Annotated in this window: 51 protein-coding genes and 2 pseudogenes (1 of these 53 cut by a window edge); 33 read left to right on the plus strand and 20 right to left on the minus strand. The window is 61.2% G+C overall.

All coding sequences use genetic code 11. The annotated features are described in order from the left end of the window. The first annotated feature begins 896 nt into the window (after positions 1-896). On the plus strand, positions 897-1,025 hold the full coding sequence (locus ACQR1E_RS30260; protein ID WP_316169296.1) for a hypothetical protein: 129 nt from the start codon (positions 897-899) through the stop codon (positions 1,023-1,025). Between the two features lie 43 nt (positions 1,026-1,068). Here the strand turns inward: ACQR1E_RS30260 and ACQR1E_RS30265 are convergent, their stop codons facing one another. From ACQR1E_RS30265 to ACQR1E_RS30285, 5 genes are read right to left on the minus strand one after another with little or no spacing between them, the layout of a single operon-like run. Further along, the gene (locus ACQR1E_RS30265) at positions 1,069-1,920 is read right to left on the minus strand and encodes an ABC transporter permease (RefSeq protein WP_434897932.1); all 852 of its coding nucleotides are present in this window, start codon (positions 1,918-1,920) and stop codon (positions 1,069-1,071) included. Between the two features lie 15 nt (positions 1,921-1,935). Further along, the gene (locus ACQR1E_RS30270; RefSeq protein WP_434897933.1) at positions 1,936-2,784 is read right to left on the minus strand and encodes an ABC transporter ATP-binding protein; all 849 of its coding nucleotides are present in this window, start codon (positions 2,782-2,784) and stop codon (positions 1,936-1,938) included. Continuing rightward, a complete protein-coding gene (locus ACQR1E_RS30275; RefSeq protein WP_434897934.1) occupies positions 2,781-3,827 on the minus strand; it encodes an ABC transporter substrate-binding protein in 1,047 nt (348 codons plus the stop codon). The genes ACQR1E_RS30270 and ACQR1E_RS30275 overlap by 4 nt, the downstream gene beginning before the upstream one ends. Positions 3,828-3,877: 50 nt before the next feature. Then, a complete protein-coding gene (locus ACQR1E_RS30280) occupies positions 3,878-5,095 on the minus strand; it encodes a CaiB/BaiF CoA transferase family protein (protein ID WP_434897935.1) in 1,218 nt (405 codons plus the stop codon). Further along, on the minus strand, positions 5,095-6,030 hold the full coding sequence (locus tag ACQR1E_RS30285; protein WP_434844472.1) for a hydroxymethylglutaryl-CoA lyase: 936 nt from the start codon (positions 6,028-6,030) through the stop codon (positions 5,095-5,097). The genes ACQR1E_RS30280 and ACQR1E_RS30285 overlap by 1 nt, the downstream gene beginning before the upstream one ends. 101 nt (positions 6,031-6,131) lie before the next feature. Here ACQR1E_RS30285 and ACQR1E_RS30290 point away from each other — a divergent pair, with 101 nt between their 5' ends. From ACQR1E_RS30290 to ACQR1E_RS30320, 7 genes are all read left to right on the plus strand, one after another. Beyond that, positions 6,132-7,040 carry an FCD domain-containing protein gene (locus ACQR1E_RS30290; RefSeq protein WP_434897936.1) on the plus strand — a complete coding sequence of 303 codons (909 nt, stop codon included), beginning with the start codon at positions 6,132-6,134 and terminating at the stop codon, positions 7,038-7,040. Positions 7,041-7,299: 259 nt separating this feature from the next. Further along, positions 7,300-7,959 (plus strand): TetR/AcrR family transcriptional regulator, encoded by a 660-nt coding sequence (locus ACQR1E_RS30295; RefSeq protein WP_315714192.1) that lies wholly within the window; start codon positions 7,300-7,302, stop codon positions 7,957-7,959. A gap of 173 nt (positions 7,960-8,132) precedes the next feature. After that, a complete protein-coding gene (locus tag ACQR1E_RS30300) occupies positions 8,133-9,740 on the plus strand; it encodes a DUF2306 domain-containing protein (RefSeq protein WP_434897937.1) in 1,608 nt (535 codons plus the stop codon). Positions 9,741-9,891: 151 nt separating this feature from the next. After that, positions 9,892-10,350 (plus strand): 4-oxalocrotonate tautomerase family protein, encoded by a 459-nt coding sequence (locus ACQR1E_RS30305; RefSeq protein ID WP_316191995.1) that lies wholly within the window; start codon positions 9,892-9,894, stop codon positions 10,348-10,350. Between the two features lie 113 nt (positions 10,351-10,463). Then, positions 10,464-11,894, plus strand: coding sequence for an aldehyde dehydrogenase family protein (locus ACQR1E_RS30310; protein WP_434897938.1), 1,431 nt, complete (start codon positions 10,464-10,466; stop codon positions 11,892-11,894). A 634-nt stretch (positions 11,895-12,528) separates the two neighbouring features. Further along, on the plus strand, positions 12,529-13,731 hold the full coding sequence (locus ACQR1E_RS30315; protein ID WP_434842756.1) for an ABC transporter substrate-binding protein: 1,203 nt from the start codon (positions 12,529-12,531) through the stop codon (positions 13,729-13,731). A gap of 63 nt (positions 13,732-13,794) precedes the next feature. After that, on the plus strand, positions 13,795-15,471 hold the full coding sequence (locus ACQR1E_RS30320) for a long-chain-fatty-acid--CoA ligase (protein ID WP_434842757.1): 1,677 nt from the start codon (positions 13,795-13,797) through the stop codon (positions 15,469-15,471). Positions 15,472-15,524: 53 nt separating this feature from the next. Here ACQR1E_RS30320 and ACQR1E_RS30325 read toward each other — a convergent pair whose 3' ends face one another. Continuing rightward, complete coding sequence (locus tag ACQR1E_RS30325) at positions 15,525-16,043, minus strand: winged helix-turn-helix transcriptional regulator (protein WP_315827680.1); 519 nt, start codon at positions 16,041-16,043, stop codon at positions 15,525-15,527. Between the two features lie 245 nt (positions 16,044-16,288). Between ACQR1E_RS30325 and ACQR1E_RS30330 the strand changes: the two genes are divergently transcribed. Beyond that, positions 16,289-16,915, plus strand: coding sequence for a 2-hydroxychromene-2-carboxylate isomerase (locus ACQR1E_RS30330; RefSeq protein WP_434842918.1), 627 nt, complete (start codon positions 16,289-16,291; stop codon positions 16,913-16,915). Positions 16,916-17,000: 85 nt separating this feature from the next. Beyond that, positions 17,001-18,200 (plus strand): CaiB/BaiF CoA transferase family protein, encoded by a 1,200-nt coding sequence (locus tag ACQR1E_RS30335; RefSeq protein ID WP_316172587.1) that lies wholly within the window; start codon positions 17,001-17,003, stop codon positions 18,198-18,200. On the opposite strand, the gene ACQR1E_RS30340 is transcribed toward ACQR1E_RS30335, so the two are convergent. After that, positions 18,197-18,874 (minus strand): glutathione S-transferase family protein, encoded by a 678-nt coding sequence (locus ACQR1E_RS30340; RefSeq protein ID WP_316169625.1) that lies wholly within the window; start codon positions 18,872-18,874, stop codon positions 18,197-18,199. The genes ACQR1E_RS30335 and ACQR1E_RS30340 overlap by 4 nt on opposite strands. Before the next feature lie 10 nt (positions 18,875-18,884). Beyond that, positions 18,885-19,628, minus strand: a complete 744-nt coding sequence (locus ACQR1E_RS30345; protein WP_316172586.1) for an SDR family NAD(P)-dependent oxidoreductase — start codon at positions 19,626-19,628, stop codon at positions 18,885-18,887. 241 nt (positions 19,629-19,869) lie between these two features. Here ACQR1E_RS30345 and ACQR1E_RS30350 point away from each other — a divergent pair, with 241 nt between their 5' ends. From ACQR1E_RS30350 to ACQR1E_RS30400, 11 genes and pseudogenes are all read left to right on the plus strand, one after another. Beyond that, complete coding sequence (locus tag ACQR1E_RS30350; protein ID WP_315714199.1) at positions 19,870-20,607, plus strand: SDR family oxidoreductase; 738 nt, start codon at positions 19,870-19,872, stop codon at positions 20,605-20,607. A 12-nt stretch (positions 20,608-20,619) separates the two neighbouring features. After that, positions 20,620-21,801, plus strand: a complete 1,182-nt coding sequence (locus tag ACQR1E_RS30355) for an acyl-CoA dehydrogenase family protein (protein WP_434872330.1) — start codon at positions 20,620-20,622, stop codon at positions 21,799-21,801. A gap of 24 nt (positions 21,802-21,825) precedes the next feature. Continuing rightward, positions 21,826-22,965 (plus strand): acyl-CoA dehydrogenase family protein, encoded by a 1,140-nt coding sequence (locus ACQR1E_RS30360; RefSeq protein ID WP_316169284.1) that lies wholly within the window; start codon positions 21,826-21,828, stop codon positions 22,963-22,965. Between the two features lie 14 nt (positions 22,966-22,979). Beyond that, complete coding sequence (locus tag ACQR1E_RS30365; protein ID WP_316186744.1) at positions 22,980-24,164, plus strand: acetyl-CoA C-acyltransferase; 1,185 nt, start codon at positions 22,980-22,982, stop codon at positions 24,162-24,164. A gap of 19 nt (positions 24,165-24,183) precedes the next feature. Next, positions 24,184-25,188: an NAD(P)H-dependent flavin oxidoreductase gene (locus tag ACQR1E_RS30370; RefSeq protein ID WP_316172582.1), complete on the plus strand. Its 1,005-nt coding sequence runs from the start codon at positions 24,184-24,186 to the stop codon at positions 25,186-25,188. A gap of 65 nt (positions 25,189-25,253) precedes the next feature. Next, positions 25,254-26,084: pseudogene (locus tag ACQR1E_RS30375) on the plus strand (enoyl-CoA hydratase-related protein). Next, on the plus strand, positions 26,081-26,791 hold the full coding sequence (locus ACQR1E_RS30380) for an SDR family NAD(P)-dependent oxidoreductase (RefSeq protein ID WP_434897939.1): 711 nt from the start codon (positions 26,081-26,083) through the stop codon (positions 26,789-26,791). The pseudogene ACQR1E_RS30375 and the gene ACQR1E_RS30380 overlap by 4 nt, the downstream one beginning before the upstream one ends. A 113-nt stretch (positions 26,792-26,904) precedes the next feature. Beyond that, positions 26,905-27,406 (plus strand): annotated as a pseudogene (locus ACQR1E_RS30385) (fumarylacetoacetate hydrolase family protein); the annotation flags it as partial. A gap of 99 nt (positions 27,407-27,505) precedes the next feature. After that, a complete protein-coding gene (locus ACQR1E_RS30390) occupies positions 27,506-28,303 on the plus strand; it encodes an enoyl-CoA hydratase/isomerase family protein (RefSeq protein WP_316169281.1) in 798 nt (265 codons plus the stop codon). A 1-nt stretch (position 28,304) separates the two neighbouring features. After that, a complete protein-coding gene (locus ACQR1E_RS30395) occupies positions 28,305-29,570 on the plus strand; it encodes a CaiB/BaiF CoA transferase family protein (protein ID WP_315750119.1) in 1,266 nt (421 codons plus the stop codon). Positions 29,571-29,680: 110 nt separating this feature from the next. After that, positions 29,681-30,229: a winged helix-turn-helix transcriptional regulator gene (locus tag ACQR1E_RS30400; protein WP_315768661.1), complete on the plus strand. Its 549-nt coding sequence runs from the start codon at positions 29,681-29,683 to the stop codon at positions 30,227-30,229. An 81-nt stretch (positions 30,230-30,310) separates the two neighbouring features. On the opposite strand, the gene fabF is transcribed toward ACQR1E_RS30400, so the two are convergent. Genes fabF through ACQR1E_RS30420 form a run of 4 tightly spaced genes read right to left on the minus strand, consistent with a single transcriptional unit; the run spans position 30,311 to position 35,298 of the window. Beyond that, positions 30,311-31,573: a beta-ketoacyl-ACP synthase II gene (gene fabF, locus ACQR1E_RS30405; RefSeq protein ID WP_315714210.1), complete on the minus strand. Its 1,263-nt coding sequence runs from the start codon at positions 31,571-31,573 to the stop codon at positions 30,311-30,313. A 13-nt stretch (positions 31,574-31,586) separates the two neighbouring features. Then, complete coding sequence (locus tag ACQR1E_RS30410; protein WP_316225914.1) at positions 31,587-32,441, minus strand: FAD binding domain-containing protein; 855 nt, start codon at positions 32,439-32,441, stop codon at positions 31,587-31,589. After that, a complete protein-coding gene (locus ACQR1E_RS30415; protein WP_316225915.1) occupies positions 32,438-34,810 on the minus strand; it encodes a xanthine dehydrogenase family protein molybdopterin-binding subunit in 2,373 nt (790 codons plus the stop codon). The genes ACQR1E_RS30410 and ACQR1E_RS30415 overlap by 4 nt, the downstream gene beginning before the upstream one ends. Further along, a complete protein-coding gene (locus tag ACQR1E_RS30420) occupies positions 34,807-35,298 on the minus strand; it encodes a (2Fe-2S)-binding protein (protein WP_315714213.1) in 492 nt (163 codons plus the stop codon). The genes ACQR1E_RS30415 and ACQR1E_RS30420 overlap by 4 nt, the downstream gene beginning before the upstream one ends. A gap of 161 nt (positions 35,299-35,459) precedes the next feature. Between ACQR1E_RS30420 and ACQR1E_RS30425 the strand changes: the two genes are divergently transcribed. Next, entirely contained in the window at positions 35,460-35,954 is a 495-nt protein-coding gene (locus tag ACQR1E_RS30425; RefSeq protein WP_315714214.1) for a winged helix-turn-helix transcriptional regulator, read from the plus strand. 103 nt (positions 35,955-36,057) lie between these two features. On the opposite strand, the gene ACQR1E_RS30430 is transcribed toward ACQR1E_RS30425, so the two are convergent. Next, complete coding sequence (locus ACQR1E_RS30430) at positions 36,058-37,254, minus strand: acetyl-CoA C-acyltransferase (protein WP_315714215.1); 1,197 nt, start codon at positions 37,252-37,254, stop codon at positions 36,058-36,060. 219 nt (positions 37,255-37,473) lie between these two features. Between ACQR1E_RS30430 and ACQR1E_RS30435 the strand changes: the two genes are divergently transcribed. Then, positions 37,474-38,133, plus strand: a complete 660-nt coding sequence (locus tag ACQR1E_RS30435) for a TetR/AcrR family transcriptional regulator (protein ID WP_434897940.1) — start codon at positions 37,474-37,476, stop codon at positions 38,131-38,133. Positions 38,134-38,142: 9 nt separating this feature from the next. Here ACQR1E_RS30435 and ACQR1E_RS30440 read toward each other — a convergent pair whose 3' ends face one another. Together ACQR1E_RS30440 and ACQR1E_RS30445 are read right to left on the minus strand one after the other, a co-directional pair. Then, entirely contained in the window at positions 38,143-39,237 is a 1,095-nt protein-coding gene (locus tag ACQR1E_RS30440; protein WP_434842763.1) for an alkene reductase, read from the minus strand. Between the two features lie 113 nt (positions 39,238-39,350). Next, positions 39,351-40,136 (minus strand): oxidoreductase, encoded by a 786-nt coding sequence (locus ACQR1E_RS30445; RefSeq protein ID WP_315714218.1) that lies wholly within the window; start codon positions 40,134-40,136, stop codon positions 39,351-39,353. A 117-nt stretch (positions 40,137-40,253) separates the two neighbouring features. Between ACQR1E_RS30445 and ACQR1E_RS30450 the strand changes: the two genes are divergently transcribed. Together ACQR1E_RS30450 and ACQR1E_RS30455 are read left to right on the plus strand one after the other, a co-directional pair. After that, complete coding sequence (locus tag ACQR1E_RS30450) at positions 40,254-40,844, plus strand: TetR/AcrR family transcriptional regulator (RefSeq protein ID WP_316172574.1); 591 nt, start codon at positions 40,254-40,256, stop codon at positions 40,842-40,844. A gap of 66 nt (positions 40,845-40,910) precedes the next feature. Beyond that, on the plus strand, positions 40,911-41,945 hold the full coding sequence (locus ACQR1E_RS30455) for an NAD(P)H-binding protein (protein ID WP_316169269.1): 1,035 nt from the start codon (positions 40,911-40,913) through the stop codon (positions 41,943-41,945). 37 nt (positions 41,946-41,982) lie between these two features. On the opposite strand, the gene ACQR1E_RS30460 is transcribed toward ACQR1E_RS30455, so the two are convergent. Together ACQR1E_RS30460 and grxD are read right to left on the minus strand one after the other, a co-directional pair. Beyond that, positions 41,983-43,308 carry a 4Fe-4S binding protein gene (locus tag ACQR1E_RS30460; protein ID WP_434841357.1) on the minus strand — a complete coding sequence of 442 codons (1,326 nt, stop codon included), beginning with the start codon at positions 43,306-43,308 and terminating at the stop codon, positions 41,983-41,985. A 230-nt stretch (positions 43,309-43,538) separates the two neighbouring features. Continuing rightward, positions 43,539-43,865: a Grx4 family monothiol glutaredoxin gene (grxD, locus tag ACQR1E_RS30465; protein WP_315714222.1), complete on the minus strand. Its 327-nt coding sequence runs from the start codon at positions 43,863-43,865 to the stop codon at positions 43,539-43,541. A gap of 498 nt (positions 43,866-44,363) precedes the next feature. On the opposite strand from grxD, the gene ACQR1E_RS30470 reads away from it, so the two are divergent. The 5 genes from ACQR1E_RS30470 (at position 44,364) to ACQR1E_RS30490 (ending at position 49,660) form a co-directional block, all read left to right on the plus strand. Then, on the plus strand, positions 44,364-44,945 hold the full coding sequence (locus tag ACQR1E_RS30470; protein WP_434872327.1) for a 2-hydroxychromene-2-carboxylate isomerase: 582 nt from the start codon (positions 44,364-44,366) through the stop codon (positions 44,943-44,945). Then, positions 44,942-45,655: an SDR family NAD(P)-dependent oxidoreductase gene (locus ACQR1E_RS30475; protein WP_315714224.1), complete on the plus strand. Its 714-nt coding sequence runs from the start codon at positions 44,942-44,944 to the stop codon at positions 45,653-45,655. Before ACQR1E_RS30470 ends, ACQR1E_RS30475 begins: the two co-directional genes overlap by 4 nt. Before the next feature lie 145 nt (positions 45,656-45,800). Next, positions 45,801-46,970 carry an iron-containing alcohol dehydrogenase gene (locus ACQR1E_RS30480; protein ID WP_434897941.1) on the plus strand — a complete coding sequence of 390 codons (1,170 nt, stop codon included), beginning with the start codon at positions 45,801-45,803 and terminating at the stop codon, positions 46,968-46,970. A gap of 145 nt (positions 46,971-47,115) precedes the next feature. Next, positions 47,116-48,936 carry an AMP-binding protein gene (locus ACQR1E_RS30485; RefSeq protein WP_434897942.1) on the plus strand — a complete coding sequence of 607 codons (1,821 nt, stop codon included), beginning with the start codon at positions 47,116-47,118 and terminating at the stop codon, positions 48,934-48,936. 235 nt (positions 48,937-49,171) lie between these two features. Beyond that, positions 49,172-49,660, plus strand: coding sequence for a MaoC family dehydratase (locus tag ACQR1E_RS30490; protein ID WP_315750133.1), 489 nt, complete (start codon positions 49,172-49,174; stop codon positions 49,658-49,660). 155 nt (positions 49,661-49,815) lie between these two features. On the opposite strand, the gene ACQR1E_RS30495 is transcribed toward ACQR1E_RS30490, so the two are convergent. Together ACQR1E_RS30495 and ACQR1E_RS30500 are read right to left on the minus strand one after the other, a co-directional pair. After that, positions 49,816-50,751 carry an alpha/beta fold hydrolase gene (locus ACQR1E_RS30495; protein WP_315750134.1) on the minus strand — a complete coding sequence of 312 codons (936 nt, stop codon included), beginning with the start codon at positions 50,749-50,751 and terminating at the stop codon, positions 49,816-49,818. 124 nt (positions 50,752-50,875) lie between these two features. Continuing rightward, complete coding sequence (locus tag ACQR1E_RS30500; protein ID WP_434897943.1) at positions 50,876-51,658, minus strand: SDR family NAD(P)-dependent oxidoreductase; 783 nt, start codon at positions 51,656-51,658, stop codon at positions 50,876-50,878. A gap of 159 nt (positions 51,659-51,817) precedes the next feature. Between ACQR1E_RS30500 and ACQR1E_RS30505 the strand changes: the two genes are divergently transcribed. Continuing rightward, positions 51,818-52,327 (plus strand): TetR/AcrR family transcriptional regulator, encoded by a 510-nt coding sequence (locus tag ACQR1E_RS30505; RefSeq protein ID WP_434897944.1) that lies wholly within the window; start codon positions 51,818-51,820, stop codon positions 52,325-52,327. A gap of 669 nt (positions 52,328-52,996) precedes the next feature. Here the strand turns inward: ACQR1E_RS30505 and ACQR1E_RS30510 are convergent. Next, a complete protein-coding gene (locus tag ACQR1E_RS30510; protein ID WP_315750137.1) occupies positions 52,997-53,695 on the minus strand; it encodes a helix-turn-helix domain-containing protein in 699 nt (232 codons plus the stop codon). A 197-nt stretch (positions 53,696-53,892) separates the two neighbouring features. Between ACQR1E_RS30510 and ACQR1E_RS30515 the strand changes: the two genes are divergently transcribed. After that, complete coding sequence (locus ACQR1E_RS30515) at positions 53,893-56,637, plus strand: nitrate/nitrite transporter (protein ID WP_316174909.1); 2,745 nt, start codon at positions 53,893-53,895, stop codon at positions 56,635-56,637. An 11-nt stretch (positions 56,638-56,648) separates the two neighbouring features. Beyond that, positions 56,649-56,893: the 5' portion of a nitrate reductase subunit alpha gene (locus ACQR1E_RS30520; protein WP_434897945.1), read on the plus strand. Its footprint extends 3,508 nt past the window's final position; 245 of the gene's 3,753 nt are visible here — the first part of the coding sequence; it begins with the start codon at positions 56,649-56,651; its stop codon lies beyond the right edge, outside the window.

Consider the following 56,893-nt stretch of genomic DNA (forward strand, 5'->3'; position numbering starts at 1 on the left):
GGCCTTGGCGGCGGCGGTCCTCCCGGCCTTGGCGGCGGCGGTCCTCCCGGCCTTGGCGGCGGCGGTCCTCCCGGCCTTGGCGGCGGCGGTCCTCCCGGCCTGGGCGGCGGCAGTCCTCCCGGCCTGGGCGGCGGCCGCGGCCGGCGATGAACAACGAAGATATGGCAGAGCGGGCGAGAGGCGCGCGCTCGCAGCGTCGTCCAGCTTCGCTATGCGATTCATCGCGAGCAACTTGCGCTGCGAACAGCTAGCCCGAGTTCGCGGATTCGCGCTCGAAAATCGGGATTTTGCGATTTTTTGGCGAGCTAAGTAATTGATCTGCAAAGGGTGGGGTGTTCGATTTCGGGCGAGAATGGTTGTAGTGAAGACCTCCCCGATTCCCAAGGGCGTGGCGATGCGGGTGGATCCGCCGCGCGATGTTTCTGCGACGCACGGAGCGACGAGCCCGCGGCTGAGCAGAATATGAACAACCCGACGGCGCTCGCCGCTCTGGCGAGCGCCGTCTCGCAGACGGTGCGACGACAGAAGATTGGCTGAGTTTCCGCTGATCGGCGGAGAGACGTTTGGTGGATCGAAGCGGATGCGGAGAGCACGCTATCTTGCCGGCGATGACAACTCGATTGAGACGTCGAGCGCGCTATTGTGTCTGTGTTGCCCCGCGATCCTGACGAGGACATGTGCGCCCGCTTGGCAGGCGGGGCTGAGCACGGACTCTCGGATGGACCACCAGATGTCATCACCGCGAGATCACGACGGAAACCGGACCAATGCTATGTTGTCGACCGCTCGTGTGCAGCTGTGTAGTATCGAACAGAGGAGACGATCACGTCGAAGATGAAGGCGGAGAGACGCCCGATGTAAGCGTCCGGCCGCTGCACATGGCCTCAGATCTTGACATGATCGGCCGGCTCGATCGCCGCCGGGTGCACGGTGACGATGTCGGAACCGGCCGCGATCTGTGCAAGCTCGGCCTCTACGCGCTTACGTTCTGCCGCGAGCTCATTGACCTTCGGGTTGTGCGCTGAGCGGGATCAGCAGTCCGAGACGAGCTATGGACAGTCGTCTTGGTCAGGCCGCGCGCTCGAACTGCGGCTGCCAGCGGAGCAAGTAGGATTGCAGCGACTGGACGGCGAGCGCCAGCAGGATGCCGACGAACATCATGATGAAGATCGCCACCATCATCTCGCTCGCATTGGCGCGGGCCTCGGCCTCGATGATCAGCTTGCCGAGCCCGCGCTCGGCGCCGATGAACTCGCCGACGATGACGCCGACGAGCGCGAAGGAGACCGCTGGAAGCAGCGAGGCGAACACCCAGGCCAGTGCGGACGGGACGACGACGGTGCGCAGCACGGTCAGCTCGCTCGCGCCCATCAGCCGGGCCGCGGCGATCTGGTCGCGGTCGACCGCGCGGGTGCCCTCGAAGGTGTTGAAGAAGACGACGAAGAACACGACGAGCCATGCGGTCGCGATCTTGGAGAGATCGCCGAGACCGAAGATCAGTATGACGAGCGGCACCAGCGCGATGCGCGGGATCGAGTTGAGCGCGATGATGTAGGGACCGAACACGCGGGCGAGAAAGTCCGACCGCCCGAGCACCACGCCGGCGGCGATGCCGGTCAGCGCGCCGAACAGAAAACCCCACCAGGTGTTCTTGAGCGTGACGAGGGTCGCGGTCCACAGATTGTTGTCGGTGGCTCCGATGCAGGCGACGACTCCGGCGGGGTCGCTGAAGCAGCCGAGGCGCAGAAAACTCTGCCAGATCAGCGAGGGCTTTGCGACGAAGTAGGGATCGAGGATCTTCGGCACATAGGCTTTGGGCAGCAGCACCTTGCTCCACTCGAAGCCCCATTGCCAGACCACGAGCACAATGACCAGGATGGCGATCTGCCAGAACAGGATGGCGGCGCGACGGGTCGACATGATCGGTCAGCCTTCTCAGTCAGCCTTGGTGCGGCGGAATTCTTCGCCGAGCGAATGCCAGATATGGGAATAGAGCCGGCCGAACTCGGCGGTCTCGCGCAGGCTCACGGGGTCGCGCGGCCTGGGGAATGACACTTCGAAATCATCCTTGAGGCGCCCCGGCCGGGCCGACAGCAGGATGATGCGGCTGGCGAGCGTCAGCGCCTCGCCGAGATCGTGGGTCACGAACAGCACGGTCTGCCGCTCGCGCTCCCAGATCTCGAGCAGGGTCTTGTGCATCTCGAGCTTGGTGTGGGTATCGAGCGCACCGAACGGCTCGTCCATCAGCAGGATCTCCGGCGCGAGGATCAGCGTGCGCATCAGCGCCACGCGCTGCCGCATGCCGCCGGACAGCATGCGCGGAAAGCTGCGGCCGAAGCCTTGCAGCCCGGCCTTGCCGATGGCCTCGGTGACGCGCTGCGCGCGCTCCGGCTTCGGCACGCCGGCGATCTCCAGGCCGTAGCCGATGTTCTGCTCGACCGTCCGCCACGGAAACAGCGTGTCGCGCTGGAACACGTAGCCGATCCTTGGATTCACCTTGCCGGTCTCGACCGTGTCGCCGTCGATCAGGATGCGCCCGCCCGAGCGCGGCAGCAGCCCGGCGACCATGTTGAGGATCGTGCTCTTGCCGCAACCGGACGGACCCAGGAGGGCAACGAATTCGCCCTCCCGCACATCGAAGGAAACGTTGTCGACGGCGACAAATTCGCGGCCGCCGGTGCTGTAGGTCTTCATCAAACCCTGCACCGCGATCCGGGTGCGTTCCGCGGCAGGGCTCTCCGCGCCGCGCACCGAGGCGAGGCCTGCATTGGAGGGCGGCATCATTTGGTCTTCGCCTTCGCCGCCGCGAGGAAGCTGGGATCGACGATGTCCTCGTACTTGATCTCGGGAATGTCCGTCCCCTTGCGGTACCAGGGCTTGGCGCCGCGTGCATAGGACGCGGGGTCGATGCTGCCGTCATAGGCCCAGGTGGCGGTGTCGAAGCCGAGCTCGGCGCTGACCGCTTCGGGATCGATGCCGGAGAAGTACTTCGGCGTCACCAGCGCCTGCACCTCGGCGAGCGGCGTGGCCTTGACCCAGGCCATGGCGCGGGTGATCGCATTGACGAAGGCCTGCACCAGCGCCTCGTCCTGCTCGATCGTGTCCTTCAAGGCGTAGATGACGAGCACCGGGACCGTGCCGCCGAAATCCTTCTCGAACAGTCCGGGCTTGGAGGTGTCGTAGATCACCTTGCCGAAGCCCTTCTTCTCGACCTCGACGATCCAGCTCGGCGGCGCCATGATGGCGTCGAACTGCTTGGTCTGCAGCGATGGAAACATCGTGTTCGGTCCGCCGCCTGCGACCCAGTTCACCTTGTCGCCCAGGCCGCGCGACTCGAACACATAGGTGCCGTAGACCCAGGTGCCCGATCCGATCGCCGTGGCGGCGACGATCGGCTTCGCACCGTCGGCGCGCCTGGAGGCGGCGAGCGCCTCGACCGAGGTGATGCCGCTGTCGTAGAGATCACGTCGCACCACGATGTTGGCGTAGGAGCAGACCATCTCGGTTGCCAGCAGGATCTTGCACGGCTTGCCGCGTGCCGTGAGCTGCAGCGGGTGGCTGGCGTCGCCATGCGCAAACAGCGCTTGATCGGCGGCGAGCGTCTGGCGGCCGAAGGTGCCGGAATTGCCGGTGAGGAGCTTGGGATCGAGGCCCTCGTCCTTGAAGTAGCCCTTCAGCTCCGCGATCATTGCAATCGCATAGACCGGCGACACCGGTCCGAACGCGATCGACGCAGGCCGCGTCTCGGCCAGCAGCCGTCCTGGCAGCAGCGAAGCGCCCGCGAAGGCCGCGCCGGACGCGAGCGCGCGGCGCCGTGTGATCGTCATGGAATCCTCCCGCAGTTCTTATGTTCTCGAACTATGTGCGACGTGACCGCTCACCCTGGCGGCTTCACAGGCGAAATCGTTCCGCCCGCTTCCAGCACGGCAATCTCGTCGGGCAGCAGCCCGATTTCGGCCAGGACGTCGCGCGTGTGCTCGCCGACATCAGGCGGATCGTAGCGGTTCGGCAGCCGCTGCCCGTCCAGCGACACCGGCAGCACCGGCGTCTTGGCGCGACGGCCGTCGGGCATGCGGATCTCGGTCAGGCCGCCCGATGCGTTGAGATGCGGATCGTCGAACAGGTCGCCGGGCTTGTTCACCGGCGCGTAAGGCAGCTCGAGCCGCTCCAGCACCGCGGCGAGATCGTCCCTCGCCCATGTCCTGAAGATCGCGGCGATCTCGGGGATCAGCCAGCCGCGATGATCGACCCGGCCCTGCGCGGTGGCGAAGCGCGGATCGTCCAGCCATTCCGTGCGCTCGAAGGCGCGACAGAACGCCACCCATTGCTCCTCGCCGACGATGGTCACGAACAGCTTCGAGCCGTCCTTTGTGTCGAACAGGTCGTACACCGGCCACGGGCTGTCCTTGATCGAATAGGGGATCGAGGGCTGGCCGGTGACGACCTCGTACATCATGGCCTGCGCCATCAGGAAGACGTTGTTCTCATACAGCGCGCTCTGCACGTAACGGCCGCGCCCGGTGCGCTGACGCTCGGCCAGCGCGGCCTGGATCGCGATCACCCCGAACATGCCGCCCATGATGTCGTTGACCGAGGCTCCGGCGCGCATCGGGCGATCAGGCAGGCCGGTCATGTAGGCGAGGCCCCCCATCATCTGCACGACCTCGTCGAGCGCGAGGCGGTTCTCGTAAGGCCCGGGCAGGTAGCCCTTCAGCGAACAGTAGATCAGCTGCGGGGCGAACGCCGCCACGGACTCGTAGTCGAGCCCAATGCGCTTCATCAGCCCGGGGCGGAAATTCTCGATCAGCACGTCGCTGCGCGCGATCAGCTTGCGCGCAACATTCTGGCCCTGCGCCGTCGACGTATCGAGCGCGATGCTGCGCTTGTTGCGGCAGTAGGTGGCGAAAAAGCCGGCCGCCGGTCCCTTGAAGGAACGGGTGCGATCGCCCTTGATCGGCTCGACCTTGATCACGTCGGCGCCGAGATCGGCGAGGATGAGTCCGCAGCTCGGACCCATCACCATCTGGCTGAACTCGACGACGCGCACGCCCTCGAGCGGCCGAAGCGGAGCGTCGTGCTCTCGGGCCGCGCCCATCACGCTGCCCTCCGCAGCACCTTGGGGATGCCGGCCTCGTGCAGATGGCCGGTGAGGTGCTTCGGCGCGATGTGACGGGCCAGGATCTCGCGCGTGAGCATCAGCCGGTCCAGATCGATCCCGGTCGATAGACCCATGCGCTCGAGCATGAACACGAGATCCTCGGTGACGATGTTGCCGCGTGCGCCCGGCGCGAACGGACAGCCGCCGAGCCCGGAGACCGCGGCATCGAAGCGGCGGATGCCGGCCTCGAGGCCGGCGACCGCGTTCGCGAGGCCGGCGCCGAGCGTGTCGTGCAGGTGCAGGCGCAGCGTGACGTCCGGCCCGATCTCGCGCCGGACGGCCGCAACGACCTGCTTGACGAGCGTGGGCGTCGCGTAGCCGACGGTATCGGCAAGACCGATCTCGTCGGCCCCCGCCTCGGCGAAACGGCGCGCCAGATCGCAGACCGCCGCCTCGCTGACATTGCCTTCGAGCGAGCAGCCGAACGAGGTGGAGATCGCGCCCATCAATTGCGGCCGCTCGGCGGCCGGCCGGGCATCGATCGCGGCGCGCACGGCATGGAAGGCTTCGACCTGCTCGGCGACCGTACGGCGGACATTGGCGCGGTTATGGGTCTCGCTGGCCGAGATCACAAAATAGATGTTGTCCACGCCTGCGGCGATGGCGCGCTCCGCGCCCTTGAAATTGGGGACCAGCGCGCCGATCCTCGTCTCTCGATGAGACAGCGCATGGGCCATCACCGCATCGACATCAGCGAATTGCGGCACGACCTTCGGCGGCACGAAGGAGCCGGCATCGATCTCGCGCACCCCTGCGGCCGCGATGGCGTCGATCAGCGCGCACTTCGCTTCGGTCGGCACGAGCATGTCGAGGTTCTGCAGGCCGTCGCGCGGCGCGACCTCGCAGATATGGACGTCCGGCTCACGGATCATTGGCGTTGCTTCCCCGTCGCTCGCTTCTCGATTGTACATTTTTCATATAAAGAACAATCCGGCCGACGATCTGTCAAGCTGAAAGAGGTTTCCTCGGCATCATGACCGATTGGGACACATCGCCCTCCGCTGCACGGACGGGCACGACCGACCGCGCCGAGCAGCTCGCCGGCCTGATCCTGGCGTTCGCACGCCGCGAAGGCATGAAGGCCGGGGACCGCCTGATCGAGCAAAGGCTGGCCGATGCGCTCGACGTGTCGCGTGCGCCGATCCGGCTCGGGCTGAAGGCCCTGGAGGCGGCGGGGCTGGCGCGGGGCGAGCCCCATCGCGGCTTCGTGCTGACCCAGAACCCGACGAGCGGTGCGGCACGCCCGACGCTCGCCGCGGTGAGCCGCGCCGAGCAGGCCTATGCGGACATCGCGGCCGACGTTCTCGACCGGCGCATCGAGGCCGACGTCACCGAGGCCGAGCTGATGCGCCGCTACGAGCTGAGCCGCACCGAGCTGCAGCGCCTGCTCGATCGCATCGCGGCCGAGGGCTGGATCGCCCGCCTGCCCGGCTATGGCTGGCGCTTCGCCGAGACGCTGTCGAGCCCAGAAGCCCAGCACCAGGCTGCGGCCTTCCGGGCCGTGATCGAGCCGGCAGCGATTCTGCAGCCCGGCTTCGGGCTTCAGCAGGACGTCATCGCGAAGCTTCGCCAGCATCAGCAGCGCGTACTCGGTGGCGAGCTCGACAAGATGACGATCGGCGAGGTCTATCAGTCGGGCTGCGAGTTTCACGAGGTGATCGCGCGCGGCGCCCGCAATCCGTTCTTCGTCGAGTCGCTGCGACGCGTGAACTCGATCCGCCGCCTGTTCGCCTATCGCAGCTTTGCCGATCGAGATGGCATGCGCCGGCACGTCGAGGAGCATTTGCGCCTGCTTAATCTGCTCGAAGCAGGACGTAATCAAGATGCCGCCGAGCTGATGCGAAGTCACCTTCAGCGTCCGCTATCATCGCGCTTGCCTTGAGCTTTTTGGCTCCGCAGCATGTAGTCGGAGCGGAACAGCAAGTAGCAACTTCTGAGCCGTTCGATTGCGATCCCTGGAAGGAGTAACAGCCGGCTATGGGCCGCAAAGGGGAAGCAAGCGTTCGAGGCGGACCCGACGACATACGAGGGGACAGATTGAAGTTTGCCAGAAGTTCGTTGTGATGCACGCCGAATAACACTTTTGAGGTTTTTCTTTTGAGCTTCTGTAGCGCGCAACGATAGTGGTAATAATGTCAATTATGGCTACCGGCACGGCGTTTCCTGATCTCCGCACCAAGTTGATTCATACCACGATCAAGCTGCTGGCCGAGCAAGGTCCGGCGGCCGTTCAAGCTCGGTCCGTGGCCAATGAGGCTGGCGTCTCTACGATGGCTGTTTACAGCCATTTCGGAGGCATGCCGGAGCTATTGCGCGCAGTTGCCGATCAAGGGTTCCGATATCTGGCCTCTGCCTTTGAGGGGACGCCGAAGACCGATGATCCCGTTACAGACGTCTTCCGTTTGGCGTTGTGTTACCGCGACGTGGCCCGGCAGAACCCGCACCTCTACGATCTCATGTTCGGGCTATCAACTCGAGGAGCCTATCGGGCGATCGAGTATGATCCTACGCCGCTGTCTCGCTCGGAATCCCCTGCATTTCAAGAAGCCTTTGGCCATGTGGTTCGAGCCGCGACTCGTCTTATCGAGGCTGGCCGGATCCGCGACGATGATCCGAATGTCATCGCGGTACAGCTGTGGGGCTTCGTTCACGGGTTCATTACCCTCGAATTGGCTGGCCTCTTGGCTCGCTTTGATGACAGCGTCGAACAGATCCTTTTTCCGATGGCAATAAATATGTTGGTTGGCCTCGGCGACACGCCGGAACGCGCCGTCACCTCCATGACGCCATGCGTCAGGTGAGGGCATCCGCTCTCTGTTGATCCTTACGCCCGTTCCCTGAAACGAATAGGGACATTCAGCACTCCTTGCGCTCGCACTATAACGATGTTATCCTCGGTTAATAACATCGTTATGGCTGCTCAAGCAGTGACGCCAGCATCTGAACTGGCGCTCGTAACAGAGGGAGGATTTGTATGGCTGTATCAGTTCTGCCTGATTCGCCTCAGGGCCGGTCGACGCCGCTTGTTCGGCTACCAGCAATTCCGTTGCGCATCTGGCTGCTCCGCGCCATCGCGCTGGCGCTCCTCCTGGCTGCGTCCCTTGATGGGTTCGCGGCGATTATGGCGGGGATCGCGTATTACAAAGGAGCCGGGAATCCTGAGATTGCTGCAAAGCGCATCGCGCTGCTGAACGCCGCCGAAGCCGGCCAAGCCGTGGATACTCCCTCAAAAGTCGAGGAGTACGCTGGCAGCACGGTCGCGCTGGTGGGATCGGTCAGTTCGTCCACTTATGCTTATGGCAAGGAGAGCATCGCCGAGCATCTCCTCGTCTACAATGTCATGAGCAAGGAAAAGGCCGCAATGCTCATGGTCCATTCCTTGCTGGGCGGCGTATGCATGCTTTTCGGCGGCCTGCAATTCTGGCCCGCTTTTCGCCGCCGCTTTCCCAAGTGGCACCGCATATCCGGTGGCATCTATATCGTCGTACTGCAGGGCACGATGATCACCGCCATGATCCATCTTGTGCGCACGTCGGTTGCCGACACGCTGGATCATCTGTTTTTCTACGTGGGACTGTGGGGCCTGGCCCTGGGCATATCGTTCAGCCTCTGCATGGCCGTACATGCGTTGTGGCGCAAGCAGATTGCCAACCACCAAGCCTGGATGTGCATAAGCTACGGGCTCTTGCTGAGCACACCCATCCAGCGTTACGGCTGGCTGCTTTTTGGCGCGCTGGATCCGGGCATCCGCTTTACCGAAGCAAATTATGCCGTCACAGGGGTGCTGATCCCCCTTTCTTTGACGGTCGGCTACCTTCTGTTTACGATCAACCGCTGGGTGCAGCCGGTTCGACGGGCCGAGTCCGCAAGCATGACTACGGCTTCCGAAAAGCGCGCGCATCTTGCACGCAACCTCGCGCTCGTGAGTTTCCCCGCTCTCGTCGCAGCCGCCGCCATTGTTGTTCAATACTACATGGTGACCCCCGCGCTGGAGCAGGCTTTCAGCGCCCGAGAACTGGTCCCGGCGGGTGTCATCCACCTTCATGACACCGTGATTGCAAGCGATGTCGTAAGCCGCGCGACGTTTGCTCTGGCGACGTTAGTTGGTTTGTTGAGCGGAGCGCATCTGCTGTGGATCGCCTTCGTCCGACGGCAACCGAACGGTGTTCTGGTTGCGTCGTCCTGGGCGTTGGCGTTCTCCAGCGCCGTCGCGGGAATTGTATTGATGTACTGGGGCCTGCGGATGGGTATGCCGAGCTTCGCTACCCTTGCAGGCGGTTCGATGCACATGATTGGAGGAGCCGCCACTCTGTTGTTCGCGGTTCTGCTTGCCTTCGCCTTGCGCCGCGGAGAGGTGGCCTGGGTCAAGGAATGGGGCGTATTCGTCCTCGCCTGCATCGCGGCTACGCCCACCTTCTACTTTCTACTGCCCGTTATGGGCGCGTCCGGATTTGACGCACAGTGGGTGAGGGAGGGCCACATCTTCCGCCTGGCCCTCGCTGGCCAATGGTTGGTGGCGATAATGGGCGCCTTCATCTACGCGGCCTATGGACAAGCAACCCAAAGCAGACTGGCTCGCTGAAACCGGAGCCGCGGTGGCCATCAAGGGCGGGGACGAGTCCTCCTCGCCCACGCGCCGCGACGTGCGGAGCCCGACCCACGAGTCCAACTGGTGCGATAACCAGAGGGTTTCTCCTGATGGGAGAGGCCACCTACAAAAAGGAGTGATGTCAATGCCAACCTATTATTGCTCCAGCATCGAGGGACGCCTTTCGGGCAGGCAGAAGAGTGCGATTGCGGCTGAGATCACGCGGATCCATGCGGAGGTGACGGGAGCGCCGACCTACTTCGCGCAAGTCATTTTCGAAGACGTGAAAGCTGAGAACTACTTTATGGGCGGCGCGCCACTGACGCATGACCAGGTGTTTGTCTACGGTCACATCCGAGGCGGGCGCGCTGCGATCGACAAGACACGAATGATCAAATTGATGGCAGAAGCCGTCGCGGTTGCCGCCTCTGCCGCGGATCACCGCAGCGTATGGGTATATGTCGGCGAGCTTCCAGCGCGGCAGATGATCGAATTTGGTCACGTACTGCCAGAGGCCGGCGATGAACCGGCGTGGACAGCCAATCTGCCGGCAGCGGATCGCGATTTCATGCAATCTGTGGGACCGCAGACAAAGGGCAAATGAAAGAAGGGCGGCAACGCCCGTGCCGCGGTTAGCTCGTCGGCAGATAGCGCTCGGACTGCCTGCAAGAGGCAGGCGGTTCGATACGCGAAAATGTCAATCAGGGAAGGTCTTCAATGCGTAACTATACCCGATTCTACATCGACGGTGACTGGGTGGAACCACTCGGTGGCAACGCGATCCACGTGATCAATCCCGCCAACGAGCAGCCGGCAGGACTAATCACTCTAGGAACCGCTGCGGACGTCGATCGCGCTGTGAAGGCCGCGCGAACGGCATTTGCCAGCTTCTCCCGCAGCAGCCGCCAGGAGCGGATCGATATCCTTTCCAGCATTTTGAACGTGTACGCGAAGCGCCATGCCGATCTCGGCGCCGCTCTTACCGAAGAACTCGGCGCACCCACGAAGTTCGCGATGGAATTGCAGGCCGGCGTTGGCCTTGCGCATCTCCAGACCGCAATCAATGCCCTGAAGAATTACGAGTTCGAGCATCCGCAGGGACCGCGCACAGTGGTGCGCCGTGAGCCTATTGGGGTGGTCGGAATGATCACGCCTTGGAACTGGCCGATCAACCAAATCATGGTCAAGGTCATCCCGGCCCTGGCCACTGGGTGCACCGCCGTGCATAAGCCTTCCGAGGTTGCCCCGTTCACTGCTCATGTCCTCGCGGAGATCTTCCACGAAGCCGGCGTTCCGAAGGGCGTCTATAATCTGGTCGACGGTGATGGGGCGACCGTCGGAGCCGCCATATCCGCGCATCCCGGTGTCGACATGGTTTCTTTCACTGGATCGACTGCGGCGGGGATTGATGTTGCGAAACGCGCGGCTGACACCGTGAAGCGTGTGCATCAGGAGTTGGGCGGCAAGTCGCCCAACATCATCTTGGATGACGCCAATTTCGTAACCGCGATCACAGAGAACATTTATCGACTGATGCTCAACTCGGGGCAGACGTGTCATGCGCCGACCCGGATGCTGGTTCCCCAGAACCAGATGGAAGGAGCCAAGCAAATTGCAAAACAGGTCGTGGCGTCGATCACTTATGGCGACCCAAAAACGGACGTGTACATGGGTCCCGTCGTTTCCGAACGCCAGTGGGATCGAATCCAGCGGTTGATCAAGACGGGGATCGATGAGGGCGCCACGCTCGTTACAGGCGGTATGGGGCGCCCGGAAAATATGAAGGTCGGATACTACGTCAAGCCCACGGTGTTTGCGGACGTTGAAAACACCATGGCCATCGCGCGTGAGGAAATTTTCGGACCTGTTCTCGCCATCATCGGCTACACGGACGTCGACGACGCAGTAACAATCGCCAACGATACCGTGTACGGGCTCGGCGCTTATGTGCAATCGGCGAGCATTGAAAAGGCCCGGGCTGTCGCTGACCGACTTCAAGCGGGCGTGGTCTATATTAATGGCGCGTCAGAAGATACCGAAGCTCCTTTCGGCGGATACAAAATGTCCGGTAACGGTCGTGAATGGGGCGAACTCGCCTTCAGTGAATTCCTCGAGACCAAGGCTGTCATTCATGCAACGGCGGACTGACAGGATCGAATGTTGCGTCGAAACCGTTCGGCGGCAGTAGGTCCCAGCAGCAGAGCCGGCGGTCGTTGCGTGCACGGTCGGAGATGAACGCGCGGCGCCGGCTCGTCCAGTCCGTAGTAGTCGAGCCGAGCCCTCGCATGGTCGTTGAGGGGAACTCATATCGTGGGCGAGCCTTTCGGCGGCGACTTTAGTCGTCCGAAGTAGCCAACCGAAGTCGGTATGGACGATCAAAATCGAGAGATGTGGCTTGGCTGCGGCGCGTAAAAGCGTGAACGTCTGCTCGCCACCGGTCGGACCCGAATTAGTTCTATAAAAGAATTTAAATCAGCTTTCGAAGGCGCGCCTCCAGGAGGTACGGTGGGTCAGGGGGCGGCACACGCATAGTCGCGGGCTGCAACAAGTAAATAGTTCAAAGATGATCTCATTTTGCGTTTTTTGGCCGAAGCGAGCGTGCGCCTAGGTGGTCGTGAGCTTGAGCGGATGCGTCCCGCTCTGGCGATCGAGGGGAAGACTCGAGCGGCTTGACTAGTTCCAAAAAAGAACGTTAGATCGGCGAGGAACGACGGTCGATCAAGGCCGCGCTTTGTTGGATCGTGCCACTCGGGCATGCAATCCTCATTTTTGGGAGGAAGTGATGCTGGGGCTCTTCAGGTCTGCTTTCGCGGTGCTGCTTCTGGCGTTCGGGTCATCGGCTTCTGCTGCTGATATGCCGGGGATCACGCCAACGGAGATCAGGATCGGGGGCATCTTTCCCTTTAGCGGTCCTGCTTCGTCGATCGGTCTCGTTGGTCGAGGGCTTCTCGCGTATGTCCAGTCGATTAACGACCGCGGCGGAGTAAACGGCCGAAAGGTCAACTACATAGCGTATGACGATGCCTATAGCCCACCAAAAGCGGTTGAGCATGCGCGAAGGCTCGTCGAAAGCGATGAAGTGGCCTTCATGTTCAGCCAGCTCGGCACGCCCGGCAACTCGGCCACTGCAAAGTATCTGAAGTCGAGGGGCGTGCCGGCGATCGGCATCGTCTCGGGATCGAACAAGTTCACGAATGTGGCGGAGTTTCCGCTGACGACGACCAGTCTGGTCAGCTTCGACACCGAAGGGAAAATCTACGCCAGGTTCCTGACCAAGACGCTGCCGAACGCGAAGTACGCGATCCTGTATCAGAACGATGATCTCGGAAAAGACTACCTCAACGCTTTCAAGGGGGTCCTTAAAGACGAGTTCGACAAGAAGGTCGTCGCAATTGCCTACGAGGTCAGCGAGCCGACGGTGGAGTCGCAGGTGGTGAGTCTCAAGAGTTCGGGCGCCGATGCATTGTTGGTGGCTGGTACCCCGAAGTTCGCGGCACAGGCAATCCGCAAAGCCGCCGAAATCGGTTGGAAACCGATGATCGTACTGAACTACCCATCAAGCTCGGTTGGCGCCACGCTGAAGCCCGCAGGTCTCGATAATTCAATAGGCGTCATCGTTGGAACGGTGGCGATGGACCCGACCGACTCGCAGTGGGATAACAACGACGGAATGAAGAACTTTCGAGCATTTGTCGCGCGGTATTTGCCCGGAATCGATATCGCCGACACGAACTATCTGTTCGGGTATACGCAAGGCATGCTGCTCGAACGCCTGCTCAAGCAGTGTGGGAACAATCTGTCGCGCGAAAATATCATCGGGCAGGCCAAGAACCTCAAGAACGTCGCGCTTCCCACGCTGCTGCCTGGGATCACGGTCAATACAAGCGACAAGATCAACATGAATTTCACGCAAATGAGGCTACAGCGCTGGACCGGGACGCGGTGGGATCAATTCAGCGAGGTTCTCGATGCCAGCTCGGAGTGATGAGGTTGGTGGTGTCTCGCTAACGCCGGTGGCGTCAATCGCTGCAGCTGAAATGAGGTTATCGTGAAAGGATTGATGCAGAATCAGCCTTTGCTGCTGTCCTCGCTCTTGAAGCATGCGGAGCGCTTCCATTCGCGGACGGAGATCGTTTCGCGCACCGTGGAGGGCTCGATTCATCGCTATACGTATGGGGATGCGGCGCGTCGCACCAGAAGGCTTGCCGATGCTTTGACCCGCCATGGCATCTTGCAGGGCGATCGTGTCGCAACTCTTGCCTGGAACACGTTCAGGCATTTCGAGATCGAGCATGGCGTCACGGGAATCGGTGCAGTATGGCATGCGATCAACCCGAGGCTTATCCCGGATCAGATCAGCTACATTGCAAATCACGCCGAAGACAAGATCCTGTTCTTCGACAGCTCGTTTCTTCCCCTCGTGGAGAAGCTGGCGGCCGGGCTTTCCTCCGTGAAGATGTTTGTCCTGATGGCGGATCGAGCCGACATGCCAAGGACGACGCTTCCGAATTTGCTGTGCTACGAGGAATTCGTGGACTTGGGAAAGGAGGAGTTTGAATGGCCGGTATTCGACGAACTTTCGGCCTCCTCCCTGTTCTACACGTCGGGGACCACAGGCAATCCCAAGGGCGTTCTCTACTCGCATCGATCGGATATCCTGCATTGCCTCTGCATCTGCGGTGCATACGCAATGGGCATTGCGCCGCGCGACACGCTTCTGCCGATGACTCCGATGTTTCACGCCAACGGGGCCTGGGGCCTGACCCATGCAGCTCCCATGGTCGGTGCCAAGCTGGTCCTGCCAGGACCCAAAATGGACGGCGCCGCCATTGCGGAGTTGATCGACAGGGAAGGCGTGACCATGACCGCCGGGGTCCCGACACTCTATTCAAACCTGCTCCAGTACTTAGAGTCCAGGGGTACCGGTGCTGGGACGCTCGAGCGCATCATAGTTGCCGGTTCGGCGCCCGCGCCTAGCCTGATCGAGGGTCTTGAGCGCCTGGGCGTCTCTGTCAACCATCTGTGGGGCATGACTGAGACGAGTCCTTGCGGTACGTCTTCGCAGCCGTCGCGACGCACGGCGAGCCTTTCCCCGCAGGATCGGCTTCGACGCAAGACCAGCCAGGGGCAGCCGATCTACGGCGTCGACATCAAGATCGCTGACGAGCGGGGCAGTGAGATGCCACGCGACGGAAAATCCAGCGGCCGATTGATGGTGCGTGGACCGTGGATCATCAGCGGTTACTACGGGGAGGACAAGCCGCTGCTGGAGGACGGCTGGTTCAATACCGGGGATCTCGCTGTGATGGATGACGATAATTACATCCAGCTGACGGATCGCGCCAAAGACGTTGTGAAGTCAGGCGGGGAATGGATTTCGTCCATCGACCTGGAAAACCTGGCGAAGGGATGCCCGGGAGTCACGGAGGCGGCCGTGATCGGCGTTCCTCATCCGAAATGGGAGGAGCGACCGCTGCTTATCGTCGTGCCGACATCCGGAGCGACCGTGACGGCGCAATCGATCAGGACCTATCTGGACAACAAAATCGCCAAATGGTGGATGCCTGACGATATCGTCTTCGTTGACGCGCTCAGCTATGGCGCGACGGGCAAGATCCAGAAGATGGAGCTACGCCAACGCTTCTCACGGCATTATTCCGCGCCAGCGCGAGGGGACAGTGCAAGAGTGCCACAGGGCACTTCAGCGCAGAGCAACGCATCGTGATGCGAACCTCGTCGAGCCGTCGCCAGTCCCCGCCGAAAGGCAAACGCGCGGGATCACGCTGCTTGTCTGCGGGTCCTTGCCTTGCTCGGCTTCTGTTCGGGAGAGGCCTTCTCGAGCTTCGCGCGCGCGCCGGGGCCCGGATGGGTATGAACTTCCTTCGCCGACAGCGGTTCGCCGCATTCCGAGCACACCATTACGGGATCGAAGACCTTGCCGCATTTCTTATGCTCATGCAGCAGAGGTCGCCCGCGTTCGTCGACCATGTGCGTGTCGCCCCAATGGACGAGCGCCATCATGATCGGATAGAGATCGAGGCCCTTTTGCGTCAGGATGTACTCATGGCGCTTGGGTGAATCCTGATATGGAATTCGCCGCAACACGCCGTTCCGCACCAGCTTCTTCAGCCGCTCGGCAAGCAGATGGCGCGTGATCCCGAGCGCAGACTGGAAGCCTTCAAATCGTCGGGTGCGCAGAAAGCATTCGCGTAAAATCAGAAGGGTCCAACGGTCGCCAATTACACCTATGGTTCGTGCCAGTGAACATGGCTCTTCCTCGAGGGCATCCCACTTCATTCGTACTTCTCCACTCTTCCAGCGACGGGTCGCTCGAATCGCCAACGCAACCGTCTTTTCAAGAGCCATTCTAGATAGGGACTACGTTCCAAACAACCTCTAACCGATCTGGGCCAAAATAGCAGAAACTGCCAGTTTATTGACAGTTCGTTTTTAGAACTGTATGAGAGTTGGCGATACGGTTCGTGCGGACCAAACATGACCACTTCAACAATGCCTATGCGGGAGAGGCCGGCGTGACAGCTCTGAAGGTTGAATTCCAGTTCGATTTCGGCAGTCCCAACGCCTATCTGGCGGAACGCGCAATACCTGGCGTCGAGCGACGGACAGGCGTGAAGTTTGATTATGTGCCGATACTTCTCGGCGGCATCTACAAGGCGACCGGCAACATGTCCCCGGCGGAGTCGCTGCACGGCATCAAGAACAAGCCCGAATACATGGCGATCGAGACGCAGCGCTTCATCCGTCGCCACAACATCACGACATTTCGGCAAAATCCGTTTTTTCCGGTGAATACGCTGATGCTGATGCGCGGTGCGGTCGCCGCTCAGTTCGAGGGTATGTTCGAGCCGTATTTCCGGGCCGCTTACCATCACATGTGGGAGGATCCGAAGAAGATGGACGACGTCGAGGTGTTCCGCGCGGCTTTCAAATCCTCAGGGCTCGACATCGACAGGCTGATGGCACGAGCTCAGCAGGACGACGTCAAGAAGAGGCTCATCGACCTGACCACGGATGCGGTCAACCGCGGAGCATTCGGTTCGCCGACGTTCTTCGTCGGCAAGGAGATGTTCTTCGGCAAGGACCAGCTCCGGGACGTCGAGGAATCGATCGTCGAGCAGATGCGACAGCCTGCCGCCAGCATTGCGTGACACGAAACGCGACACGAGATAATGCGGCCTGGCCGAAGGAGTTGGCGTAAAGGCCGGAAGAACCAGCCAGGGGAAGGGAAACGTCATGCCAGGGCCGCTTAGCGGAGTTCGTGTGCTCGATCTGACCGGTGTGGTATCAGGTCCGTTCGCGACGATGTTTTTGGCCGACCAGGGCGCCGACGTGATCAAGATCGAGCCGATTGGTGGCGACATCACCCGCCGCAGCCGCGCCACCATCGACAAGCGCGGTGAGTTCTCGGCGTTGTTCATCTCATCAAACCGTGGCAAGCGTTCGCTTGCGCTCGACGTCAAGAGCGAGGCCGGCCGCGAGGTGCTTGCCAAACTTGTCGCGCAATCCGACGTGCTGGTGCAGAATTTTCGGCCCGGCACGATGGAACGCCTCGGGCTCGGCGCCGCCGAGTTGCGCGGCCGCTATCCGCGGCTGATTTACGTTTCCATCAGCGGCGTCGGCGAAACCGGCCCTTATGTCAAGAAGCGCGTCTACGATCCGATCATTCAGGGTCTCTCGGGGTTCGCCGACATCCAGTCGCAGCCTGTGACGAACCGGCCACAGATGATCAGAACCATCGTTTGCGACAAGACCACGGCCGTCATGACGGCACAAGCGGTTGCAGCAGCGCTCTATGCGCGAGAGAAGAGCGGACAAGGGGATCACATCCAGGTCGCGATGCTGGATGCAATGATCTCTTACCTCTGGCCAGAAGGTATGATGCAATACACTGTGGTGGGCGCCGAGGCTGCTGCGGCCGATCCCAATGATCGCCCCGACCTCGTGTTCAAGACCAGCGACGGCTACATCACTTGCGGTACTATCTCGGACTCGGAATGGCAGGGGTTTTGTCGCGCGACAGGTGATCCGGAGCTTGGCACCGACCCACGTTTTGCGACGCCGGCGGCGCGTTCCGTCAATGCGACTGCTCGCATCAACAAGATGGCTGAATACATCGCGCAGCACAACACCGCCGAATGGCTGGAGCGGCTCGATGCAGCAGACGTCCCCTGCGCGCCGATCCTGCGCCGTGGGGAGATCATTCACAACGAGCAGGTGATTGCGCGCGATCTCATTGCCGAGTTGGACCAGCCCAGTGTTGGTCGCATTCGACAGCCCAAGCCGGCCGCTCGCTTCGAAGTCAATCCGGCTGCGATCGGTGGCCCTGCCCCCCGAATCGGTGAGCATTCGCGCGAGATCCTGGGTGCGCTCGGCTATGACAATGCCGCAATCGAGAAGATGGCGACCGAAAAATCGGTCCGGATCTCGGGTTAAGCCGGCGGAGCTTTTGGCAGCACCGGCGTAATCGGAACGAGCGGAATGTTAGCTTCCTGGCCGAGCCGATAGGCAGGCCGGGCGTGGATGCGCTCCAGATAGGGCAGGGCGTTATCGCAGACGCCCACCTCATAGGTGATCGCCCATTCGAGACACGTGGTCAGCAGGATATCGGCGCTGGTGAACTGATCGCCCATCAGGTATCGGCGTCCATCGGCAAGCGCGACCTCCACATGGCGCAATTGCTCGCGGAAATACTCGCCTGCCCTGGCGACGACTTCGGGAGCAATGCCGTAGATGGTGCCAAGCCCATCTGCCCGATGGCGCCGCATTACATAGAGGCTAGTGGAATCAAGCTCTGCAACGATGAAGAAGCACCATTCCAGCCAGGCAGCATAGTCGCGCTGCTTTTCTGGGATCAGCGCCCGGTCCCGCGTGGAGTAAGTGCGTGACAGGTACGCGACGATGGCGGCACTCTCGCCGATGCAGAAATCGCCGTCCTGTAGCAGCGGAACCTTCTGCCGCGGATTGAGCGCGGTATATTCCGCCGTCTTGGTTTCCCCAGTACGCGGCCCAATCGGCTTGCTCGTGTAGGCGAGACCGAGCTCGTACATCGCCCAGTGCGCCCGTACGGTCCGGCTGGTGCCTGCTCCCCACAGCGTCAGATTCGGCATGGTGTCCATCTCACCATTTCTCCGCGGAAGGACGGAGGTCGAGTTCATGGGTCCAGCCATCTCTGGTCTGCTCGTGCGCGAACCAATAGGCTTCCGCGATCGATGATGTTTTCGTCAGGCTGTCCGGTGGAATCTCGCTCGCCTCCATGCCTTTAGCCGCCTTCATTCGGGCATGGATCGCCGGGCTGTCGACGCCGGCATCGATAATGAGGTGCACCACGTGGATATTTTTTGGGCCCAATTCCCGGGCCATTGACTGCGCGACAGCGCGTAGACCGAATTTCGCGCTGGCGAAGGCCGCATAGCCCGTTCCGCCGCGGAGGCTGGCGGTCGCGCCGGTGAACAGGATGCTGCCCCGACCGCGCGATACCATGTAGCGTGCGGCCTCGCGGCCGACCAGAAATCCGGCGTAACAGGCGAGTTCCCACGCTTTAGAGAACAGCTTCTCGGTTGTCTCCAGTAAAGGCTTGTTGACGTTCGATCCGGCGTTGAAAAGGCAGACCTCGATTGGCCCGATCTCCTTCTCGATGCGCGCGAATATTTCCTGAACCCCGGATTCCTGGCGAGCATCGACACTAAAGGCGTGAATCCTGTGACCCGCCGCTCTCAGCTCCGCCACGAGCGCCTGCGATTTTGCTGCCTCCCGCCTGCAGATACAAACGGTATATCCGCCCTTCGCAAAGCGGCGGGCGACGGCCGCCCCGATCGCGTCGCCAGCGCCGACAAGTATCGCCACTCCGCGGGCTCTCGCCATCTCAATTCCTCCCCCATAAGTTCGTATTTGAAACTGTGTAAATAGACTGTGTCGACGATGCTGTAAACGGCGTCTGCGAGTGAGAGAACCAGTTTCGGTGCACAGGCCAGGTAAATCAATCTGAAAATGTCGATTGACTAGTTCTAAAAAAGAACGTTCAATCGTCGTTAGATGCGGTGACTGAGCGGGCTGCCGGCGCTAAGCCAAAGACGCCAGATCTAGCCTGATCGGAGGAAAAGCCATGCAAAAGCGGAGCGCGACCGTCGCTGTGATCGGCGCCGGTGACTATATCGGTGCCGAGATCGCGAAGAAATTTGCTTCGGAAGGCTTCACGGTCTTCGCCGGTCGCCGCAACGGGGACAAGCTGGAGCCCTTGGTCAAGGAAATCGAGAAGGCAGGAGGCGAGATTCATGCGCGTTCGCTCGACGCGCGCAAGGAAGATGAGATCGTTTCATTCCTCGGCGATGCCGACAAGCACGCTCCGCTCGAGGTCTGCATCTTCAACATCGGCGCCAATGTCAATTTTCCCATTCTCGACACCACTGAACGGGTGTTCCGCAAAGTTTGGGAAATGGCGTGCTATTCCGGCTTTCTCGCGGGGCGCGAAGCCGCGCGGCTGATGCTGCCCCGCGGCAAGGGCAACATCTTCTTCACAGGCGCGACCGCCAGTCTCCGCGGCGGAACGGGCTATGCGGCGTTCGCCAGCGCAAAGTTTGGCCTTCGCGCGGTTGCGCAGGCGATCGCACGCGAATTGGGCCCCAAGAACATCCACGTCGCGCACCTCGTCATCGATTCCGGCGTCGATACCGAATGGGTTCGCCAGAGACGGATCGAGGCGCTTGGGCCGAATGCACTGGACAATCCCGACCTGCTGATGCCCCCAGCCTCCGTCGCAGAATCGTATTGGCAGCTCTATCAACAGCCCCGCAGCGCGTGGACGTTCGAGATGGAAATTCGACCGTTCGGCGAAAAGTGGTAACGAGGCCTTTCGATGGAGCTTGAGCTTTCGAAAGAGGATGCTGCTTTCCGCGATGAAGTGCGTGCATTCATCGTGGAGCACTATCCGCAGGAAATGCGGGTGCCGAACCCGGAGACCGACCTGACCAAGGAGCAGACGCTCCTTTGGCATCGCATCCTCTACAAGAAGGGCTGGATCGCGCCGCTGTGGCCGAAGGAATATGGTGGGCCCGGCTGGTCGATCACGCAGCGCTTCATCTTCGAGCAGGAAACCAGCCGAGCCGGGACGCTGCCGCCTTTGGCATTCAGCGTCACCATGGTCGGGCCCGTCATCTACACTTTCGGTAGCAAGGCGCAGAAGGAGAAATTCCTGCCGCGCATTCTCTCCGGCGAGGACTGGTGGTGTCAGGGCTATTCGGAGCCCGGCTCAGGATCGGACCTTGCGTCGGTCAGAACCAAGGCCGTACGTGATGGCGACCATTACGTCGTCAACGGCCACAAGACCTGGACGACGCTGGCGCAGCACGCCGACTGGATCTTTTGCCTGGTGCGGACCGACCCGGCGGCCAAACCGCAGGCCGGCATATCCTTTCTCCTGATCGATATGAAATCGCCCGGCGTGACCGTGCGCCCGATCATCACCATCGACGGCAGCCACGAGGTCAATGACGTCTTCCTGGAAAATGTCCGCGTTCCGATCGAAAACCTGATCGGTGAGGAGAATAAGGGCTGGACCTACGCAAAATTCCTGCTCGGAAACGAGCGCACCAGTATGGCTGGCATCGGCCGTTCGACGCGCTACCTGGATCGGCTGAAGCAAATCGTGAAGGCCGAGATTCCCGAAGAAGATCCGACGTATCTCGAATTCGTGCGGGATATCGCACGGATCGAGCTGGACGTGTTGGCCTTGGAAGCAACCGAGCTTCGCGTGGTGGCACAAATGGCCCGCGGGATCGATCCAGGCGCCGCCGCGTCGTTGTTCAAGATTCGGGGTACGGAGATCTTCCAGAACATCACCGAGCTGACGCACCGGGCAATCGGTAATTACGGTCTGGCGATCCGGGAGCATCCCGTCAGTGCCAACCACTTCATGCCGGGCCCGGCCTACGGTCACACTGCGTCCGAGAAGTACCTGAATTCACGCAAGCTCTCGATCTACGGCGGATCGAACGAGATCCAGCGCAACATCATCGCCAAGGCCGTGCTCGGACTTTAGGCCGAGCGGAGTACGGGGGATCGGATGGATATTCAGTTCACGGAAGAGCAGGAACTATTGCGGTCCAGCGTGCAGCGGCTTCTGCGGGATCGATACGACTTTGAAGCGCGTCGCAAGATCGTAGCCAGCGAAGAAGGCTTCAGTCGCAAGCACTGGGCCTCGTTCGCCGAACTCGGCCTGCTTGCCGCACCTTTTTCGGAGGATGCGGGCGGCCTCGGCGGTGGTCCCCTGGCGACCATGATCGTGATGAGGGAATTCGGCCGTCACCTCGTGGTCGAGCCATTTTTGGAGACGGTCGTTCTGGCCGGCGGCCTGATCGAGAGTGAAGCCTCGCCTGCACAGAGGGATCAGTTCATTCCCAACATCATCTCCGGGAAATCAATCTGGGCGCTGGCCTGGGCAGAAAAGGGCTCGCGCTACGATTTCGCTGACGTCACAACAACGGCGCGCCGCGAAGGTAGTGACTATGTCCTGAACGGCGAAAAGGCGGTCGCGATCGCGGCCCCCTGGGCGGATTACCTGATCGTCTCAGCACGCACCTCGGGCCACCGTCTCGACTCGGAAGGCGTCAGTCTGTTCATCGTTGATCGTCGCGCCGCCAATCTTCACCTGCAAGGCTTCAAGACGATCGACGGCCGCCGAGCGGCCGAGGTCAGCCTCAAGGACGTGCGCGTCGGCAACGATAGCTTGCTAGGCGAAGAAGGAGGGGGCGCCGCCGCGCTAGAAGCGATTTCCGAACGCGTCATTGGCGCGCTGTGTGCCGAGGCCGTCGGCGCGATGGCCGAATTGAACTCGGCGACGCTGGAATACACCAAGACGCGAAAACAGTTCGGCGTGGCGCTCGGCACCTTCCAGGTTTTGCAGCATCGGATGGTAGACATGTTCATCGCGCATCAGGAAGCGGTGTCCCTGATGCAGCATCTCAACTTAGGTCTGGCGGCAAACGAATCGGGCCTATCGAGACTGGCGTCGGGAGCCAAGGCAAAGGTCGGCTACGCCGCTAGATTCGTGGCCGATCAGGCCGTGCAACTGCATGGCGGCATGGGCATGAGCGACGAGCTCAATGTCGGCCACTACTTCAAGCGGATTTCTTCCATCAACATCCAGTACGGCGATCCCGCATTCCATGTTCTGCGCTATGCGCAGACCGATGCGGCCGCATAAAACAGAGGCAAAATATGACAGAAGCAGTCATCGTATCGACCGCGCGCACCGGGGTCGGGAAGGCCTATCGCGGGGCGCTGAACAACACCGACGGACCGACCATGGCGGGCCATGTGATCGCGGAAGCCGTCAGGCGCGCCAAGATCGAGCCCGGCGAAGTCGAGGACATCGTGATGGGTTGCGCGATGCAGCAGGGCACCATGGTTATGAACGTCGCCCGCAAAGGCGCGATCCGTGCCGGATTGCCGGTGACGGTTGCCGGCACGACCATTGATCGGCAATGCGCATCCGGCTTGCAGGCCATCGCGGTCGCCGCGCGCTCGATCATGCTTGACGGCGTCGATGTCGCCATCGGAGGCGGCATCGAATCCATCAGCCTCGTCCAGAACGAGTATATGAACAAGTTTCACGCCGTCGACGCCGATTTGATGGCGATGAAGCCGGAAATGTACATGTCGATGCTGGAGACTGCCGAAGTGGTCGCCGAGCGCTACAAGATCGGGCGCGACCGCCAGGATGAATATTCGCTCGACTGCCAGCGTCGCGTCGGAGCCGCGCTGCAGGGTGGGCGCTTCAGTGACGAGATCGTTCCGATCACGACGAAAATGGCTGTCGGCGACAAGGACACCAAGGAGATCTCCTACCAGGAGGTTACCCTGGCAAAAGACGAAGGTCCGCGCCCGGAGACCACGGCCGAGGGCTTGGCCAAAATCAAGCCGGTGTTCGAAGGCAAGACCATCAGTGCTGGCAATGCCAGCCAGCTCTCCGATGGCGCGTCGGCTTGCGTAATCATGAGCGACAAGATTGCTGCAAAGAAGGGAATCCAACCACTTGGTATTTTCCGCGGCTTCGTCGCCGCGGGTGTCGAGCCCGACGAGATGGGTGTCGGGCCGGTGGCCGCGATCCCTCGCTTGTTGAAACGGCACGGCTTGCGAATCGACGATATCGATCTGTGGGAGCTGAACGAGGCCTATGCGGTTCAGGTGATCTACTGCCGCGACAAGCTGGGCATTGATCCGGACAAATTGAACGTCAATGGTGGGGCGATCGCCATCGGCCACCCCTATGGCATGACGGGCTCGCGACTGGCCGGCCATATCCTGATCGAGGGCCGACGCCGCAAAGCGAAATTCGGCGTGGTGACGATGTGCATCGGCGGCGGTATGGGTGCGGCCGGGCTTTTCGAGATCGTGCACTGATCGGAAACTGGAGGCTTACGTGAAGACAGCTATCACTGAACTATTTGGCATCCAGCATCCGATTATTCAGGGCGGCATGCATTATGTCGGCTTTGCCGAACTGGCTGCAGCGGTGTCCAACGCCGGCGGCCTTGGCATCATCACCGGCTTGACGCAGAAGACGCCGGAGCTGTTGGCCAAGGAGATCGCGCGCTGCCGCGATATGACGGACAAGCCGTTCGGCGTAAACCTCACCTTCCTGCCGACCTTTTCGGCGCCACCCTATCCCGAATACATTCAAGCCATCGCCGAAGGCGGCGTCAGGGCCGTCGAGACCGCGGGCCGCAGTCCCGAGCAATACATGCCAGCGCTCAAGGCGGCCGGCATCAAGGTGATCCACAAGTGCACGTCCGTCCGGCATTCGCTCAAAGCCCAGGAAATCGGGTGCGACGCCGTCAGCGTCGACGGTTTCGAATGCGGCGGTCATCCCGGCGAAGACGACATGCCCAACATGATCCTGTTGCCGCGCGCCGCCGATGAGCTGTCGATCCCATTCGTGGCGTCGGGCGGCATGGCGGATGCCCGCAGCCTAGTCGCGGCGCTGGCGATGGGCGCGGCAGGCATCAATATGGGCACGCGTTTCATCGCTACCAAGGAAGCGCCGGTGCACGACAACGTCAAGAACGCGCTGTTGGAAGCTACCGAACTCGACACCCGCCTTGTAATGCGCAACTTGCGCAACACCGAGCGTGTGTTGAAGAACAAGGGCGTCGATCGCCTGCTAGAGATCGAGCGTGAAAAGGGCAAGAGCCTGAAGATCGAGGACATCCTCGACCAGGTCGCGGGCGTCTACCCCAGGGTCATGATCGATGGCGACATGGATGCCGGGGCCTGGAGCTGCGGCATGGTCGTCGGCCTCATCCATGACATTCCAACGGTGAAGGAACTGATCGATCGCATCATGACCGATGCGGATGCGATCATCCGTCAGCGACTAACCGGCTTCCTCGACGCCGACGAAAATTCCGTCCGAAAGGGGGCTTGAGGCGACAGACGTCCGCTAACGAGGTGGCGGATTGCTGATGGTCCTGGGCCGGGAGGCTGCGTATCATGACCGATGGATCAATTTCGATCGACACTGGAACGAACGAACTACTCTGTTCGGTCCGAGATCGCGTTGCCATTATCACGCTGAACCGGCCCGAAGCGCGGAATTCACTATCGGACCATTTGACGCCGGCGCTGCGCCGGATGATCAGGCAAACTGGCAGCGATCCTGATGTCGGCGCTCTGCTGATCACCGGCGCCGGCACCGCTTTTTGCTCCGGCGGCGATGTCAAGGGTATGGGCACAAAGTCGTCCACGAGGCCCATGGCCTATGGAGACAAGGTCGTACGCCTGATGGAAGGGCAGCGGACGCTGACCGGGGCGCTTGTCTCTCTCCGCAAGCCAACGATCGCGGCGCTTCCGGGGCCGGCCGCCGGCGCCGGCCTTGCCATCGCGCTTGCTTGCGATATCCGGATTGCCTCCGAATCTGCCTTAATGACTACTGGTTATGCCAAGATTGCATTGACCGGAGACTACGGAATTTCCTGGCTGCTGACCCGGTTGGCCGGGACGGCGCGCGCGAGAGAGCTGATGTAGTTGTCAGAACGGATCGATGCCCGCCGCTGCGAGGCGTTGGGCCTTGTCAACCGTGTAGTACCCGATGCAGATCTGCTAAGCGAAGCGTTTGTCATCGCAAGAACACTCGCGAATGGTCCGGCCCATGCGTATGCAGCGATCAAAGACAATCTCGATCTGGCGCTGTCGACAGATTTTGTGACATCGCTGGACCATGAAGCCAAAAACATGGTCATGGCGGCGGAGACTGCACAGCATGCTGAAGCCGTAAAGGCGTTCATCGAGAAGCGCGCGCCTGATTTTCGAGGCATTCCATGAAGACAGCAATTGTCATCGGAGTGGGCCCAGAGCGGGGACTGGGGGCCCAGTTGTGCAAGAGATTCGCCGCTGAAGGTTTGAGGGTGATAGTCGCCGGCCGTACGAAACTCGCGCTCGAGACGATCGCAAATGACATTACCTCATCGGGCGGACAGGCTCTCCCGATAGTGGCGGATGCGACGAACGAAGCCGATGTAGTAGCAATGTTCGACAGAGCCGGCGATGAACTCGATCTGGCGATCTATAATGCGGGCAACAACACACCCGGGCGTATTCTGGAGATGGAAGCGGGGTACTTCGAGCAAAGCTGGCGTGTCGTCTGCTTCGGTGGGTTCCTGTTTGGCCGCGAGGCCGTTCGCCGCATGCTGCCGAACAAGGCCGGCACGCTTTTGTTTACCGGCGCCAGTGCTTCGCTGCGCGGAAAATCGGGGTATGGCGCGTTCAATTCGGCGAAAGCTGGCCTGCGGATTCTCGCGCAGGCCATGGCAAAGGAATATGCCAGCGAAGGGATCCATGTAGGGCACGTCGTTGTCGACGGAGCCATCGCCGGTGACAAGATCTTCAAGCGCATACCCGACGCAGCCCAGCGGGAGAACAGCCTGGTCAGTATCGAGGGCATAGTCGACGCATTTGCGTTCCTCTACCGGCAATCACCGCGAGCATGGTCGTTTGAAGTTGATGTCCGTACCTCCCAGGAAAGGTGGTGATCGCCGTCAGGCCGGTGCGTCATTCATGGGAGGCGGGCCCGTGGCCACCTGAAATTTCTCAGCGTCATGACGTGCGAATTGCAATCCGTGGCCTATGCTCCGCTTCACGGTGCAGGAAGGTGATGGACTACGAACTGGCGTTCGGATTCGTCACTAAGCGTAAAGGCGCGAACACGGCTGCGAAGGCGCGCGATCACATATTTGGCTACACGATTTTCAATGGTTTTTCCGCGCGAGATGCCCAGCTCATAGAGATGGCAGGCCGGCTCGGGCCGGCCAAGGGTAAAAGCTTTGATGGGGGCAATGTGTTGGGGACCCTGGATCGTCACGCATGACGAAATTGACGACTCCTACAAACTCAGGATGGAAGCTCGCGTGAACTGAGAACTTCGTTCTCAAGGTACCAGCGAAGGCGTGCTTTTCTCGTTCGAGGAAATCATTGCACACGTCACCCTGGATGAGACGTTGATGCCCGGCGAGTTCATCGAGTCCGGCACGGTTGGCAATGGCTGCGGCCTCGAACTCGGCTGGTACCTCGAGCATGGAGAGAGCATTGAGCTCGAAGTCGAGAAGATCGGCATCCTGAAGAACCGCGTGGAACGCCGGACTGGTTGATATCGATGACGACTTGCAAAACGCAAGTCATCATGTATTGTGCCTGCAAGGGCCGGAGTGTGCATCTGCAGGTGCGGGGCCGGAAAACAGGAGGCAACTTTGTCCGAGGAAGCGATGGTTGCGCGCGAGGAGCGTGGCAATATCTCCGTTTTGACGATGGTTTACCGGCCGTACAATCTGCTCGGCCCGAAGCTCATCAACGCTATCGTGGAGCAGGTGGAAGCATCGCGAAAGGCGGGTAGCCGTGCCATCGTGATCAGAAGCGGATTGCGCCACTTTTCTGCCGGCGCCGACCTGGACATCTTTGACAAGCGCGTAGCGGCGGGCACATCTGATCAGAGCGGTGAAAATCGGCTGCTGAGCGGCGTCGAGTTCCTCCGCTTCATGGAATTATTGCCGATTCCGTTGATCGCCAGCGTTCATGGCGTTTGCCTCGGCGGCGGGCTCGAGCTCGCGCTGTCATGCGACTATGTCATCGCGGCTTCGTCAGCAAAGATCGGCTCGGTCGAGGCGACGCTTGGGTTGCATCCGCTACTTGGCGGAATCCAGCGGCAAGTTCAGCGGATCGGGGCACAGCGAGCCAAAGAGATGTCGATGCTGGCACGGCGCTACGATGCGCCGACATTGGAGAAGTGGGGCCTGATTAATCTTACCGTGCCCGAGGAATCCTTGGAAAAGGCGACGATGTCTATCGCGGAGGAGTTCGCGCAGGGGCCGACGGTAGCGCACGCGGCGACCAAGGAGCTTGTGCATATTGCGGTCAACGACGGTGTGGTGGCGGCAGACGAAGCGATGGCAAGAGTGCAGGCGCCGATCTGGGCATCGGAAGATCTGAAAACCGGTCTTGCGTCATTCCGCAAGAACGGCCCGGGTCTCGCCAAGTTCGCGGGGCGCTGACATGGGCGGTCCTCTCAACGGAATCCGTGTCGTCGACTTCTCCCGTGTGTTGGCAGGCCCCTTATGCGCGCGAACCTTGCAGGATCTCGGTGCCGAGGTCATCAAGGTGGAGCCGCCAAGCCCGGACGTCTCACGCTTCGCGTTTCCCTCAACCGACGGGATGTCGGGCTATTACGCGCAGCAGAACGCCGGTAAACGCAACGTCAGCATCAATCTCAATGTTCCCGGTGCTTATGAACTCGCACTGAAGCTCTGCGATACCGCCGATGTCGTCGTGGAAAACTTCCGCGCGGGCACGCTTGGCTTCTTCGGCCTTGATTATGAAACCCTGTCCAAGCGCAATCCGCGATTGGTATATGCCTCGATCACCGGCTATGGCCAGGGCGGACCCTGGCGCAGCCGGATGGCCTATGCGCCGACCGTGCAGGCCGAGGCCGGCTTCACCGAAAACAGCATTCGTCACTATGGAGAGGCGTTGACTGAACCGCGCACGGACAGCCTCTCGCACGCGGACGTCTACGCCGGCCTGCAGGCCACCATCGCGATTCTTGGCGCGCTGAATAGCCGCCAAAGGACAGGTCAGGGCCAATATATCGATGTCGCGATGGCTGCGACACTGCTCGCGGTCAACGAACGTGCACATGTCGATCTTTCCGACGATGATATTGGAGCCGAGCCCGCCGTGCTCGGCGCGACGGACTGCTCATTCTTTACCGGACCTAATGGAGAGCATTTCACGGTTGCGACGAGCATTATCGGCAGCCGGACCTTCCCATCCTGGCTGCGCGCGATGCGTCGCGTGGATTTGATGGACGACCCGCGCTTTGCGAGCGCGGCCGCGCGTCGCTTGAATTTCGGTGTGCTGCACCAGATCATCCAGTCGTGGATCTTGACCTTCCCCGACATGGCGACGCTCGATGCCCAATTCGACGAAGCCAAGATCGCGATGGGCGAGATCCGCTCGATCAAGGAACTAAGCGCGTCGGAATGGAGCGATTATTGGGGCGCAGTGCAGCACGTGCCGGACCGCAGCGGCGGCGAATATCGACTGCCGGGTCGGCCGTGGCGGTTCTCGGCGGAGGAGTTGAAGCCGATCGGAGCACCTGCGTTCCAGGGAGAGCACAATTTCGAGGTGTTCAGCGAACTGGGCGTGAGCCAGGAGGAACTGAGACGCTTGAGCGAAGCGGGTGTGCTGGTCACGCATCCCCGCGCTCTGGAGCCCGAGATTGGCGTCAAGCCGCCGGCCGAGTCGGGCCGTGCGGCCTGAGATACGAGAGAACCATTCGGCTGCGAAGGTTTGCAACCCCCTAGCTGGCACTGGACATACTGGGATTCGGCTCAATATGGTATGAGCGGAATTCGAAGCTTAGGAAAACGATGTCCGGTGCGAAGCAGAGCCGTCTTGCCAATAAGGAATGCTCCATGGCCCGCGCCATGGAGGTGGTCGGCGACCGCTGGTCCATCCTGATTCTCCGTGAAGCCTATTATGGCGTGAAGCGGTTCGATGAGTTCGAACACTACATTGGCATTGCTCCCAATATCTTGAGCAATCGCTTGAAGAAGTTCGTCGATGCTGGTGTGATGACGCGCGTGCCGCTGCCCGAACATTCCGGACGATACGAGTACGTGCTGACCGAGAAGGGGCGCGCTTTCTTTCCGGCCTACCTGGCTCTCAAGAAGTGGGGCGATGATTGGCTCGCAGAGCCTGAGGGACCGCAGGTCGTCTTCCGCGATCGTGTCGCTGGGCGCCCGATTGAATTTCCCGTACTGCGGACGTCCAGCGGCAAGCCTCTGCGGCTCGAGGACGTCGAAGTCGTGCCGGGCTCGGGCGCCGTTCCCTTCAATCGCAAGCGATTTGGTGGCACGGCTTCTGCGGAAGCCTCGGCTGGTGTGAGGGCAAGCGCCCAAAGACGAAAGCGGAAGTAGCGGCTTGCCAAGATGTGGCTAAGGCGGCCGGGAGAACGCAGCAGCCGTGGCCCGCTCCGCTTTTACCGGAGCTGAACCCCGCTACTGCCAGCGCCGAAAGATGATGCTCGCGTTGACGCCTCCAAAGCCGAAACCGTTGGAGATCGCATGCTCCATCGTCATGGGCCGGGCCTGACCGGCGACAAGGTCGACACCTGCCGCGGCGGCATCGCAAGTTTCGAGATTGAGAGTAGGTGGCGCGACCTGATCGCGCAGTGCCAGAATCGTGAAGATTGCTTCCGCTCCGCCGGCCGCTCCGAGCAGATGGCCAGTTGCGGATTTGGTGGCACTCACGGCAATCTGCCCCTCGCGGCCGAAGACCGCCTTGATCGCCTCCAGTTCGGAAACATCGCCAACTGGCGTTGACGTGGAATGCGCGTTGAGGTGCTGGACGTCACCGGGTTTGAGGCCGGCCTGCCGCAATGCGCCTTCCATGGCGCGGCGCGCACCGTCGCCGTCCTCGGGCCCTGACGTGATGTGGTACGCATCTGCCGTCGTTCCGTAGCCGACGATTTCCGCAATCGGCTTTGCGCCGCGGCGGATCGCATGCTCCAGCTCTTCTATGACCAGGACGCCCGCGCCTTCGCCCATGACAAAGCCGTCGCGATCACGGTCGAAGGGACGGGAAGCGCGGGCGGGCGTTTCATTGAAGCCGGTCGAAAGCGCACGCGCAGCGGCGAACCCGCCCAGGCTCACGAGATCGATGCAGGCTTCCGAACCGCCGCAAACCGCGGCGTCGGCTTCTCCAGATCGGATCAGGCGTGCGGCATCGCCGATTGCCTGCACGCTCGCGGCGCAGGCGGTGACCGGCGCGCCGATGGGACCCTTGAAGCCGTAGCGGATCGAGATGTGGCCAGCCGCGAGATTTGCGAGAAAGGACGGCACGGTGAAAGGCGAGAGACGCCGGACCCCGCGCTGGTCTGTGGTGCGGACCGCTTCCACGATCGCCGGAAAGCCTCCGATGCCGGAAGCGATCACTGTTGCCGTGCGCTCGAGCGAATGCGCATCGGACGGAGTCCATTCCGCCTGGGCAATGGCCTCGGCCGCGGCGGCAAGCGCGAACAGGATGAAGCGATCCATCCTTCGCTGATCCTTAGGCGCGACGGTCAGATCCGGATCGAATCCGCCCTCTTGATCTTTGGCCCTTGTCGGCACCATTCCTGCGACCCGCGCCGGCAGGGCCGCCGCCCACTCGGGAAGGGCGGCAAGCCCCGAACGGGCCGCGAGCAGCCGTGACCACGCCAGCTCGCTGCCGCAACCCACCGGCGATACCAATCCCAATCCCGTAACGACGACTCGGCGCATCACGGATTCCGTCTCACAAGGAAAGCGCAAGTAGCGCGCGTCTGGTCTCGGTCCGGATCAGATTCGCCCGATACTCCGCTGAAGCGTAGCGATCCGAGAGGCATTCGGTGGTCTCGCTCAGCAATGTGGCCGCCTGGTCGATATTCTCCCGCGACAACGTCTTTCCGGTCAGGAAATCGGCAGCGGCCTGGCCGGCGAAAGCGTGGTTCGCCGCGCCTGTCACGCCGAGGGAGACCTCGGCCACCACGCCGTCTCGCATGCGCACGCCGACCGCAATGCCCACGACAGCAAAGCCGCTCGCGGGATGCCGGATCTTTCGGTATATGAAGCGCATGCCGGCTGTCGGCCGCGGGATATGAATGCTGGTGAGAACCTCGTCCGGTTCCAGCACAGTAGAAAAGATATCGACAAAGAAATCCTGCGCCGCGACCCGTCTGTGGCCGTTCGCGCCGGCGATCTCGATCTCTGCCTTCAGCGCGACGACGACCGCCGGCCAGTCAGCTGCCGGATCGGCATTCGCAAGCGAGCCGCCGATCGTGCCACGGTTACGCACCTGGGGATCGGCTATCAGACTCGCCGCCTGGCGAAAGATGGGCAATTCCTCGAACAGCGTCTCTGATGCAAGCAGGTCGGCATGCCGCGTCAGCGCGCCGATCCTGACTCCGGCTTTGCCGATCTCGATGCCCTTGAGCTCGGTGATGCCTCCGATATCGATCAGAAGTTCGGGCGACGCCAGCCGCAGCTTCAGGGCCGGAAGCAAGGTATGGCCACCGGCCAGGAGCTTCGTTCCGTCGGGATCTTCCCGCAGCAGATCGATGGCCTGGGCGAGCGAAGCCGCGCGGACATAGTTGAAGGCTGCCGGGATCATTGGAGTTCTCCCGAGCGCGCCTCTTGTACCGCCTTCCAGATTCGCGGCGGCGTCAGCGGCATATCGAGATGTTTGATACCGAACGGTGACAACGCATCGAGTACGGCGTGGACCATGCAGGGGGGCGCCGCGATCGAGCCACTCTCGCCGATGCCCTTGACGCCAATCGGATTGGTCGGCGAGGGCGTCTCCTGGAACTGCGAGCGGATGTTCGGCACGTGCTCGGCGCGCGGAACGGCATAGTCGAGCAGTGAGCCGGTCAGGAGTTGTCCATTGTCTGGATCGTAGCTGACCTCTTCATAGAGCGCCTGCGCGATGCCCTGCACGACGCCACCATGAATCTGGCCCGCCGCGAGACGTGGATTGATCAGGGTGCCGACGTCGTCAACCGCGACATAGTCGAGAATGTCGACGATGCCAGTCTCAGGATCGACCTCGACGTAGGTGAGGTGGACGCCTGACGGCGAGCCCATACCGGTTGGGTCGTAAAACTCCGTTTCGTCCAGGCCCGGTGTAACGCCATCCGGCAGCTTGTGGCCGACATAAGCCATGCGGGCCACCTTCGAGAACGTTAACGGCGCGATATCCGTGCCAGGCACGCTGAACGCACCGGCGGAATAGGAAACGTCCTTCTCATCCACTTCCAGCATGCTCGCCGCGATCTTCTTTGCTTTGGCCACGACGCGCTGCGAGCACACATGCACACTGGATCCGCCGACCGCCATCGAGCGGGAATTGAACGTGCCGTGGCCGGCCTGCACTTGCCGCGTGTCCCCCTGCACGATGTCGATGTCCTCAACGGGAATCTGCAGCACGTCCGCGGCAATCTGCGACAGCGACGTGATATGGCCCTGACCCTGGCTCATCGAGCCTGAATAGATCGTAGCCCGGCCGCTGGAATCGATGCTGACCCGCGCACTTTCCCAGCCGCCGCGATCAAATCCGCTGAGCGCCAGCCGCCGCGACGGCGCCATGCCACACATATGCGTATAAGCGGCGATGCCGACGCCGCGATAGACACCGCTGGCCCGCAAGGCATCACATTCCTTTCGGCGCCCTTCGTAGTCGAAGGCGGCAAGCGCCTTGTCCAGCAGTCCCTGATAATTACCGCTGTCGTACATCACGCCCGTGCTGCCATACGGTCGATACGGAAATTCCGCTGCTTGAACGAAATTCTTCCGCCGCACCTCGACCTGGTCGAGATGAAGGTGACGCGCGACCGCATCGATCGCCCGCTCGGCGATATAGGCGCCCTCTGGCCGTCCATAGCCGCGATAGGCATCCACCGGCACCGTATTGGTGACAACGACTCGGGATATCGCCTCGTAGTTATCGATCTTATAGGTTCCGGTACCGAAGTTGACGGTGTTCACGGTGGGACCGCCGCTCGCCATGTTCGACAGATAGGCGCCGACATTACCAAGGGTCTCGACTTTCAGGCCCAGGATCTTGCCGTCGTTTTTGAACGCGATCTCGATATTTTCCGTGTGCGCGCGACCGTGGCTGGTCGATTGATGGCTTTCGGAGCGGCTTTCCCACCATTTGACTGGCACGCCGAGCTCGCGTGCGAGATAGGGGCAGAGCAAGTCTTCGGGGTAGAGGTGCATTTTGGCGCCAAACCCACCTCCGATATCAGGCGCGATCACCCGCAACTGATGCTCGGGAATACGAACCGTCTCGGCGATCCAGCGCCGGTGCATGTGCGGAACTTGGCTGCCAATATAGACCGTCAGCGTCCCGTCTGGCTCCGGCGTGGCAACGATCGCGCGCGTTTCCATGCAGGTCGGGATCAGGCGGTTGTTGACGACGCGCAGTCCGATGACCTGATCGGCCTCGTGGGCGGCCTTCTGGTAGTCGCCGCCACGCACCTTGTAGATCGTAGTGATGTTGCCGGGAACGTTGTCATGAAGTTGCGGCACGTCCTGCCGGATTGCGGTCTCTTCGTCGATCACGGCAGGCAGCACTTCGTAACCGACGTCGATCAGCCCGACGGCGTCGTAGGCTTCGGCCAACGTTTCCGCCACTACCAGCGCTACGCATTCGCCGACAAAGCGGACGCGGTCGGTCGCGACTACAGGGCGGAACGGCACCTTGCTGCCCGGAAGAACCCAGTTCGGAACAATCGGGCCAATCTTGCCGGCGAGCGCCATCCCGGAAAGGACCAAGCGAACCCCTGGTGCGGCTTTTGCTGCAGAGAGATCGACGCTTCTAATCTCGGCGTGGGCGTGCGGCGATCGCAGTACCGCCATGTGCAGCATGCCCGGCAGCCTGACGTCATCGACGTAGCGGCCCTTGCCAGCGAGCAGCTTGAAATCTTCGCGCCGCTTTAAGGGCCGACCGATATGGCGGATCGCAGGCGTGTCGTTCAAGGCTGCTGCTCCTTCGCTGCGAGGCTTTCAACGGCGCGGACAATGTTGTGATAGCCGGTGCAGCGGCAGATATTGCCGGCAAGTCCATGGCGGATGTCGTGCTCGCCGGGATTGGGATGATCCCTCAGGAGCTGCCGTACGCTCATCACCATGCCCGGCGTACAGAAGCCGCATTGCAGCGCGTGATGTTCGTGAAAGGCGGCCTGAACGGCGCTGAGTTCGCCACCGGGATCGGTCAATCCCTCGACCGTGGTGATCGACGCGCCGTCCGCCGTCACGGCCAGTACCGTGCAGGATTTGACCGCCAGTCCATCGATTTCGACGGTGCAGGCACCGCATTGGGAGGTGTCGCAGCCGACATGGGTGCCGGTGAGGCCAAGATCCTCCCGGATCAGATGGACCAGCAACTTTCGCGCTTCAACGAAAACCGTCTTGCGCGATCCGTTTATCTCGAATGTCACCAAGTGCCGGCTGTGAGGGTCGGGCATTTATCCTCCTGGGATCGGCGCGCGGTTTTTGTTATCCAATAGTCACTCTAATAATAAGAGTGACAAAAATGCAAGACATTTCTTGTCGATGTTCGCGGCTTGGCGCTTGGATGGCGTCCCGAGCATGATTATTCTGCTGAGAAGTGTTGTTAGGAGGGATGATGCGCTCGAAGGGCTTTGAAGGAATGGCGTGCTCGATCGCCGGCGTATTGAACGCTGTCGGTGACCGCTGGGCCATGCTCATCCTGCGCGATCTGTCACTGGGATTGAGCAGATATGACGAGTTGAGGAAGTCGACCGGCGTCACACATGCCACCCTGTCCGATCGGCTCAAGCATCTCGAAGAAAATGAACTGCTCGAGCGGCGTCGGTATCAGACCGGCCCTGAACGCTACGAATACCTTCTGACCCGAAAGGGCAGGGACATTATCCTGGTGATCCAGGCGCTTGCCCAGGTCGGGGACAAGTGGGCGATTACGGGGGATGCGGGTCCGCCGCTCAAATTCATCAACAAGAACAGCGGACGTCCGGTTAAGCTCGCTCTTGTCGATGACAAGTCGGGAGAATTGGTGCGCATGAGGGATGTCCGGCCGTTGGCCGGACCAGGGGCTGACGACCTTGTTCGGTGGCGGCTCGCCAAGTTCGACCAGCGATGATTCGGATTGCAGAAGGTGGACCGGGGGTGAGCTTCCCGATAGAAAATCGGCAAGCGACACCATGTGGGCCGCTTGCCAAGTTCTTTTTGCGAGCTGGCCTCGACTAGCGAACGATGCGCTGGACGGCGATTGCAGTGGCTTCACCGCCGCCGATGCAGAGTGCGGCGACGCCGCGTTTGAGGTTCTGCGCTTCCAGCGCATGCAGCAGCGTCACGATCAATCGCGCGCCGGTGGCGCCGATCGGGTGGCCGAGCGCGCAGGCGCCACCATGGACGTTGAGCTTTTCGCGGGGAATGCCGAGGTCCTTCTGCGCGGCCATCGCCACCACCGCAAAGGCTTCGTTGATTTCAAACAGGTCGACGTCGCCGACGCTCCAGCCGACCTTGTCCAGGAGCTTGCGGATCGCCGGGATCGGCGCGGTGGTGAACCATTGCGGTTCTTGGCTATGGGTGGCGTGGCCCCTGATTTCCGCCAGCGCCGGCAGTCCCTCGCGATCGACGAGCGAGCGCTTCGCCAGGATCAGGGCGGCGGCTCCGTCCGCGTTCGCCGAGGAGGCGGCAGGCGTGATGGTGCCGTTGGCGCGGAACGCCGCCTTCAAGCCTGGGATCTTGGCAGGGTCTACCTTCAGCGGATGCTCGTCATTGGCGATGACGCGCGGCCCTGCTTTTTCGGCCAGAGTGATCGGTGCGATTTCGGCCTTGAACGCGCCGCTTTCCACGGCCTTGCGTGCTCGGATCAGCGTCTCCATCGCATAGGCGTCTTGGTCCTTGCGGGTGAACTGATAGGCTTCGGCCGTGGCCTCGCCGAAGTCCCCCATCGAACGGCCGGTCTCATAGGCATCTTCCAGGCCGTCCATCAACATGTGGTCGATGATCCGGTCGTGGCCGGCCCGATAGCCGGCGCGCGCCTTTGCCAGCAGATATGGCGCGTTGCTCATGCTCTCCATGCCACCGGACAGCACGATGGCGGCAGAGCCCGCATTGATGATGTCGTGACCGAGCATGGTCGCCTTCATGCCGGAGCCGCAAACCTTGTTGATCGTGGTGGCCCCGGTCGCATCAGGCAGCCGGGCGCCGCGCGCAGCCTGGCGGGCCGGCGCCTGACCCTGGCCGGCCGGCAGCACGTTACCCATAAAGACCTCGTCGATCCGCTCCGGCGCGAGCTTGGCACGCTCCAGCGCTGCCGCGATCGCGTGAGAGCCGAGCTTATGTGCCGAGAGCGGCGACAACTCACCCATGAAACGTCCCAAAGGCGTGCGTACGGCCGAAAGAATGACAACGGGATCGGTGACTGCGGACATGATGAAATCTCCCCGACAAGCGGTGTTGTTTGTATGACGATAATCATATAACTTGGCTCATCTTGCAATGAAATGTTGCGGGGAGGCATGGCGCAAAATCCAGGACTGAAACGCCGTCGCCGATGCTTAGATGTCGGCTGGAATCGGAGCGGCCGGCCATGGGGCGTTTGGCGTCTGATGAGCCGCCCAACAGATCTTCTGCAAATCGGATGAAGCACGATGCGTTACGTGAGAGATCATAAGCGTCAGACCCGCAACCGGATCGTCGAGAATGCCTCCTACGGTCTGCGCAAGAAAGGTGCCGAAGCGCTCAGCGTTGTCGATTTTATGCAGCTCGTTGGTCTGACACATGGCGGCTTCTATAACTATTTCGCGTCCCGTGCGGCTCTCGTTGCTGAAGCAACCGGCTTTGCAATGGATCAGACTATCGAGCGCTGGAAACGGCTGACGAATGGGAGCGCTGTCCCGACGTGCGTTGATGCGATCGTTGCCGATTACCTCAGTCCTCGCCACCGTGACGATCCCACGCACGGTTGCGCGCTTCCGGCGCTCGCCGCCGACATCGGGCGATCAGAAGCGCGGGCACGCCGGAGCTTTGAGCGTAAGCTGGATCAAATGGTCGACGTCCTAGCTGAGCTAAATTCCGGCGCTTCTTCTCAAGAGGCACGCCAGATCGCCACAGGCATCATCTCGACCATGGTAGGTTCAATTCTGCTCGCCCGTGCTGTCAACAGCAAAGCAGCTTCTGACCATATTCTTGGGGCCGGTCGAGAGATCATTGGTGAACTTGGTGCTCGACGGTCCGATCGCGCGGCCAGGAGCTTAGTTCAAAAAAATGATCGTGATGGCGCCTCTGTTCCACACCGAGGTGCTCGGTGAGGCCCGCTCCTATGTTTTCGCCGGATCTTCGCGCCCCACGTTCTCCGGAGATTTCGGCAGTGTAGGATAGTCGGTATAACCGTGGGCATCCGGACCGTAGAAAGTTTCGGGGCGGGGCTGATTGAGCGGCGCGCCGAGCGCCAAGCGCTTAGGCAGATCCGGATTGGCAATGAATGCCTTTCCGAAGGCAACCGCATCGGCCCAACCCGCATCGAGGACCGCCTGGGCGGTTTCCGCAGTGAAACCTTCATTTGCAATATACTTTCCGCCGAAGGCGGCCTTGAGAGACGGTCCCAAGCTGTCGGGTCCCAAGCGCTCGCGAGCGCAGATGAAGGCGATGCCGCGCCGTCCGAGTTCAGCTGCCACGTATCCGAACGTCGAGGCACGGTCGGAGTCGCCCATGGAATGCACGTCAGCCCGAGGCGCAAGATGCATTCCCACCCGGTCGGGTCCCCATACCGACACTGCAGCATCTGTGGCCTCGAGCAAGAGCCTGGCGCGGCTTTCGATTGAGCCTCCGTACCGATCCGTCCTTTGGTTGGAGCTATCTTGGAGGAATTGGTCCAGCAAATACCCATTCGCGCCGTGGAGCTCCACGCCATCGAAGCCAGCTATCTGGGCAAACTTGGCAGCATTGCGAAATGCTTCGACAACCTCCAAGACTTCTTCTGTCGTAAGCGGGCGCGGCGCGCTGAAAGCCCGTTCCGGACGGACAAGGCTGACGTTGCCTTTCGCGGCGATGGGGCTGGGGCCGACCGGCGCCTGACCATCCAGGAATATTGGATCGGAGATCCGGCCGACGTGCCAGATCTGCATGAAAATCCGCCCCCCACGTGCCTTCACCGCGCGTGTAACGGCTTTCCAGCCCTCGACGTGGTCTGCCGACCAAATGCCGGGAACGCCGGCATAGCCCACTGCCTGAGGCGAAACAGGAACACCTTCTGTGATGATCAGACCCGCCGAAGCCCTCTGCGCGTAATACTCCGCCATGATCGCATTGGGGATCCGGCTCTGGCCTGCGCGTAGCCTGGTCAGCGGGGCCATGATGACCCGGTTCGGCAGATGCAGATCGCCAATAGTTACGGGGTCAAACAGCGACGGCATTTAGCCTCCGGAATACGGTTGCAAGGCGTTCGCGCGAAGTTGTTGATCGGGAGGTTCAAACATCCTGTCGCGGCGATCGTGGAAATCGCTCGCGATCGACTGTTTCGACGGGATCACCCCGGCAGCCCCATCTGCTTGCGAAGGCTTTTGTCGAACATTCCTTCAGGCACAAAACGACGAAGGATGCTCACCTGGCGCGCAACCTTTCCGCAGGTGTATCGCCGACGAGGTGATGGCGTTGTCGCGGCCAAAATCACCTTCTCGGCAACAACCTCGGGACTCTCGGCTGTATTCATCACATCGCGTAGCAGCGCGCTGGCTCGGGTTCGCGCCGACACATATTCCTTCAGGTTCCGGTCCGGAAGCACCATGTTCTGCTCAAACGAGGTGCGGGTATAGGCCGGCTCAAGCAGGCAAACGCGAACGCCAAAGATCCGCACTTCGTGGTCGAGAGATTCGGAGTAACCCTCGATGGCATGCTTCGTAGAAGAATAGAGGGCGGAAAACGGCGCAGGTATCAATCCCAGGACAGAACTAATGTTGATGATCCGTCCGGCTTTTCGATCTCGCATGGTCGGGAGGACCGCATTTGTCATGCGCATCACTCCGAAGACGTTCACGTCGAACAAGGCCTTGGCCTGATCGGCCGAGGATTCTTCGGCCCCGCCCAGCAAGCCGAAGCCTGCGTTGTTCACCAGAACATCGATCCTGCCGGTCGCAGCCAGTACCTTGTCGACGGCCGCTTTCACCGAGGCGTCGTCCGTCACATCGCAGCTTAGCATCTCAGGATCGCTCGCGGCAGCTCGTCGGCTGGTCCCGAACACCCGGAATCCCGCCTCGCGCAATGCTCTTGCGGAGGACAGCCCGATTCCCGTCGAAGCCCCGGTCACGATCGCCACTTTTCCGTCCTGTCGCACAGAAGCTCTCCGTTGACGCAGTTGAACCCTAGATTAGATTAAGATATACATATCACATGATTTACATCATACAATAGGCTGTTCGTTCGGAGGGCCTGCATGCGGTATGCCAAGGGGCACAAGGATAGTTCGCACGAACGGATACTGAAGGTCGCCGCAAGGAAATTCCGGCGACAAGGCTTTGCGGCGACTGGAATGACGGGAATTATGTCCGAGGCGGGCCTTACGAATGGCGGCTTCTATTCTCACTTCGGCTCGAAAAGCGATCTCGTTCGGGAAGGGCTTGAGCGGGCGCTGGACGAGCAGTTGCGGCGACTGAGTGAAGCCGACGTTGTCCCCGGGGAACTGAGCACGCTGATCCGGTCTTACCTGTCTGCGGAGCATCGCGATCGGCCGGACGTTGGATGCGCCTCGGCTGCACTGCTTCCAGAGATCGGTCGCCAACCTCGATCCGTCCGAAAGGCCTACACAGCTAGATTGCGCGAAATATTCGAGCAGCTAAAGAGGCGATTGCCGCGGAAAACGTCCAGCCGCGCCGCGCAAGAGGCCGCAATCGGAATTTTCGCTGTACTCGTCGGCTCTCTCCAGCTTGCTCGTGCCGCCGAAGACTCGTCGATGTCGGATGCGATACTTGCGGCTGGCATTCATGCAGCAAATGCGCTCGCGCTCGTACCTCAACAAGAGCGCTGAGCTTGTCTCGTCCGGCTTTCAGATAATCAGACCAAGTAAACGATCGAGATCAGGGAGGACACGAGTATGAAGAGCAAGGCGCCAATTCTGGTGACGAGCGCCGGTGGACAAACCGGCTCGGTTGGCCGAACCATTGTTCGCGGCCTGCTGCAGCGCGGCCTTCCCGTCCGTGCGTTCGTGCGGAAAAATGACGAGCGGGCGCAGAGTTTGCGCGACATGGGAGCCGAGGTGTTCGTGGGCGATCTCCTAAATCCGCGTGACGTCACGCAGGCCGTCAAGGGTGTGCGGCGCATCTATTTCAGCATGAGCCTGAACCCGTCCTACGCCGATGCCACCATCTTAATGGCCGCAGCGGCCAAGAAGGAAGGAGGCACCGAGATATTCGTCAACATGTCGGACTATGAGCAATGTTACATGACGCTCGAGACCATGTCGGCGCCGGACGCGGAGCGCATCGCCGTGCTGGGCGTGGACGTCCAGTGGTCGCCCCAGCAAAGGGCGCATTGGGCGGGCGAGCGAGCCCTCGATTGGTCAGGCCTGCCGATCGTTCATATCCAGGCGGCGATGTTCGTCGAGAACCCAATCACACTGTGGGTGCCGGCTATGACCATCAAGGAGGACGGCACGATCCGTCTGCCATTCGGCCTGGGAAAGACCGCGCCGGTGGCAACGGCCGACGTCGCTGATGTCTGTATTGAGGTGTTAGCTGACCCAGCCGGCCACGCTGGGAAGTCCTACGAGTTGACGGGGCCGGAACGAAAGGACATGTACGGGTTTGCCGAGGATTACTCGGCGGCGCTCGGTCGAAAGATCGAATACCTGCCGACGACGATGGAAGAGTTTCGGCAACGTATGCGTAAGCTCATGCCTCATATCGCTGAGCATCCTGCGTTGCATCTGGAAAACCTGTGCATGCAAAATGGCGGTGATCGGTATATTGCCGAGGTAACGCAGGACGTCGAGAAGCTGCTCGGCCGGCCGGCCACCACATTCAGGAAGGTCATTGAAAAGGAGGCGTGGCGCTTCGAGAGGGGGACGCCAAACCATCTGCAGCACCGCGAAGTGAAGGATCTGAACCCGACCCGTGTCTTGCAGGCATAGCGGCTTTGCCTCGCTCAAAACTCCGGACCTGAAAGCCCTAGAATGGAAAGCAGCGCATATAGGCGGCGAACAGATCTGCATCGCTTGGAACGATGAGCCGCGACTCGATCGCCTCCGCAAGCTCGAGATCGCGGCTAAGCACTCGGAGCCATGCCTCGCTATCGGCCGTGATCGAAAGCCGGGCGTCGCCGGCATGGGTTCCGGGCGTTACATCCAGAATCTTGTCGTTGATGCGCACTGTCCCTTGGAACGGAGTTTTTCCCGTAAAGGTCCAATGAGTGACCAGATCGAGCTTCTTTGCCTTTCCACGCTGGAAGCCGAGCCTCAGTGTAAAGAGGTACGCCTGAACGCTTCCGATCGGACGTCCTGCGCGCACATGCCGGATCGTCTTATTCGGGAACCGTCGTGGCGCACTCTCCTCGGCGTCCGATCCAGGAATCACGAACAGCGTCTCTTCTTTCTCGAGCAGAGGTTTGACCACATCATTCACATAGGACACCCGGTCATCAAGATATGGTCCGATTACATCCTCGCCAGCCGGGCAGACCGATACGCAATATGCAGCCTTGTACCCGGGCTTGAATGAGAGAGATTGCCAAATGCTCTGAGTCTCGGAAGGGCTCACGCGGGACCTGTAGTCCTTCGCGTCACGCGAGTCCGCAACCTCTTCGACCCATTTGGTAAAGTTTCCGAGAAAATCGTGGTAGTTGTGCGTGAAGCAGGTCTGAAAATCGAAGTACCCATCGTGCTTTATCGCGCCGACGGGGCAAGCTCCGACACATAGTCGGCATTCCAAGCAAGGATTATAGTCGATCGGCTGGTCATAGGCATCGATCTCGTCCGCCAGCAAGATCGTTCCAAGCAGGATGAAGCTGCCAAATTTCGGGTGGATGATGTTGCGATGAATCCCCATGCGACCCAGCCCGGCCTCGACGGCGACCGGCTTGTGCTGCACCATCATGATGCGTGCCTGGTCCATCTCCATGGGAAATGCGGCAACCGAATTGCAGGCCGCGATGCCGTGCTCCGCCAGGGCGCGGACAATTGCGCGCGAAGTCTCGTTCACATGGTCATAGGTTCCATGAAATTCCTCATTAGCCACCGAGCGAGTGGGAGAGCGTACCGGCTCGCGATTCATATGACATGCGATCGCCATCAAGGACTTCGTGCGGCCATAGACCTTTCGGATGTAGTCGACTTGGGGACTGATTGCCGGACGGCCAATCTCGACCAGCCCGACATCGTCCGCTCCACAGCTTATCGCGATCCTCTTGACGAGCTCCGCCGACAGCGGCGCCGCGTCGGTCCGGGCCAGGCTGCGCGACCGAAAGGCCTTTACCGTCGGATGATCCTCAATGGTCAATTTTCGTCTCCTCAGATGCGTCGAGTGTCATTCCGACTGCGAAGCGACCGGCGATTGATGCAACGAAAGAATGCTGAGACTGCCACCAGGCGCTGCCCCATCCTCGATAGCGCTTGGCCCTGCACATCACACGGCAAATGACCAAACATTGCGCGGACGCTCATGTGTTTTCGCGACATCGGCGCCCTCTGATGACGGGGTAGGCCGTCGACAGAGAGCCCAGCCGTGGTTCATGATCGCGCCGCTTCCTGCGGCTCCGAGAGAATGGCCTGCAGCTCTCCAGACCGGAACATCTCCGTCACGATATCGCAGCCACCCACGAATTCGCCCCGTACATACAGCTGTGGAATGGTCGGCCAGTCCGAGTAGTCCTTGATACCCTGCCGCAACTCCTCCGACTCGTAGATGTTGTGCGATTTGAACGAAACTCCCAGATGATCGAGGATGCGAACTACCTGCGCCGAGAACCCGCAGGCCGGCGACGAGGGCGTACCTTTCATGAACAGGACGATCTCGTTGGACTCCACCTCACTGCGAATGAACTGCGCAACGCTCATGTTGGTCTCTCCATCTGTCCGTCGCGTCAGTTCGAATTTAGCACTTAATGGTCAGGCCAGAAAAGAGCGAAATTGCCTTGAAGCCTGCTTGGCCGGCCTCGCGCTAAGGCGCGGTGGCTATTATTTTCCGCAGAGTCCACGAAGGATGCCGGTCGATCGGACAGTCGACCATCGCTTGGAGGGATTAGAACGACCGGGCGCTCGATTGGATCGAATATCAATTCTAAAAAGGAATTGACGAGAGTTCTGTGGCAGCTAAAGTCGGGTCAATCACAAGAAGAGACTGATGGCTGTCGTGTGCGCCGAAGCCACTGTTTCAGGAGGGAAAATGGGCGCTCGACCCCAATTTTTGGAATTTGGAGGTTGTCCGCGCATCAGGGGGCGGCAAGCTCAAGGCGACCGGGGCGGTCGAATTCGTCTGGCCCAGACTCAAGGCGTCTTAACATTCCGTCTTGGCAGGCTCCGCTGCTTCTGCCGGGGAGTTGGATGACGAGCGCAATGACCAGCATCGACTTCTATTTCGACTTTCGCAGTCCTTATTCCTATCTCGCCCACTCTCAGCTCGGCACGCTGGATGCTGAGCTGAGCGACCATCCTGTAGATATCGTCGCAGCCATGAAGCAGGTCGGTAACACGCCGACGGCCTTGACCTGTCCGACCAAAGGCAAATACGCCGGCGCAGATCTACAGCGCCGGGCGAAGAGATACGGCGTACCGCTGAGCCGGCATAAGGACATAAAATCGATCGACGGCCGCAGGCTGCTGCGCGCGGTGCTCGCGGCGGAAGATTGCGGTCTCGCCAAGGAGGTCGTTGCGGCGATCTTTCCGGCGTTCTGGCGACATGGCTTGCCGCTGAGCACAGCCGGGGATCTGGTGCGGATCCTTGAAGCTTCCGGAATACGTGACCCCCAAGTTGCTTCCAGAGCCGATAGCACCGAATTGGATGATCGGTTGACGCAGGGAAATGAAGCAGCGGGAGCGCGCGGCATCTTCGGCGCGCCGACCTTCATCGTGAACGACGAAATGTTTTTCGACAATGACCGCCTTGAATTCATTCGCGAAGCACTGAGGGCAGCATGAGCAAGATTGATGCGCAGCCGCTGGCAATTGTCACCGGAGTCGGACCTGGTACCGGCTCTGCTATCGTCAGGCGGTTCGCGGCCGGAGGGTATCGCGTCGCGATGCTCGCGCGCGACAAGGCGCGCCTGGACGCGCTATCGGCGGAGATTCCGTCGAGTATTCCGATGGCGTGTGACGTCTCGGACTCGGCAGCGCTCGCGCGGGTGCTCGACGAGATCGACCGGCGGTCCGGCCCGCCGAAGGTCGTTGTCCATAATGCGGTTGGCGGGGCGTTCGGAAAGTTTCAGGAGGTAGGTCCCGAGGTTCTCCGAGCCAATTTCGAGACAAACGTGATGGCACTGCTCCATCTCGCGCGGCACGTCGCGCCCCCAATGATAGCGGCTGGCGGCGGAGCGCTCCTCGTAACGGGCAACACGTCGGCTCTGCGAGGAAAGGCGAACTTCGCGGGTTTTGCGCCGACGAAGGCAGCCCAGCGTATCCTCGCCGAGTCGATCGCGCGCGACCTCGGCCCGCAAGGGATTCACGTGGCTTATCTGGTCATCGATGCGGTCATTGACGTGCCATGGCAGCGGGAGCGAATGAAGGACGCGCCCGACGAGTTCTTCATCAAACCCGCGGCGATCGCCGAGGAAATCTACCACATCGCGCATCAGGACCGCTCGGCGTGGTCTTTCCTCTCGGAAGTGCGACCGTACCGCGAACCCTGGTAGATCCGGGGCGAGCGGTCCGTCGTCGTTCGCGGTGTTGGCGCCGCGCTCCACATCTGAACGTCATCGGGCAGCCCGCCTGACTGATCGGGAGGAAACAGCCAACTCCCGGTTGGTGCGACGACAACCTCTTTTTAGGAGAGAGCCCATGATCAAGGTTGGACTTCATCAATATCCCCCGATGGATCAGGTGATCTTCGGAAAGCCTGCCGGGCAAGCGCTGGCCGAGGAGGCGGAGCGGCTCGACGCCCACAGGGTGTTTCTGATTGCCAGCCATACGTTGAATACGAAAACCGACGAGATCGAAAAGATCCGCAAAGCATTAGGTTCCAGGTATGCGGGGACGTTTGATGGGGTCCCGCAGCACACCACACGTACGTCTGCCGTAGCTGCGGCCGCAAGGGCGGTCGGGGCAGGCGCCGACCTGATCGTGGCCGTCGGCGGTGGTTCTGTAGTCGACGCGGCAAAAATCGTTCTGATGTGCATTGAGCACAAGATCACCGATGAGGGCGGCCTCGACGGGTTTGAAGTAGTCTCGACCCCGGAGGGCCCGCGCCCTGGTCCGTTTCGAGCTCCGAGCGTCAGGATGATCGCCATCCCGAGTACATTGTCCGGCGGCGAATACAACGCCGGTAGCCTCGTTACCGATACACGGCGGAAACTGAAGCAGATCTTTCACCATCCCTTGATGATGCCTCGTTCGATCATCCTCGACCCCGCGATTACGGTTCACACACCTCAAAACTTGTGGCTCGGCTCCGGAACGCGCGCGATGGACCACGGGATCGAAGCCGTCTGCTCGCCGAGAGGCAATCCCCTCGTCGAAAGCGTTTGCCTGCGGGGACTGCGCTATCTCTATGACGGGCTGCTCGCGACAAAAATGAATCCGGACAATCTTGAGGCCCGGCAATCCTGCCAACTCGGGTCGTGGCTGTCCGCCTTCGGGCTGCAGTGTCGGGTTCCGATGGGGGCGAGCCATGCTATCGGACACGTGCTTGGCGGTACATGCGATGTGCCGCATTACTTTTGCACCGCGGTCATGATGCCCAGCGTGCTGGAGTTCAATCGCCCGGATACGGCTGGAGCACAAGACAAGCTCGCCGAAGCTTGGGGAGTGCCGGGGACGAAAGCAAGCGAGACGTTCGCCGAATTTATACGACAGTTGGAGCTCCCGCGTCGATTGTCTGAAGTTGGCGTGACCGAGGACAAATTCGATCTGATCGGACGGAACGCGATGCTTTCGGTTTTCACGCGCGCAAACCCGCGTCCGATCAAAGGCCCCGAAGACATCGTTAAGATTCTCCGGATGGCCGCTTAGCGCGTGTCAGCCCGGCGGCCAGGGATGCGGTGGGCCGTAGGGTCGGTACAAAGCTCGTCTATTCCAATCGGATAGACCGGCCGAACGGAAGGCGAGCAAATTGCAGAGTGTTCAAGTCGCTCGTGAATGGGAGCGGAGGAAATCTATGACGACGAATGTTGCCGCGCGCGCCACGTCTGACGTCAACTTTGCTCCACGCGAGGTCAGTATCGAAGCGCAACCCGACGGAAGCCTCATCCTGAGGTCGCCGATCAACTTCGTCGAGCCGAGCTGGTCGATCACCGACTTTCTACCCGTATGGGCGATGCAGGAGCCCGATCGCGTCTTTCTGGCGCAACGCGAAGCTGCCGGGTGGCAAAAGATCTCGTATCGGCAGATGTGGCTACGGACTCAGTCCGTAGGTCAGGGGTTGATCGATCGCGGAGCTCAGCCGGGCGACAGGATTGCAATTCTCTCGGGGAATTCGATCGAGCATGCAATCGTCATGTTCGCGGCCATGTCGATCGGGATGGCCGTCGCTCCCATTTCACCCAACTATACATTGATGCCGGGCGGGCTGTCCCGCTTGACGGACATCGCTCGGCTGCTCAGGCCATCATTTGTATTCGTGCAGGACGGCAGCGCCTTTGCCGCAGCCCGATCAGTTAGTGGGCTGGAGGAGGCGACTTGGATCGCATGCGGTGGATCCGACGGGCTTCTGCCGCTCGAGACCCTGTACGAGGGACGACCAACCTCGGAGTTTCAGCGGCGATTCGGAAACCTCGATCGTGACGCCATCGCAAAAATTCTGTTCACGTCGGGCTCGACCGGCCTGCCGAAGGGCGTCATCAACACGCATCGCATGATGGCATGCGCCCTCGAAATGGGCAGTCTGCTGGCGCCGGCAATCCAAGCTCCGGTTCAGGTCGAGTGGTTGCCCTGGCATCACACGATGGGGGGCAATGTCATTCTGCAGGGCACCCTGAAGAATGGAGGGACGCTCTACATCGATGACGGACGCCCCGTCCCGCAACTCTTCCATAAGACCATCGCCAACCTGAGGGAAATTTCCCCCACAGCGATGTTCAACGTGCCCGGCGGCTACACGCTCCTGTGTGATGCTCTCGAAGCGGACGAGCATTTCAGAAATACATTCTTCAACCGCATGGAGCGAATGACCTACGCCGGAGCGGCAATTCCGCAGTCCACGCTGGACAAGCTCTATGACCTGTCATTTCGTGCGACCGGCCGCCGCATTCCCGTCATGTCTGGGTACGGCACGACCGAAACGGCCCCAACGATCAGCACGACGCACTGGGCCACCGAGGAACCGGGAGAGGTCGGCCTTCCGGGACCTGGTCTCAGGCTCAAGCTGCTGCCTGCGGGAGATAGTTACGAGGTTCGCGTAAAGGGACCGAACGTCACGCCGGGATATTTCGGCAGATCCGATCTCACGGAAAGTGCATTCGACGAGGAGGGCTACTACCGGGTTGGAGACACCGTGGCTTTCCTCGACCCGGAGCGGCCGCATCTCGGATTGAGATTCACGGGCCGTCTTTCCGAAAACTTCAAGCTCACGAACGGGACCTGGGTGGTTGTCGGGAACCTCAGGGCGACCATCCTGGGCGCAACGCGTGGCGTTCTTCAGGACGTCGTCATTGCGGGCGAAAACCGGGACCAATGCGCGGTTCTTGCCTGGCTAAATCCCAGCCAAGCCAAACAACACGTCTCCTGGCCCGTTGGCGATCTCGAGCGAGATCCAGGCGTGCTGGCATTCCTGAGAGAGTGCTTTCGGGCACACAACGAAACAGTCGGAAGCAGCGAACGAATCCGCTCATTCAAGTTGCTGAAGGAGCTTCCGTCGCTTGCCGCTGGTGAAATCACCGACAAGGCCTATGTAAATCAGCGGGCTGTACTCGGCCACCGAGCGCATAGCGTTGAGGAATTGTATGCCGGGTCACCTGCTAAAGATGTGACCTTCATCTGAGTGCCCCGACTTCGCAAGGAGTGCTTCTGGAAGTGAAGGTCCGAGGTGGCGCTGAACCGGCTCTGAGCAAGGTCCATCCATCTCAGACGTTGTCATCGCGGCGAAGCCATCGGCTGAAGTTGAGACGCTCGTCGGCGCCTGACAGTCGACCTCATCAGAGGAGAGCCGATGGTCGGTGCGGCGCAGACTCGGCTCACGCGGAATAAATCATCGGTCTCTAACGAGGACGAGGGCAATGAAAGGATCGAGCCTGCCTGACATTTCGCCGAAAGAATATGCGGCAATGGTGGGCAAGGAGGTCGGCGTGTCACGCTGGTTCGAGATTGACCAATCTCGCATCGACCAATTCGCCGACATTACGGAGGATTGGCAATTCATCCACATAGATCCGGTGAAGGCCGCCGAGACGCCGTTTGCCGGAACGGTCGCTCACGGCTTCCTGACGCTTTCTTTGCTTGCGCCGATGGCGTTTGACGCGCTTCCGAAGCTTTCGGGGAGAGTCATGGCGGTCAACTACGGTTTCGACAGGATACGATTTATGTCCGCCGTACGATCCGGAGGTCGGGTGCGGGCCAGATTCAAACTTCTGGATATGACGGCTCGCAATCCGAAGGAGGTGGCCACCAAGTTGGAGGTCACTGTCGAGATCGAGGGGGCGCAAAAACCCGCGTTGATCGCCGAATGGCTCGGAGTGGCCTATTTCGCCGAAGCCGTCGTCGTCTAATTCGCCGCGGATACTTCCATCTGCGTCGGGTCGACATAGCGAAGAAGAGCCGCGAACATTATGCTGTGCTCGCAACGTCTGCCGCGGAAGAGAAGGAGCAGTTAGCGGTTATCTCTTTTGTCCAACTGCCCCTCGCTCCGCGGCCTCGAAAATGTTCAGCCCTTGCTGGTGGCCTTGATGAAAGCGCCGATTTGGGCGGAAGCCTCGTCCGGATATTGATGATGCGGCCCGTGCCCGGCTCGCGCATAGGTGATCAGATGAAGGGTCGGCAGCTGCCCATTCAACGCATACCAGTTCTCGATCGGGAACACGATGTCGTGGTCGGCTCCCAGGTGCAGGATCGGAACCGACGTCGTCTTCAAGAGCTGCAAAATCTGGTCTGATGGAAACACCGGGTTACGCGGCGTGTTGCCGATCTGCGCCATGGCCCAGTCGGCCGGAACGTCGGGGCTGCGGTCTTTCTTTCGCGCCATGATGCGATCGAACGAGCGCTTTGAAGCCGCCCGGCTGCCTGCGTCCGCAGGTTCGAAGAACACAGTCGTGAACTGCTCCAATGCGATGCCGGGGATTGCCGCGGTATCATAGAAGAGTTGTTCGCCCGTCTTGACCAGCGGGCCCGGAGGTGTCGTGGCCAGCAGAACCACATGAGTTGCCATCGGCCCGGTCATTGCCAGCAAGATCTGCGCGGCGATCCCACCGATCGACCATCCACCGATCGCGACGTCCTTGAGGCCGAGTGCCTCGATGAGATCCTTGCCATCCTTCGCGAGCGACATCGGATTGTAGGATTTTTCGCCAGTCGACTGGCCAAGACCTGAATAGTCGAAGGTTACGACCTGAAAGCCCTGTGCGGCCAATCCGTCGATGAAGGCGGGATCCCAAAGATCGAGGACGCCTCGAAAACGGTTGCACAGGACCAGCGGCTTGCCCGTGCCGACGGATCGATAGGCGAGGCGGCGTCCGCCAACGTCGACGAACTGGGTGGAGGCGGTCGCCGAACTGGCGGCGGCCTGCGCCTTCAGCGGTAGCGCAAGTGCCGCAGCGCCCAGCGCTCCGGCGGTGATCATCGTGCGACGAGATTGAGAGTTCATGTCCGCAATTCCTGATGAGGCAGCATTGAGGCTGCACGCTGGATCGAAGGGATGGCTACGCGTTTCGAGATGAGGAGCGGGAGTACCGATCGGCCGGTATCGCCGGCCGATCGGAGCATTGGGACTAGGCGCTGGCGCGCGCGCGGTAGCGCTCGGCGGGCTGCGCACCCAAACCTGAGGGCAGAACCGCGCGTGCGCCCTCGAACGCCTCCCAGAGGCCCAGGTCCGAAAGGGGCGGTATCGTCACGGCTTCGCGGCGATCGAAGCCGACCAGCGCCGCGTCGACCAGGTCCTCGACGCCCATGAGATTGGAAATTTTCGAGAGATCGGCACCCGCCCGTTCCCAGATTTCGGTCCTGGTTGCCGCCGGTACCACGGCCTGAACGTAGACGCCCTTGGGCCCGACCTCGGCCGCCAGCCCCTGCGAGAACGTGAGCACGTAAGACTTGGTCGCCGAATAAATCCCCGGAAAAAACGCGGGCATGAACGACACCACCGAACCGAGATTGATGATGGCGCCGCTTCCGCGTTTTACCATGCCCCCGATCGCCGCCGAAGCCAGCAGCGTCGGCGCAGTCACATTGAGCTTGAGCAGTTGCTCCATGGCGGCGGGATCCGCCGCCTCGAACGGGCCGAGCAGCGCCGCGCCAGCGTTGTTGACCAGAATCTCGACTGGGCTGCCCGAACGGAGCCGGTTCGCCACCATTTGCAGCTGCGCGGCATCCGTCAAATCCGCTGTCAGGACTTCGACGGCAATCCCGTGCGCCTTGCGCAGTTCCGCGGCCAGGGCCGCCATTCGCTCCGTCGCGCGAGCGACGAGGACGAGGTCATGGCCGCGCGCGGCAAGGCGCCGCGCATAGACGGCGCCGATGCCGCTGGAGGCGCCGGTAATGAGTGCAGTGGACATGTCTTCTTCTCCGTGGGAGGGGCCAATCCGTCCCCAAAATGTAGATGACAACCATCATCTACTTGCAAAGATGATGTTTGTCATCTACATTTTTTGAACTGAGGGAGATTTATTTTGGCGAGAAGCCGGGAGCAGAAGGCGGAGAGCAGGCGGGCGATCGTGAACTCGGCCGCTAAGTTGTTCCGGGAAAAGGGAATTGACGGTGTTACCGTCGCCGAGATCATGGACGCAGCGGGGCTGACGCACGGCGGCTTTCCAAGGCACTTTGCGAGCAAACAGGAGCTCGTGACCGAGGCCCTGGCGGACGTTTTCGAGGCCAGCAGGCGTCAACCCCTGCTGCCGCCGGATGTCCGTGGCTTCGCCCGCGCGTATCTGCGGCCAGAACATCGGGATGCGGCGGGGGCGGGATGCGTCTTCGCGGCGCTCGGGCCCGAGATGTCGCGGGCGCCGGCGCCCACACGCCGCGTCCTGACCGAGGAGATGCGACGGCAGATCGAACAATTCACGGCCTCGGCGCCAGGTGACGATCCGCACCAGAAGCGTGTCGCGGCGATCGGCAGTTGGGCAGCGATGATTGGGGCGATGTTGCTCGCGCGCATCTCCGATTCAGAAGAACTGTCGGACGAAATCCTACAGGCGACCCGCGCGTTCCTCGGCGCGGAGCCCTGAGAGCTGGAATTCCCAAAGTGCGGTCATAATCGCCTGTCCAAAGCCGTCGCGCAGATTCTCGCTGGCGAAGCGGGCGGTCAATTCGATACGTGCGCGAAGAGGGCGCAACGCCGAAGATCGCCAAAAGGCGGTTCTGAAGGTGCTCCGGTCTAGTAGGCGCCAAACCTTTCTGTGCGCATCGCAATCACCTCTGCCGATGTCGGAACGCTTCATGGACCCCTTAGCGCAGAAATCCAACGGCGGCCCGAGCCTCGCCTGGAACGCGGGTCCGAGGCCGGAAGCGATGGTCCAGCATGAGGTGCTGACCGAGCCAGCACCGAGGAGCCTCGTTATGCGTAGGATTGCAGGAAGTATCGTAGGTCCGCCGGCTGTGGGGAAAGGCGGTAGCGCTCCCCCGCGACCACCTTTCCCTGCACTCGCTTCATTCGGCTCGGATACGCCTCTCCGCCAAGCGGTGAGGCTGTGACCGTTTCCATCGGGTCCGGTTTGCTTTCCTCAGCATCGCCCGCGATCACGGCTTTGCCGGCCGCACGTTCCAGGGCCGATCGGTTTCGGGGCGTCCCAGCGACTGCCACGCGGGGTGGGTGTGCGGCGGATCGACGGCTCCGTTTCCGTACTCTGCTGATTTGCCGTTCCCAACAGAAGGGCAGGACCGATCGCAAAAGAAGCCTACGAGCCGGGATCGTCGATCAGGGGCTTTGGCCGGGCAAACAGCTCCAACCGCTCCTTGTGGTCGATGACGATCTCTCGTCCGCGGACGCGAACCCCATGGCTCGTAAGTTGGGCGAGACTGCGTGACAGGTTTTCGCGCGTCGTGCCGATGTGGGAGGCCAGCGTGCCGCGGTCGAATGGGATGACGATATTCGCATGCCCCGGCTCGCGCTGGGCTTCGGCGAGGATCCAGTTGGCGAGGCGCTCGATGCTCGACCGGGCCAGGGTGCCCTTCAGTTTCTTGACAGAAGCGCGATAGGCATACGCCAGCTCCTGAGCAACAATCCGTGCGAATGCGATGTCTTCGTCGAAGAGCGCCCTTACATCGCGGGCGGGGATCAGCAGCACCCGCGACTCCGTCAGCGTGCGGGCTGAATTGAGATACGCCTGATCGACGACGACTGCAGCAAGTATGAAGGTCGACACGGGACGCAGCAGTGAGATGCCCCACTCGGCCTCGTCCTGCTCGGTGTAGATTTCCACCAACCCGCCAATCAGCACATGCAGGAAGTCGGCCTGATCTCCCTCGCGAGCCAACCGCACCCCGGCCGGAAATTGCTGCAGCAGAGCCGCGCCGAGCAACCGCTTCAGGTTCTCCTCGCTGAGGTCCGCAAACAGCGGCAGCGTCTTCAACTGGGCGAGTTCGTCGGGGCGCAAGCGAAGCTCCAAGAGTCACTCACCCGCTATCGCGCCGAACTGTGACAAAAGTCAATTGCATACATGCAGTCTGATAATTCGATCTGAGACATTTGGCAGATTGTGGCCGACCGGACCGTCCGGTTGATGCATCGCAAAACCTTTTCCCGGTGCCCCGAATAACTGCTGTGGCGTCGAAGCCATATGTCGAGGCCACCATGGACGCCGTAGATTTCAGCCCTGAGCACCGAACGCGAGCACTCTGGCTCTCAACAATCTCGTTCACGATCTGCTTTGCGGTGTGGACGATCTTCTCGATCATCGGCATCCGGATCAAGCAAGAGCTGGATCTGAACGAAACCGAGTTCGGTCTCCTGATCGGCACCCCGATCCTGAGCGGCTCGCTGATCCGGCTGGTGCTCGGCATCTGGACCGATCAGTATGGCGGGCGCCGCGTCTACACCGTCGTGATGCTCGCCGCGGCGGTCGCGACCTATCTCCTGACCTGGGCGCATACCTATCCGCAATTTCTCGTCGCCGCGCTCTTCGTAGGAATCGCCGGTGGCTCGTTCGCGGTCGGCGTCGCCTACGTGTCGCGGTTCTATCCGACGGCCAAGCAGGGCACTGCGCTGGGAATCTTCGGCGCCGGCAATGTGGGCGCCGCCGTCACCAAGTTCGTCGCGCCGTTCGTGCTGGTCGCCTATGGCTGGCAGACCGTGGCGCAGATATGGGCGCTCGCGATCGGCGTCATGGCGATCGTCTTCTGGCTGTTCTCCGAGGAGGACCCGGTGGTCCGCTCGCGAAGGCAGCGCAAGCAGAAGGCCGGCAGCGCCTGGCTCGAGCTCGCGCCGCTCAAGAACATCCAGGTCTGGCGCTTCGCGCTGTACTACTTCTTCGTTTTCGGCGCCTTCGTCGCGCTGTCGCTGTGGCTGCCGCAATACCTGATCAAGGTCTACGGCGTCGGAATCCAGTCGGCCGGCATGATGGCCGCCATGTTCTCGTTTCCGGCCAGCGTGTTTCGCGCCTATGGCGGACACTTGTCCGATCGCTTCGGTGCCCGGCGCGTGATGTACTGGACATTTCTGGTCGGTGTCGCCGCGACCTTCCTGTTGTCCTACCCGCCGACGGACTACGTCGTGACGACCGTCAACGGAAAGGTCGGCTTTCATCTGGAGATGGGGCTCGTCCCGTTCGTCGTCATCGTCTTCGTGCTCGGCTTCTTCATGGCGCTCGGCAAGGCCGCCGTCTACAAGCACATCCCCGTCTACTATCCGAACAATGTCGGAGCCGTCGGCGGCCTGGTCGGCATGATCGGCGGGCTCGGCGGATTCGTGCTCCCGATCGCGTTCGGCGCGCTGGTCGATCTCACCGGTCTGCGAACCAGCTGCTTCATGCTGCTCTTCCTGCTCGTCGGGGTCGCGCTGGTCTGGATGCATCTCTCGATCCGGCAGATGGAGCGCGGCGTTGCCGGCGAGGCGCTGAAGCGGCTGCCGGAGCTGCCGGAAATGGAGGAGATCCACCGGCCCGAGCACATCGGAGCCCTGTCCGGCGCGGTTCTCACCGACTGGCGGCCTGAGGACGACACGTTCTGGAGGGAGCAGGGCCGAGCCATCGCGCGACGCAATCTCTGGATCTCCATTCCGGCGCTGCTGTTGTCCTTCGCGGTCTGGCAGGTCTGGTCTGTCGTGGTTGCGAAGCTGCCTTCGGTCGGCTTCAAGTTCACGACCGATGAGCTGTTCTGGCTGGCGTCGCTGCCTGGGATCTCCGGTGCAGTTCTGCGCATCTTCTACTCCTTCATGGTGCCGATCTTCGGCGGCCGGCTGTGGACCACGCTGGCCACGTGGTCGCTGCTGATACCCGCGATCGGAATCGGCTATGCGGTGCAGAATCCCGCAACGCCCTATCCGGTGTTCCTGATACTGGCGCTGTTGTGCGGCTTTGGCGGCGGCAATTTCGCCTCGTCGATGGCCAATATCTCCTTCTTCTTTCCCCGCGCCGAGAAGGGCAACGCGCTCGCGCTCAATGCCGGCCTCGGCAATCTCGGCGTCAGCGTGGTCCAGTTCGTGGTGCCGATCGTCATCACGGTCGGCGTGTTCGGCTGGTTCGGCGGAGATCCGGCGATGGCAACGAGCGGGTCGCAGCCGATGCCGATCTGGCTTCAGAACGCCGGCTTCGTCTGGGTGCCGTTCATCGTCGCCAGTGCTTTCGCCGCCTGGTTCGGGATGAACGACATCGCCTCCGCGAAAGCGTCCTTCGCGGATCAGGCCGTCATCTTCCAGCGGCGGCACAACTGGATCATGTGCTGGCTCTACACCGGTACGTTCGGCTCGTTCATCGGCTATTCTGCGGGCTTCCCGCTGCTGGCGAAGACCCAGTTCCCGGCCGTCGACGCGTTGCAGTTCGCATTCCTCGGGCCGCTGGTGGGTGCCTTGTCGCGGTCCGCGACGGGCTGGATGGCCGACAAATGGGGCGGCGGGCGCGTGACCGTCGGGGTGTTCCTGCTGATGATGGCCGGCGTGCTCGGGGTGCTCTATTTCCTCGGCATCAAGGATCAGCCCGGTGCATTCTGGGGCTTCTTCGCGATGTTCCTGCTGCTGTTCTTCGCGACCGGCGTCGGCAATGCATCGACCTTCCAGATGATCCCCAACATCATGCGCCAGGAAATGACCCGGCTCATGCCGACCGCGGACGCGGAAACGCGGCTGCGCCAGGCCGAGAAGGAATCCGCCGCCATCACCGGCTTCACCTCCGCGATTGCCGCCTTCGGCGCATTCTTCATTCCCAAATCCTACGGCACCTCGATCGACCTTACCGGCGGCGTGCAGGCCGCCCTATGGGGCTTCTTCGGCTTCTACGTCACCTGCGTGCTGATCACCTGGGCCGTCTACACCCGCAAGGGCGGCGTCCTGCACGATGTCGAACGGCGCCGGGCGATCGCGGCCGCTGCCCAACCCGCTGAATGAGGACGTAAAAGATGAGCCATTTTCTCGATAGGCTGACCTTCTTCACCCGGGCCAAGGAGGAGTTCGCAGGCGGACACGGCGTGACGACGACCGAGGACCGTTCCTGGGAGGAGGGCTATCGCAAGCGCTGGCAGCACGACAAGATTGTGCGCTCGACGCATGGCGTGAACTGCACCGGCTCCTGCTCGTGGAAGGTCTACGTCAAGGGCGGCATCGTCACCTGGGAGACTCAGCAGACCGACTACCCCCGGACGCG

The sequence above is a fragment of the Bradyrhizobium sp. HKCCYLRH1030 genome (assembly GCF_051168395.1).
Lineage (GTDB): Bacteria > Pseudomonadota > Alphaproteobacteria > Rhizobiales > Xanthobacteraceae > Bradyrhizobium.

Excerpts from the sequence above, each read along its gene's own strand:
- ACQR1E_RS30260 (WP_316169296.1), top strand. The coding sequence starts at position 897 with ATGATCGGCCGGCTCGATCGCCGCCGGGTGCACGGTGACGATGTCGGA.
- ACQR1E_RS30265 (WP_434897932.1), bottom strand. The coding sequence starts at position 1,920 with ATGTCGACCCGTCGCGCCGCCATCCTGTTCTGGCAGATCGCCATCCTG.
- ACQR1E_RS30270 (WP_434897933.1), bottom strand. The coding sequence starts at position 2,784 with ATGATGCCGCCCTCCAATGCAGGCCTCGCCTCGGTGCGCGGCGCGGAG.
- ACQR1E_RS30275 (WP_434897934.1), bottom strand. The coding sequence starts at position 3,827 with ATGACGATCACACGGCGCCGCGCGCTCGCGTCCGGCGCGGCCTTCGCG.
- ACQR1E_RS30280 (WP_434897935.1), bottom strand. The coding sequence starts at position 5,095 with ATGGGCGCGGCCCGAGAGCACGACGCTCCGCTTCGGCCGCTCGAGGGC.
- ACQR1E_RS30285 (WP_434844472.1), bottom strand. The coding sequence starts at position 6,030 with ATGATCCGTGAGCCGGACGTCCATATCTGCGAGGTCGCGCCGCGCGAC.
- ACQR1E_RS30290 (WP_434897936.1), top strand. The coding sequence starts at position 6,132 with ATGACCGATTGGGACACATCGCCCTCCGCTGCACGGACGGGCACGACC.
- ACQR1E_RS30295 (WP_315714192.1), top strand. The coding sequence starts at position 7,300 with ATGGCTACCGGCACGGCGTTTCCTGATCTCCGCACCAAGTTGATTCAT.
- ACQR1E_RS30300 (WP_434897937.1), top strand. The coding sequence starts at position 8,133 with ATGGCTGTATCAGTTCTGCCTGATTCGCCTCAGGGCCGGTCGACGCCG.
- ACQR1E_RS30305 (WP_316191995.1), top strand. The coding sequence starts at position 9,892 with ATGCCAACCTATTATTGCTCCAGCATCGAGGGACGCCTTTCGGGCAGG.
- ACQR1E_RS30310 (WP_434897938.1), top strand. The coding sequence starts at position 10,464 with ATGCGTAACTATACCCGATTCTACATCGACGGTGACTGGGTGGAACCA.
- ACQR1E_RS30315 (WP_434842756.1), top strand. The coding sequence starts at position 12,529 with ATGCTGGGGCTCTTCAGGTCTGCTTTCGCGGTGCTGCTTCTGGCGTTC.
- ACQR1E_RS30325 (WP_315827680.1), bottom strand. The coding sequence starts at position 16,043 with ATGAAGTGGGATGCCCTCGAGGAAGAGCCATGTTCACTGGCACGAACC.
- ACQR1E_RS30335 (WP_316172587.1), top strand. The coding sequence starts at position 17,001 with ATGCCAGGGCCGCTTAGCGGAGTTCGTGTGCTCGATCTGACCGGTGTG.
- ACQR1E_RS30340 (WP_316169625.1), bottom strand. The coding sequence starts at position 18,874 with ATGCCGAATCTGACGCTGTGGGGAGCAGGCACCAGCCGGACCGTACGG.
- ACQR1E_RS30345 (WP_316172586.1), bottom strand. The coding sequence starts at position 19,628 with ATGGCGAGAGCCCGCGGAGTGGCGATACTTGTCGGCGCTGGCGACGCG.
- ACQR1E_RS30350 (WP_315714199.1), top strand. The coding sequence starts at position 19,870 with ATGCAAAAGCGGAGCGCGACCGTCGCTGTGATCGGCGCCGGTGACTAT.
- ACQR1E_RS30355 (WP_434872330.1), top strand. The coding sequence starts at position 20,620 with ATGGAGCTTGAGCTTTCGAAAGAGGATGCTGCTTTCCGCGATGAAGTG.
- ACQR1E_RS30360 (WP_316169284.1), top strand. The coding sequence starts at position 21,826 with ATGGATATTCAGTTCACGGAAGAGCAGGAACTATTGCGGTCCAGCGTG.
- ACQR1E_RS30365 (WP_316186744.1), top strand. The coding sequence starts at position 22,980 with ATGACAGAAGCAGTCATCGTATCGACCGCGCGCACCGGGGTCGGGAAG.
- ACQR1E_RS30380 (WP_434897939.1), top strand. The coding sequence starts at position 26,081 with ATGAAGACAGCAATTGTCATCGGAGTGGGCCCAGAGCGGGGACTGGGG.
- ACQR1E_RS30395 (WP_315750119.1), top strand. The coding sequence starts at position 28,305 with ATGGGCGGTCCTCTCAACGGAATCCGTGTCGTCGACTTCTCCCGTGTG.
- ACQR1E_RS30400 (WP_315768661.1), top strand. The coding sequence starts at position 29,681 with ATGTCCGGTGCGAAGCAGAGCCGTCTTGCCAATAAGGAATGCTCCATG.
- fabF (WP_315714210.1), bottom strand. The coding sequence starts at position 31,573 with ATGCGCCGAGTCGTCGTTACGGGATTGGGATTGGTATCGCCGGTGGGT.
- ACQR1E_RS30410 (WP_316225914.1), bottom strand. The coding sequence starts at position 32,441 with ATGATCCCGGCAGCCTTCAACTATGTCCGCGCGGCTTCGCTCGCCCAG.
- ACQR1E_RS30420 (WP_315714213.1), bottom strand. The coding sequence starts at position 35,298 with ATGCCCGACCCTCACAGCCGGCACTTGGTGACATTCGAGATAAACGGA.
- ACQR1E_RS30425 (WP_315714214.1), top strand. The coding sequence starts at position 35,460 with ATGCGCTCGAAGGGCTTTGAAGGAATGGCGTGCTCGATCGCCGGCGTA.
- ACQR1E_RS30430 (WP_315714215.1), bottom strand. The coding sequence starts at position 37,254 with ATGTCCGCAGTCACCGATCCCGTTGTCATTCTTTCGGCCGTACGCACG.
- ACQR1E_RS30435 (WP_434897940.1), top strand. The coding sequence starts at position 37,474 with ATGCGTTACGTGAGAGATCATAAGCGTCAGACCCGCAACCGGATCGTC.
- ACQR1E_RS30440 (WP_434842763.1), bottom strand. The coding sequence starts at position 39,237 with ATGCCGTCGCTGTTTGACCCCGTAACTATTGGCGATCTGCATCTGCCG.
- ACQR1E_RS30450 (WP_316172574.1), top strand. The coding sequence starts at position 40,254 with ATGCGGTATGCCAAGGGGCACAAGGATAGTTCGCACGAACGGATACTG.
- ACQR1E_RS30455 (WP_316169269.1), top strand. The coding sequence starts at position 40,911 with ATGAAGAGCAAGGCGCCAATTCTGGTGACGAGCGCCGGTGGACAAACC.
- grxD (WP_315714222.1), bottom strand. The coding sequence starts at position 43,865 with ATGAGCGTTGCGCAGTTCATTCGCAGTGAGGTGGAGTCCAACGAGATC.
- ACQR1E_RS30470 (WP_434872327.1), top strand. The coding sequence starts at position 44,364 with ATGACCAGCATCGACTTCTATTTCGACTTTCGCAGTCCTTATTCCTAT.
- ACQR1E_RS30475 (WP_315714224.1), top strand. The coding sequence starts at position 44,942 with ATGAGCAAGATTGATGCGCAGCCGCTGGCAATTGTCACCGGAGTCGGA.
- ACQR1E_RS30480 (WP_434897941.1), top strand. The coding sequence starts at position 45,801 with ATGATCAAGGTTGGACTTCATCAATATCCCCCGATGGATCAGGTGATC.
- ACQR1E_RS30485 (WP_434897942.1), top strand. The coding sequence starts at position 47,116 with ATGACGACGAATGTTGCCGCGCGCGCCACGTCTGACGTCAACTTTGCT.
- ACQR1E_RS30490 (WP_315750133.1), top strand. The coding sequence starts at position 49,172 with ATGAAAGGATCGAGCCTGCCTGACATTTCGCCGAAAGAATATGCGGCA.
- ACQR1E_RS30495 (WP_315750134.1), bottom strand. The coding sequence starts at position 50,751 with ATGAACTCTCAATCTCGTCGCACGATGATCACCGCCGGAGCGCTGGGC.
- ACQR1E_RS30500 (WP_434897943.1), bottom strand. The coding sequence starts at position 51,658 with ATGTCCACTGCACTCATTACCGGCGCCTCCAGCGGCATCGGCGCCGTC.
- ACQR1E_RS30515 (WP_316174909.1), top strand. The coding sequence starts at position 53,893 with ATGGACGCCGTAGATTTCAGCCCTGAGCACCGAACGCGAGCACTCTGG.